Annotated in this window: 49 protein-coding genes (2 of these 49 cut by a window edge); 28 read left to right on the forward strand and 21 right to left on the reverse strand. The window is 65.3% G+C overall.

Going from position 1 to position 56,564, the window contains the following annotated elements:
* Nucleotides 1-421, reverse strand: the beginning of a protein-coding gene (locus tag IB236_RS15615) for a PQQ-dependent sugar dehydrogenase (RefSeq protein WP_225581182.1). It extends 752 nt beyond the left edge of the window; only the first 421 of its 1,173 coding nucleotides appear in the window; the start codon lies at nucleotides 419-421; the stop codon falls past the left edge of the window.
* A gap of 195 nt (nucleotides 422-616) precedes the next feature.
* On the opposite strand from IB236_RS15615, the gene IB236_RS15620 reads away from it, so the two are divergent.
* Nucleotides 617-1,204, forward strand: coding sequence for a C40 family peptidase (locus IB236_RS15620; RefSeq protein WP_056062930.1), 588 nt, complete (start codon nucleotides 617-619; stop codon nucleotides 1,202-1,204).
* Between the two features lie 44 nt (nucleotides 1,205-1,248).
* Here the strand turns inward: IB236_RS15620 and IB236_RS15625 are convergent, their stop codons facing one another.
* Nucleotides 1,249-1,698, reverse strand: coding sequence for a hypothetical protein (locus IB236_RS15625; protein WP_225581183.1), 450 nt, complete (start codon nucleotides 1,696-1,698; stop codon nucleotides 1,249-1,251).
* A 160-nt stretch (nucleotides 1,699-1,858) separates the two neighbouring features.
* Here IB236_RS15625 and IB236_RS15630 point away from each other — a divergent pair, with 160 nt between their 5' ends.
* The 3 genes from IB236_RS15630 (at nucleotide 1,859) to IB236_RS15640 (ending at nucleotide 3,512) form a co-directional block, all read left to right on the forward strand.
* Nucleotides 1,859-2,566: an adenylate/guanylate cyclase domain-containing protein gene (locus IB236_RS15630; protein ID WP_192421399.1), complete on the forward strand. Its 708-nt coding sequence runs from the start codon at nucleotides 1,859-1,861 to the stop codon at nucleotides 2,564-2,566.
* 83 nt (nucleotides 2,567-2,649) lie between these two features.
* Nucleotides 2,650-2,901: a GlsB/YeaQ/YmgE family stress response membrane protein gene (locus IB236_RS15635; RefSeq protein WP_192421400.1), complete on the forward strand. Its 252-nt coding sequence runs from the start codon at nucleotides 2,650-2,652 to the stop codon at nucleotides 2,899-2,901.
* Between the two features lie 95 nt (nucleotides 2,902-2,996).
* Nucleotides 2,997-3,512 carry a hypothetical protein gene (locus IB236_RS15640; protein ID WP_192421401.1) on the forward strand — a complete coding sequence of 172 codons (516 nt, stop codon included), beginning with the start codon at nucleotides 2,997-2,999 and terminating at the stop codon, nucleotides 3,510-3,512.
* A gap of 81 nt (nucleotides 3,513-3,593) precedes the next feature.
* Here the strand turns inward: IB236_RS15640 and IB236_RS15645 are convergent, their stop codons facing one another.
* The 3 genes from IB236_RS15645 to IB236_RS15655 form a co-directional block, all read right to left on the reverse strand.
* Entirely contained in the window at nucleotides 3,594-5,273 is a 1,680-nt protein-coding gene (locus tag IB236_RS15645) for a DUF6351 family protein (RefSeq protein ID WP_192421402.1), read from the reverse strand.
* Between the two features lie 189 nt (nucleotides 5,274-5,462).
* Nucleotides 5,463-6,500 (reverse strand): tripartite tricarboxylate transporter substrate binding protein, encoded by a 1,038-nt coding sequence (locus IB236_RS15650; RefSeq protein ID WP_192421403.1) that lies wholly within the window; start codon nucleotides 6,498-6,500, stop codon nucleotides 5,463-5,465.
* Nucleotides 6,501-6,570: 70 nt separating this feature from the next.
* Complete coding sequence (locus tag IB236_RS15655; protein WP_056062938.1) at nucleotides 6,571-7,047, reverse strand: DUF3237 domain-containing protein; 477 nt, start codon at nucleotides 7,045-7,047, stop codon at nucleotides 6,571-6,573.
* A 162-nt stretch (nucleotides 7,048-7,209) separates the two neighbouring features.
* Between IB236_RS15655 and IB236_RS15660 the strand changes: the two genes are divergently transcribed.
* The 5 genes from IB236_RS15660 to alkB all read left to right on the forward strand — a co-directional run bounded on the left by IB236_RS15660 (nucleotide 7,210) and on the right by alkB (nucleotide 13,753).
* Entirely contained in the window at nucleotides 7,210-8,082 is an 873-nt protein-coding gene (locus IB236_RS15660; protein ID WP_192421404.1) for a LuxR family transcriptional regulator, read from the forward strand.
* Nucleotides 8,083-8,120: 38 nt separating this feature from the next.
* Nucleotides 8,121-10,931: a DEAD/DEAH box helicase gene (locus IB236_RS15665; protein WP_192421405.1), complete on the forward strand. Its 2,811-nt coding sequence runs from the start codon at nucleotides 8,121-8,123 to the stop codon at nucleotides 10,929-10,931.
* 227 nt (nucleotides 10,932-11,158) lie between these two features.
* A complete protein-coding gene (gene ada / locus IB236_RS15670; protein ID WP_192421510.1) occupies nucleotides 11,159-12,292 on the forward strand; it encodes a bifunctional DNA-binding transcriptional regulator/O6-methylguanine-DNA methyltransferase Ada in 1,134 nt (377 codons plus the stop codon).
* Complete coding sequence (locus IB236_RS15675; RefSeq protein ID WP_192421406.1) at nucleotides 12,289-13,044, forward strand: 2OG-Fe(II) oxygenase; 756 nt, start codon at nucleotides 12,289-12,291, stop codon at nucleotides 13,042-13,044. Before ada ends, IB236_RS15675 begins: the two co-directional genes overlap by 4 nt.
* A 55-nt stretch (nucleotides 13,045-13,099) precedes the next feature.
* The gene (gene alkB / locus IB236_RS15680) at nucleotides 13,100-13,753 is read left to right on the forward strand and encodes a DNA oxidative demethylase AlkB (protein WP_192421407.1); all 654 of its coding nucleotides are present in this window, start codon (nucleotides 13,100-13,102) and stop codon (nucleotides 13,751-13,753) included.
* Between the two features lie 25 nt (nucleotides 13,754-13,778).
* Here alkB and IB236_RS15685 read toward each other — a convergent pair whose 3' ends face one another.
* On the reverse strand, nucleotides 13,779-14,891 hold the full coding sequence (locus IB236_RS15685) for a DUF3592 domain-containing protein (protein WP_099730324.1): 1,113 nt from the start codon (nucleotides 14,889-14,891) through the stop codon (nucleotides 13,779-13,781).
* Nucleotides 14,892-15,199: 308 nt separating this feature from the next.
* Between IB236_RS15685 and IB236_RS15690 the strand changes: the two genes are divergently transcribed.
* Complete coding sequence (locus tag IB236_RS15690; protein WP_192421408.1) at nucleotides 15,200-15,721, forward strand: EVE domain-containing protein; 522 nt, start codon at nucleotides 15,200-15,202, stop codon at nucleotides 15,719-15,721.
* Between the two features lie 40 nt (nucleotides 15,722-15,761).
* On the opposite strand, the gene IB236_RS15695 is transcribed toward IB236_RS15690, so the two are convergent.
* Entirely contained in the window at nucleotides 15,762-18,566 is a 2,805-nt protein-coding gene (locus IB236_RS15695) for a diguanylate cyclase domain-containing protein (RefSeq protein WP_192421409.1), read from the reverse strand.
* 147 nt (nucleotides 18,567-18,713) lie between these two features.
* Here IB236_RS15695 and IB236_RS15700 point away from each other — a divergent pair, with 147 nt between their 5' ends.
* Nucleotides 18,714-19,217: a flavodoxin family protein gene (locus IB236_RS15700; RefSeq protein ID WP_116749916.1), complete on the forward strand. Its 504-nt coding sequence runs from the start codon at nucleotides 18,714-18,716 to the stop codon at nucleotides 19,215-19,217.
* Nucleotides 19,218-19,320: 103 nt separating this feature from the next.
* Here IB236_RS15700 and IB236_RS15705 read toward each other — a convergent pair whose 3' ends face one another.
* The 4 genes from IB236_RS15705 to IB236_RS15720 all read right to left on the reverse strand — a co-directional run bounded on the left by IB236_RS15705 (nucleotide 19,321) and on the right by IB236_RS15720 (nucleotide 22,875).
* Nucleotides 19,321-20,010: an exosortase H-associated membrane protein gene (locus IB236_RS15705; protein WP_370539922.1), complete on the reverse strand. Its 690-nt coding sequence runs from the start codon at nucleotides 20,008-20,010 to the stop codon at nucleotides 19,321-19,323.
* Nucleotides 19,925-20,440 (reverse strand): exosortase H, encoded by a 516-nt coding sequence (gene xrtH, locus IB236_RS15710; RefSeq protein WP_056744725.1) that lies wholly within the window; start codon nucleotides 20,438-20,440, stop codon nucleotides 19,925-19,927. Before xrtH ends, IB236_RS15705 begins: the two co-directional genes overlap by 86 nt.
* Nucleotides 20,441-20,650: 210 nt before the next feature.
* Nucleotides 20,651-21,619, reverse strand: coding sequence for a class I SAM-dependent methyltransferase (locus tag IB236_RS15715; RefSeq protein ID WP_192421411.1), 969 nt, complete (start codon nucleotides 21,617-21,619; stop codon nucleotides 20,651-20,653).
* 158 nt (nucleotides 21,620-21,777) lie between these two features.
* Nucleotides 21,778-22,875 (reverse strand): GlxA family transcriptional regulator, encoded by a 1,098-nt coding sequence (locus tag IB236_RS15720; protein ID WP_225581184.1) that lies wholly within the window; start codon nucleotides 22,873-22,875, stop codon nucleotides 21,778-21,780.
* Nucleotides 22,876-23,013: 138 nt separating this feature from the next.
* On the opposite strand from IB236_RS15720, the gene IB236_RS15725 reads away from it, so the two are divergent.
* Together IB236_RS15725 and IB236_RS24480 are read left to right on the forward strand one after the other, a co-directional pair.
* Complete coding sequence (locus tag IB236_RS15725) at nucleotides 23,014-25,245, forward strand: penicillin acylase family protein (protein ID WP_192421413.1); 2,232 nt, start codon at nucleotides 23,014-23,016, stop codon at nucleotides 25,243-25,245.
* Nucleotides 25,227-25,403 (forward strand): penicillin acylase family protein, encoded by a 177-nt coding sequence (locus IB236_RS24480; RefSeq protein ID WP_192421414.1) that lies wholly within the window; start codon nucleotides 25,227-25,229, stop codon nucleotides 25,401-25,403. The genes IB236_RS15725 and IB236_RS24480 overlap by 19 nt, the downstream gene beginning before the upstream one ends.
* Before the next feature lie 24 nt (nucleotides 25,404-25,427).
* On the opposite strand, the gene IB236_RS15735 is transcribed toward IB236_RS24480, so the two are convergent.
* Entirely contained in the window at nucleotides 25,428-26,060 is a 633-nt protein-coding gene (locus IB236_RS15735) for an NUDIX domain-containing protein (protein ID WP_192421415.1), read from the reverse strand.
* Nucleotides 26,061-26,217: 157 nt separating this feature from the next.
* On the opposite strand from IB236_RS15735, the gene IB236_RS15740 reads away from it, so the two are divergent.
* Nucleotides 26,218-26,979: a DeoR/GlpR family DNA-binding transcription regulator gene (locus tag IB236_RS15740; protein WP_192421416.1), complete on the forward strand. Its 762-nt coding sequence runs from the start codon at nucleotides 26,218-26,220 to the stop codon at nucleotides 26,977-26,979.
* An 8-nt stretch (nucleotides 26,980-26,987) separates the two neighbouring features.
* Here the strand turns inward: IB236_RS15740 and IB236_RS15745 are convergent, their stop codons facing one another.
* On the reverse strand, nucleotides 26,988-27,893 hold the full coding sequence (locus IB236_RS15745; protein ID WP_192421417.1) for a LysR family transcriptional regulator: 906 nt from the start codon (nucleotides 27,891-27,893) through the stop codon (nucleotides 26,988-26,990).
* Between the two features lie 181 nt (nucleotides 27,894-28,074).
* Between IB236_RS15745 and IB236_RS15750 the strand changes: the two genes are divergently transcribed.
* Complete coding sequence (locus tag IB236_RS15750) at nucleotides 28,075-29,025, forward strand: DMT family transporter (RefSeq protein WP_192421418.1); 951 nt, start codon at nucleotides 28,075-28,077, stop codon at nucleotides 29,023-29,025.
* A 36-nt stretch (nucleotides 29,026-29,061) separates the two neighbouring features.
* Here the strand turns inward: IB236_RS15750 and IB236_RS15755 are convergent, their stop codons facing one another.
* On the reverse strand, nucleotides 29,062-30,129 hold the full coding sequence (locus IB236_RS15755) for a LacI family DNA-binding transcriptional regulator (RefSeq protein WP_192421419.1): 1,068 nt from the start codon (nucleotides 30,127-30,129) through the stop codon (nucleotides 29,062-29,064).
* Nucleotides 30,130-30,399: 270 nt separating this feature from the next.
* On the opposite strand from IB236_RS15755, the gene IB236_RS15760 reads away from it, so the two are divergent.
* The 7 genes from IB236_RS15760 to IB236_RS15790 all read left to right on the forward strand — a co-directional run bounded on the left by IB236_RS15760 (nucleotide 30,400) and on the right by IB236_RS15790 (nucleotide 36,773).
* Complete coding sequence (locus tag IB236_RS15760) at nucleotides 30,400-31,083, forward strand: amino acid ABC transporter permease (protein ID WP_192421420.1); 684 nt, start codon at nucleotides 30,400-30,402, stop codon at nucleotides 31,081-31,083.
* Nucleotides 31,080-31,769, forward strand: coding sequence for an amino acid ABC transporter permease (locus IB236_RS15765; RefSeq protein WP_116749925.1), 690 nt, complete (start codon nucleotides 31,080-31,082; stop codon nucleotides 31,767-31,769). The genes IB236_RS15760 and IB236_RS15765 overlap by 4 nt, the downstream gene beginning before the upstream one ends.
* A gap of 14 nt (nucleotides 31,770-31,783) precedes the next feature.
* Nucleotides 31,784-32,566, forward strand: coding sequence for an amino acid ABC transporter ATP-binding protein (locus IB236_RS15770; RefSeq protein WP_192421421.1), 783 nt, complete (start codon nucleotides 31,784-31,786; stop codon nucleotides 32,564-32,566).
* Between the two features lie 62 nt (nucleotides 32,567-32,628).
* A complete protein-coding gene (locus IB236_RS15775) occupies nucleotides 32,629-33,423 on the forward strand; it encodes a transporter substrate-binding domain-containing protein (RefSeq protein WP_192421422.1) in 795 nt (264 codons plus the stop codon).
* Between the two features lie 96 nt (nucleotides 33,424-33,519).
* Nucleotides 33,520-34,062, forward strand: coding sequence for a VOC family protein (locus IB236_RS15780; protein WP_057271685.1), 543 nt, complete (start codon nucleotides 33,520-33,522; stop codon nucleotides 34,060-34,062).
* A 74-nt stretch (nucleotides 34,063-34,136) separates the two neighbouring features.
* Nucleotides 34,137-35,414 (forward strand): ribulose-bisphosphate carboxylase large subunit family protein, encoded by a 1,278-nt coding sequence (locus IB236_RS15785; RefSeq protein WP_192421423.1) that lies wholly within the window; start codon nucleotides 34,137-34,139, stop codon nucleotides 35,412-35,414.
* A 3-nt stretch (nucleotides 35,415-35,417) separates the two neighbouring features.
* Entirely contained in the window at nucleotides 35,418-36,773 is a 1,356-nt protein-coding gene (locus IB236_RS15790; protein WP_192421424.1) for a four-carbon acid sugar kinase family protein, read from the forward strand.
* 85 nt (nucleotides 36,774-36,858) lie between these two features.
* Here IB236_RS15790 and IB236_RS15795 read toward each other — a convergent pair whose 3' ends face one another.
* The 5 genes from IB236_RS15795 to aceE all read right to left on the reverse strand — a co-directional run bounded on the left by IB236_RS15795 (nucleotide 36,859) and on the right by aceE (nucleotide 47,088).
* Nucleotides 36,859-38,280 (reverse strand): aspartate kinase, encoded by a 1,422-nt coding sequence (locus IB236_RS15795; RefSeq protein WP_192421425.1) that lies wholly within the window; start codon nucleotides 38,278-38,280, stop codon nucleotides 36,859-36,861.
* Nucleotides 38,281-38,471: 191 nt separating this feature from the next.
* Nucleotides 38,472-40,550, reverse strand: coding sequence for an NHL repeat-containing protein (locus IB236_RS15800; RefSeq protein WP_225581185.1), 2,079 nt, complete (start codon nucleotides 40,548-40,550; stop codon nucleotides 38,472-38,474).
* A gap of 266 nt (nucleotides 40,551-40,816) precedes the next feature.
* Nucleotides 40,817-42,667 (reverse strand): dihydrolipoyl dehydrogenase, encoded by a 1,851-nt coding sequence (lpdA, locus tag IB236_RS15805; RefSeq protein WP_192421427.1) that lies wholly within the window; start codon nucleotides 42,665-42,667, stop codon nucleotides 40,817-40,819.
* Between the two features lie 19 nt (nucleotides 42,668-42,686).
* Entirely contained in the window at nucleotides 42,687-44,360 is a 1,674-nt protein-coding gene (gene aceF / locus IB236_RS15810; protein WP_192421428.1) for a dihydrolipoyllysine-residue acetyltransferase, read from the reverse strand.
* Nucleotides 44,361-44,379: 19 nt separating this feature from the next.
* Nucleotides 44,380-47,088 carry a pyruvate dehydrogenase (acetyl-transferring), homodimeric type gene (gene aceE, locus IB236_RS15815; protein WP_146870831.1) on the reverse strand — a complete coding sequence of 903 codons (2,709 nt, stop codon included), beginning with the start codon at nucleotides 47,086-47,088 and terminating at the stop codon, nucleotides 44,380-44,382.
* Between the two features lie 167 nt (nucleotides 47,089-47,255).
* Here aceE and IB236_RS15820 point away from each other — a divergent pair, with 167 nt between their 5' ends.
* From IB236_RS15820 to IB236_RS15840, 5 genes are all read left to right on the forward strand, one after another.
* Nucleotides 47,256-49,817, forward strand: a complete 2,562-nt coding sequence (locus tag IB236_RS15820) for a PAS domain S-box protein (RefSeq protein ID WP_056062995.1) — start codon at nucleotides 47,256-47,258, stop codon at nucleotides 49,815-49,817.
* Nucleotides 49,814-50,440: a response regulator transcription factor gene (locus IB236_RS15825; protein ID WP_007848524.1), complete on the forward strand. Its 627-nt coding sequence runs from the start codon at nucleotides 49,814-49,816 to the stop codon at nucleotides 50,438-50,440. Before IB236_RS15820 ends, IB236_RS15825 begins: the two co-directional genes overlap by 4 nt.
* A 73-nt stretch (nucleotides 50,441-50,513) precedes the next feature.
* Nucleotides 50,514-51,368 (forward strand): bifunctional methylenetetrahydrofolate dehydrogenase/methenyltetrahydrofolate cyclohydrolase FolD, encoded by an 855-nt coding sequence (gene folD / locus IB236_RS15830; protein ID WP_056062998.1) that lies wholly within the window; start codon nucleotides 50,514-50,516, stop codon nucleotides 51,366-51,368.
* A 69-nt stretch (nucleotides 51,369-51,437) separates the two neighbouring features.
* Nucleotides 51,438-53,483: a M3 family metallopeptidase gene (locus tag IB236_RS15835; RefSeq protein ID WP_192421429.1), complete on the forward strand. Its 2,046-nt coding sequence runs from the start codon at nucleotides 51,438-51,440 to the stop codon at nucleotides 53,481-53,483.
* Between the two features lie 69 nt (nucleotides 53,484-53,552).
* Nucleotides 53,553-54,209 (forward strand): DUF4124 domain-containing protein, encoded by a 657-nt coding sequence (locus IB236_RS15840; RefSeq protein WP_192421430.1) that lies wholly within the window; start codon nucleotides 53,553-53,555, stop codon nucleotides 54,207-54,209.
* Nucleotides 54,210-54,344: 135 nt separating this feature from the next.
* On the opposite strand, the gene rpiA is transcribed toward IB236_RS15840, so the two are convergent.
* On the reverse strand, nucleotides 54,345-55,034 hold the full coding sequence (gene rpiA / locus IB236_RS15845) for a ribose-5-phosphate isomerase RpiA (protein WP_192421431.1): 690 nt from the start codon (nucleotides 55,032-55,034) through the stop codon (nucleotides 54,345-54,347).
* Between the two features lie 36 nt (nucleotides 55,035-55,070).
* On the opposite strand from rpiA, the gene IB236_RS15850 reads away from it, so the two are divergent.
* Nucleotides 55,071-56,123, forward strand: a complete 1,053-nt coding sequence (locus tag IB236_RS15850; protein ID WP_192421432.1) for a quinone-dependent dihydroorotate dehydrogenase — start codon at nucleotides 55,071-55,073, stop codon at nucleotides 56,121-56,123.
* A 129-nt stretch (nucleotides 56,124-56,252) separates the two neighbouring features.
* Here the strand turns inward: IB236_RS15850 and IB236_RS15855 are convergent, their stop codons facing one another.
* Nucleotides 56,253-56,564 carry the 3' portion of a hypothetical protein gene (locus tag IB236_RS15855; RefSeq protein ID WP_370539923.1) on the reverse strand. 30 nt of this gene lie beyond the right edge of the window, so the window shows 312 of its 342 coding nt (coding positions 31-342); its start codon lies off the right edge, out of view; the stop codon is at nucleotides 56,253-56,255.

Raw genomic sequence — 56,564 nt, forward strand, 5'->3', positions numbered from 1 at the left:
ACAAGGTGGCGCGCGCCACCGCCGTGCTGTTGCCTGCCGCGCCACCCGCTGCGGGCTCGGCAAAACAGAAGTAGATGCTGCGGTTGCGGGCAAAGTCGTTGTCGGTCACCACGTCCAGCAGGCCGCCCTGCCCGCCTGCCGCCACTTGCGGCACTCCCGCCAGCGCAGGCCCCACCTGTCCCGTCGCGCTGACAACGCGGAGGCGCCCCGGCCGCTCGGTCACCAAGAACTGACCGCCCGGCAAAAAGGCCACCGCCCAGGGGTGGACCAGGCCGGTGGCCACCGGCACCAGCGACACCGCCGGCGGCGGCACGGGGACGCCTTGGGCCTGGCTGCCTGCGTGCGCACTGGCTGCTATCAAACATATAGCTACCCGTGCTTTGTTCACTAGCACTACCTGCCGATTTAGAGTCCAACCCATGCTCTCAAGCTCCTTTTGGCCCATGGCCTTGCCACCGACCGCACCTGGGGCGGAGGCAAGCCGGTCTGGCGCGCATCTTGCAAGCGGCTTTTGCCTGTGAAAACACTGCGCCCATCGATTTATCTGAATCAAATCAACAGCTTGCAAAAATGCTTATTTTTGATAAATAACCATACCGTGTTACCCTTCGCCCCCATGTCCAGATGGTTTTGCATCCTCATCCTTGCCTGCGCCACCGCTGCGCATGCGGCGCCCCAGGGCACCAATTCTGACGATATGGACCGCTTGCTCGCGGACAAAGGGCTGTTTACCCGACTCGAAGACGTGAGCCACAAGGTGGCTGACAAGGCCCAGACCGTAGCAGGCCGCGCGGGTGACCTGGTGGTCAACGCCATGGGTTTTTTGGGTGTGCCCTACAAGCGTGGCGGCAATAGTGCCGAGACCGGCTTTGACTGCAGCGGCTTTGTGCGCGCTATCTATGAGCAGACGGTGGGGCTTTTGCTGCCCCGCCGGGCTGATCAGCAGGCAGCCGCCACCCAGGTCATCGACAAGAAAGAGCTGCAACCCGGCGACCTGGTGTTCTTCAACACCATGCGCCGCAACTTCAGCCACGTGGGCATTTATGTGGGGGACGGCAAGTTCATCCACTCGCCCCGCAGCGGCTCGGAGATCCGGGTGGAAGACATGGGCGTCGCCTACTGGGCACGCCGTTTCAACGGCGCGCGCCGTGTGACGCCGGGCGAAGGTGTCGAGAGCGCCCAGGCACCCCAGGCGCAGAAATAAATCGTAAAACGCTCCCGGCTTCCTTCATTGGCGGGCCGTGGTGATCACGGCTTGACCACGTACACCGTCTCGGTGCTGCGGATCGGTCCACCCGTCACATTGACCGGCCCTGCAGACGGATCGCCCCGCAGCAGCGCCTTGGCTGCTGCCATGTCCGACTGATATCGCGCCCGGGCCTCGGACTCACACCGCTTGCGCGCCGCCGTCGGCATGGACCGGCACTCTTCCAGGCTCACCTTGAGCCCGCCCCCCGCTTCACGAATGGCCGACTGGTAGCGCTGCTGCGGCGTGGTGTCAGGCACGGCACCGCGCGCCAGGGATGCCTCGTCGCTTTGCGCCTGGGCGGCAGTGGGAAACGACAACACACCGCCCAAGGCCATGGCGGCCATCAATACGGCGGCCGGGCGAGCCACCAACCGGCTCCATGACGAGCGCTGGGCCCCAGCCGGTGCAACGGAGTATGAAATGAATGGGGTGGATGACATAGTGAACATGGTGGGTACACCTTTCTGTCTTGAGAGAAGTCTGCGGCAGTTGTGGGTACGACAAGCACCCCACCACCCTTTGCGAGCCTCACTGTAGCCCCGGGCGCAACCTGCGCGGCGCCAGCACCGGCCGCGCTACCATGTCGGACACCACCCACAGGGCGTTGCCATGCACCACACCCCCGCGCTGCCCCCCGATGCTGCGACTGCACACGACAAGGGCTATCTCCGGCGCCTGCTGTCAGAGCGCAACCAGAGCCCCACCAGCGGCACCGGGGCGATTGACGCCGCCATTGAACAGGCGTTTGTGCGCAGTGTCGCCATCCTGGTGCAGGACATGTGCGGCTTCTCCCGCATCACCCAGCGCCACGGCATCATTCACTTCCTGGCGATGATCCACCAGATGGAGCAGGCAGCGCGCCCTGCGATCGAAGGCAACGGCGGTGAGGTCATCAAGCAGGAGGCCGATAACCTGTTTGCGGTGTTCGCCACGCCCGAGCAAGCCCTGGAGGCCGCGCTGGACACCCTGCGCGCCCTGGGCGCCATGAACACCGTGCTGCCGCCTGAGCGGACGCTGAACGTGAGCGCAGGCATTGGCTTTGGGCCCACCCTGGTGATTGCACGCGAGGACCTGTTTGGCCCCGAGATGAACTGCGCCTGCAAGCTGGGCGAAGACATTGCCACAGCCAACGAGATCCTGCTCACTGAGGCGGCCTGGGCCAGCCTGCCGAGCGGGCGCTACGTGTGCTCGCGCACCGACCACCAGATATCGGGCATGGACCTGCATGCGCACCGCTTTGAGCGCTGCCTTTTTGAACGCCCCCTGCATCCGTGGAACTCCACACGGCACAGCACCACCTTGCCTGGGGGACGCTGACAGGGGGCATTGTCCGACAGCGCTTTGACTGCCCCATCTGTAAAGTGACTCTATCGTCTGAACCAACTATCAAGGGGAAAAACATGCTGTCACTTCTGGGGATGTTGCTGATTGGTTTGGTGGTGGGCTTGATTGCCCGTGCCGTCAAACCCGGGGACGACAAACTGGGCTGGATCATGACGGCGCTGCTCGGTGTAGCGGGCTCGTTTCTGGCCAGCTACGTGGGCATGGCCATGGGCTGGTATGCGCAGGGCGACAGCGCTGGCTGGATTGCATCCGTGCTGGGCGCTGTCGCTCTGCTGTTGGTGTACGGCCTGGTCAAGGGCAAGTCCTGAGAGGTCCTGGATCTTGCCCCGCTCGCTGACCTGCTCGCCATCTGCGCTTTGAATCACGCACTTTCGTCCTATCACCCTCCATCACGTTGTCACCCATGCCCACCTCATTGCAAATGGCCGCTGGAGACCCTGAACTGGCCGCGGTTGTACGCCTCGCCCGCAAGCTGCTGCACCGCCGCGCCATGGTGGCGGCAGCGGCCAGCGTGGTCCCGGTGCCGGGGCTGGACTGGGCGGTCGATGCTGCCCTGCTTTCCCGCCTGATTCCACAGATCAATACCGAGTTCGGCCTGTCGGCCGAGCAGATCGACCAGCTGGATCCAAAAAAGCGGGAGCAGGTGCAAAAGGCGGTGGGCCTGGTGGGTTCGGTGCTGATCGGCAAGCTCATCACCCGCGAACTGGTCATCCGTGCCACCCAGACGGTGGGTTTGCGCCTGAGCACCAAGCAGGCTGCCAAGTACGTGCCCCTGGCGGGACAAGCCATCGCGGCCACCCTTGGCTACGCCACCCTGCGCTACCTGGGCGAGCAGCATTTGCGTGACTGCATCCGCGTGGTGCAACAAGCCCAACTGCGGTTGCCGCCGCCCGTGGAGTCCTCAACGGTCAAGCGCTGACCCCAGGACCCAGGTGTACAGACCCAAAAAAAGGGCCCGAGGGCCCTTTCCGCTTTATTGCAGCGTCGCTCAGGCCGCGCATCAGCTGGCCGAGCAGACAAAGCTGCTGGCGTCTTCCACACTGCCCGAGCCCTTGTACTTGGCAAACTGCGGGTAGGAGCACAGCGGACGCGTGCGGTTGGGGAAGTCGGCGTTGGTGGGCAGCGCCTTGGCCGCGATGCTTTGTGGGGCAATCCCCTTCTCTACCCAATCCACCATGGTCTGGATCGAGTCGAAGTTGTCGGTGGCCGGACCGCCCGAGCAGTGGTTCATGCCCGGCACCAGGAAGGTCCGCGCAAAGTTCTGCGTAGCCGCCATGCCGCCGTTGTTAGCGGCCAGACGTTCGTAGTAGTCCACCGTGTCAAACGCCGAGAAGATCGGGTCAGACATGCCGTGAATGAACAGCAGCTTGCCGCCGCGCTGCTTGTAGGCCGCCAGTTTGTCGTCGGCATAGGTGTCGTAGACGGCAGAGTACGCGGCCATGCGTGCGGGGTCGGTATCAAAGTTGAAGGTCAGCGGGTTGAACGAGAGATCGGGCGGTGTGAAGAACTCGTTGACCAGGGCATCCACCATCAGTGTGATGTAGCGTGCGTCGGGCGTGGCCGTGGTCGAGTTACCCAGCGTCCAGGACCGCCAGCCGGGAGCCGCCAGCCCGGCGTCCCACGGTTGGCCGGAGTACAGCGCCTTGCCCGCCGAGTTGCGGGGCCCGGCGAACACGCTCTTGAGCGCACCCACCTGGGCGGACGACAGGCAGCTGTCGGTCTTGCCGCCCGCGCATTGCAGCACGCTGGGGTCAAACGCCTTGCAGGCGTTGACGTTCTGGGCCAGGCCGTCCACCACGCCGTCGGCCGCGTCGCAGCGGGCATTGACCGCATTGGCCACCAGTTTCAGGTCGGTGTTGCTGAAGGCGCGCGACAGGATGCGGTTGCCGCTGGCGTCTTGGGGCGCAATCGCGTTGAACTGGATGGTGTTCCACATGGCGGCCACCGTGGCACCGCTGGACACGCGCATGGCGGGCGCTCCGGCGGTGATGCCGTCAAAGTAGTCCGGGAATCGCTGCGAGAACATCATGCCCTGGCGCCCGCCGCCGGAGCAGCCAGAGAAGTAGGAGTAGTCGGGCTTGCGGCCGTAGCGCGTGCTGATCAGCGACTTGGAGGCCACGGCCGTCTTGTCGTAAGAGTTGTAGGCATGGTCGGTGCGCGCCTGCGGGTCGGCGCCAAAGCTGGCGCTGGTGCCGGTATGGCCCGCATCGGTGGACACCACCGCAAAGCCCTGCCCCAGCGGCGATGGCGTGCCGCCCGAAATGCTGGAGCTGAGCGAGGTGTCGCGCAGGATGCCGTCGTTGCCGCCCCCGCCGATGAACAGAAAGCGTCCGTTCCAGCGGTCGGGCAGGCTCAACTGAAAGCCGATCGCATAGTTCTTGCCATCCACACCCACACGCGGGTTGATGGCCCCCGTGACCACACAGTGCCCGGGCAAAACGTCGCCCGTGGCAGCGCCACCGGGGCGGCGCGTGCCCGGTGGCACATAGCTGGTGGACAAGTTGGTGTTGCTGAGCTGCGCGTTGGTGCTCAATGCGGCGCAAGCGGCGGCCGGGTTGGCGCTCTCCGTCACCAGCACAGCGTTGCCGCCGCCGCAGGCACTGAGCAATAACGGCAGCAGCACGGCGGCGGGCAGCGCAACGCGTTGCGCGATGGGGGTATCCAGCGAAAGGGATGGCATGGTGATCTCCTCGGTAGATCGGTCTTGTGGGGTTGAACCATTGGCGCAGGAACGCACGGCGACGTCCGTCAGGGCGTCGCTGAGGAAGGTGCGCGGATTTTTTGGAAATCGGACGGCGTTGCCGCTATCGCCTGGCGCCGCCCTGCGAGCGGAATGCGTAGCGCCCGGCAATCACTGGGCAGTGCCGACTCAGTCGGCCTTGAAGCCCGTGGCGGCCACGGCCTTGCCCCAGGTCACCGTGTCGGCCGCGATGATGCGTGCGAACTCCTCGCGGTTGGTGCCCGTCACGCGGAAACCAGCCTCTTCCATCTTGGCCTTGCCCTCGGGCGACTGCACGGCCTTGATGATGTCAGCGCTCAGCTTGGCGACGATCTCGGGGGGCGTCTTGGCCGGGGCCACGATGCCAAACCACGAGTTGAACTCAAGGCTGGGGTAGCCCTGCTCCTTGATGGTGGGCACATCGGGCAGTGCGTTGGACCGGGTGCCGCCCGTAGTGCCCAGCGCCACCAGCTTGCCGGCCTTCACGTTGGGCGCAGCCAGGCCCACGCTGGCAAACACGCCCTGCACGTCGCCGCTGAACAGGCCACCCAGCGCGTCGGTGGTGTTCTTGTAGTGCACCGGTTCGGGCTTGAGCTTCACGGCCTCGCCAAACATGAAGGCGCCAAAGTGCCCCGGGGTACCCGCGCCAAAGGTGGCCAGGAACAGGCCCTTTTGCTGCTGGGTCCAGGTCACAAAGTCCTTCACATTGCGCGACGGCACCTTTTGTGGGTTGACGAGCAACGCGAAGTCGGCGGTGACCACCTGGCTCACGGGCGCGAAGTCCTTTTGCGGGTCGTAGGGCAGCTTGTTGTAGCTGCTGGGCGCAATGCTGAGCTGTCCAGTTTCGCCCAGCATCAGCGTGTAGCCATCAGGGGTGGCGCGTGCGGCCTCGGTCGCAGCGATCAGGCCCCCGGCGCCGGGCTTGTTGTCCACGATCACGCCCAGGTTGCCCCAGCCTTCCGACAGCTTCTGCGCCAGCAGCCGCGCCACGATGTCCGGCCCGGTGCCTGCCGGAAAGCCCACGATGATGCGCACCGGCTTGTTGGGGTAACTGGCCGTCTGCGCCAGGGCACCAGTGGCGGGGGCCAGGCCCGCCACCACCGTGGCTGCCAGGCAGACGCTGCGCAGGGCATGCCGACGAGAGAAGTTGCGGGACAGGGTGCGGGTGAGCGTGGAAAAAGAGGTCATGACAAGGTCTCCAGGGTGTTGTTGTGTGCTGTCGGTCATCAAAAAAGTGAAATGCGGGACTGCTGTGCGGCTACATCAGCTCCCAGAACCGCATGGCTACTGCATCGGGAAACCGCGCACCGGTGCCCGTGAACATGCGCTCCCCGATCCATCGCAGTGCGGGAGACGCTGTCTCGAACTGGGGGCTGCAGCGAAAGTAGATCTGCGCCGGGTCCACCACCTCGCCACGCACCAGGCGCGCCATCAGCTCGGGTGGGCCGGACCGCACTGCGCGGTTCTGCACATAGATCAAGTCACCGCCATCCGCCTCCAGCGTGTAGCGCGCGTCCAGCTCGGCCAGGGTGTCGCTCACGATGAGCTGAAAATCCGCCCCGCCGGGCATCACCCGGGCCTGCCAGCCATCGCCCTGGGCCTTACCGCCCAGGATGGGGATGAGCCGACGCAGGCCGTGCACGGTGCGGCCCACCTCCTGGGGCACGCCCACCTCCACGCGCAGGTCGGCAAAAAATCGCAAACGGGGTTCCACAAAGGGCACGGGTTCGGTCATGGGCTCCATCTTTCGGGTGTCTGGCAGGCAAGCGGCCAGGGGCGGCGTGCACCCAGCCTGCTTGCGGGGTTGCACCTAGCGTAAATCCCGTGGCGCTTGACCCCTGTCATCCCTGAAGATGACAACAATGACAAAGCCCACCCGGCATACCCCGCGCAACCCATGAGGCACTGGCTCCCTGCAAGCACCTCGGGCAGCAGCATTGCGCCCACGCCCAACCTCACGGGCTCAGCCCTGGGCGCCATGGTTCACCAGCTGGGCGATGACGGGTTTGCCTGCGGCATGCTGCAGGAGCTGGCACCCGTGCTGCCCGCAGCGTCTTGGTCGGTGTACCGCACCGGGCGCCATTGCAAACCCACCTTGTTCATGTCGGCCAGTTACGGCATTCCCGACACCACGCAGGACTGCTGGTGGGCCTACCTGTCAGGCCCCTACCGCACCGACCGCACCTGGGGCCGCTCGCTGGACGAAGCCGCCCCGGCCGAAGCGCCCACCCAGTTGTGCCACCTGACGGCGCCCGAGGTGGACGCAGAACACCGCGCCCGCGTATACGAGGCCCATGGCGTGGCCGAGCGGGTGTCGGTGGTCGAACACGAGAGCGATGGCTCGGTCTTTGCCGTCAACTTCTACCGCCACCAGCACCAAAAGCCGTTCCAGGACCGGCAGATCAGCGACTTTGAGGGCATGGCCCCGGTGCTGCTGGCGCTGACCCGCAAGCACATCGCCCTGGCCCAGCGCCCCGGGGTGTTGCAACCCGCACTGCAGCCCCCGCCACAGGCCACGGCCCCCGCGCTGTCCCACAGCCTGCCCGCGCTGCGCGAACGCCTGCTGCGCGCTCACGCGGGGCTGACCGAGCGCGAGCTGGACGTGTGCGCCCGCCTGCTGCAAGGCATGACGCAGGAGGGCATTGCCTGCGACCTGGGCCTGAGCCTTCCCACCGTCAAAACCTACCGCAACCGCGCATTCAGCCGCCTGGGCATCCACTTTCGCAACGAGCTGTTTGCACTGGCGCTGGGCACCCAACGCAGCGTCTAGACGAAAAGGCACGCCACGCATGGGCACAATGCCAGCCCATGCCCAGCCTGCCGCAGTCACCCGTTCCACCCACGCCCCCCGCAGGCCGTGCCCATGTGGTTGCGCAATGGGCCCAGGCCCTGCGCAACCGTGCTGACAGCGCCGCCCTGCAGCAGCTGCCCCCGCTGACCGACGCCGAGGCCGCGCAGGTCATGGCCCAGCTGCGGGGCGATGGCAGCCACCCGCCGGGCCACAGCCCGGCGCCCAACACACCCGATGGCGTCGTCCCCGGCCACTTTCGCCCGCGCATCACCCTCATGACGCTGGGCCGGGGCGATGGCCTGCTGGGCATGGCGCCCCAGGGCAAGCTGGGCCCGCGTGGTGACAGCGTGACGCTGGTGCAGATTGACTGGACCTACCGCACCGACGATGGCGCCACCTGGCAGACGCCGGCCCCCACCTCCATCCTCAACGCGCGCCCGGCCCCGGTGCAAGACCTGTTCGACACCGGTGGCCCGGTGGTGCGCATGCAGCGCAACCTAGCGGCTGAAGCCGATGCCGTGGACCGCGTGTGGGACCTGGGCCTGACCCCTGTAGACCCCAAAAGCCTGCAGTGGCGCCACCGCGCAGCCGCCACCACGCTGGGCCCTGTGTGGACGCTGGCGCAGGAGGCGCACTTTGGCGACTTCTGGGCCGACGTGGTTCCCGAGTTGCGAACCGAGGGCTGGAGCGTGGTGGTACACCCCGGCTTTGCGCACGAAAGCGTGCCCGTGTCGCGCTGGAAGCTGGTCATCGCCCCCGACACTGGCGAGCTGCTGGCCAAGGAAGTCGATGGCCCGCTGGGCACACGCCAGCGCCCCGTGCAAAAGCTCATGCTGCCCGAGCGCGAGGGCGCCTGGCTGCTCAGCCTGGGCATCGAGATCGACGGTGAAACGCTGGACCTGGCCCCCATGCTGGCCGACCTGCTGCGCCGCGACGCCCGCTGGCTCAACGCGCGGCAGATGGCCGCCATCGATGACATCGCCATCATTTCGCTGCGTGCGCCCGGCGGCAAGCGCATCGAGGCGCCTGCCGGGCCACTCAAGGCCATCGTGGGCGCCATGGTGGACTTGCTGACCGACCCCACCCGCAAACAGCTGCAGGACGGGGACCCGCTGCGCCTGGGCGCGTGGGAGGCGCGCCGCATCGAGGCCCTGCGTGCCGGGCTCGTGCAGGTGCACCGCGTGGGCACGGTGAACGGCTGGAACAACGACTGGCAGTTGCAAGGCGACGTGGGCTTGGCGCAGCTCGCCAAGCGCCTGCGCTCTATCGGTGCGCCCCAGCCGGTGGCCGCACCGCAGGGCCTGCAGGTGCAGCTGCGCCCCTACCAGCTTGAAGGCCTGGCCTGGCTGCAGTACCTGCGCGCCCAGGGCCTGGGCGGCATCCTGGCCGACGACATGGGCCTGGGCAAAACCGCACAGGCGCTGGCCCATGTGCTGACCGAAAAGGAGGCCGGGCGGCTGAAGCGCCCGGCGCTGGTGGTGCTACCCACCTCCCTGCTCTTCAACTGGCAGGCCGAGGCCGCGCGCATGGCGCCCAGCCTGCGCGTGCTCGCCCTGCATGGCGCCGACCGTGGCAAACGCTACCTGCACATCGCTGACCACGACCTGGTGCTGACCACCTATCCGCTGCTCTGGCGCGATGTGGATGCGCTGGCCGCCGAGCCCTTCCACCTGCTCATCCTGGACGAGGCCCAGATGGTGAAAAACGCCGGCAGCCGCAGCGCCCGCGCCCTGCGCAAGCTGCAGGCGCCGCACCTGCTGTGCCTGACCGGCACGCCGCTGGAAAACCACCTGGGCGAGCTGTGGGCGCAGTTCGACCTTTTGATGCCCGGGTTTCTGGGCGATGTGCGCAGCTTCAACGCCCGCTGGCGCAAGCCCATCGAGGAAAACGGCGAAACCCTGCGCGCCCAGCTGCTGTCACAACGCGTGCGCCCGTTCATCCTGCGCCGCCGCAAACAGGACGTGGCCACCGAACTGCCGCCGCGCACCGAGACCATCCTGCGCGTGCAATTGCAAGGCAAACAGCGTGAGCTGTACGAGGCCGTGCGCACCACCGCCGACAAGCAGGTGCGCCGCGCACTGGAACGGCAGGGCTTTGAGGGTTCACAGATAGCCATCCTCGATGCCCTGCTGAAACTGCGCCAGGTCTGCTGCGATCCACGCCTCGTCAAAGGCACCACGAAAACATCGCACTCGATGGAGCGCGCCAAGCTCGAACTGCTGGCCGACCTGCTACCCGCCCTGGTCGATGAAGGCCGCCGCGTGCTGGTGTTCTCGCAGTTCACCGAAATGCTGGGCCTGGCAGCCGAGCTGCTCGACACCCTGGCCCTGCCCTACCTCACCCTCACCGGCCAGACGCCACCCCGCCAGCGCGGCGCGGTGGTGCGGCAGTTCCAGGCGCAGGGCGATGCAAGCGCCGCCATCCTGCTGGTGAGCCTCAAGACCGGTGGTCTGGGCCTGAACCTCACGGCCGCCGACACCGTGATCCACCTGGACCCCTGGTGGAACCCCGCCGTGGAAGAACAGGCCACCGCGCGCGCCCACCGCATCGGGCAGGACCAGCCGGTGTTTGTCTACAAGCTGGTGGTGGAAGGCAGCATCGAAGAGCGCATGCTGGAGCTGCAGGCTCGCAAGGGCGCGCTGGCCCAGGGCGTGCTGGGGCACGATGCCGAAGGCGCAGTCAAGTTCAGCGAGGCCGACCTGCACGCGCTGCTGGCCCCCTTGACCGAACCGGCCAACAACCCGCTGGGCATACCCGGCGAAGACGCGCTGCGCTGGGGTGGCACGGGCAAACGGCGGCCCCGGCCGCTGCAGCCACCTGAAACCTGAGTTTTGGGCGTTTTTACCTTGTAGCGCTAGTAAATCATGCGCCGGAAGCTATCAATAAGTGAGCAAACTCGTCCGTGCGGGGAGCCTTGCGCAAAAGCGCAGAATTCAAAAGCAAGCTTCGGAGTGCGCCTCACGGCCTCCGTCCCTAGAGTGCATGGCATTGCAACCCACCTTGTGAGCCCTGCACCATGATGAATGTGACCGCCCTTCTTCCCCGCAGCACCCCCATGCCCACCCGCCACCGTCCCAACACCAAAGCCGCGCAGGCAGCCGCCACCCAGGCCGACCCGCGCTGGGCGGCAGTGGTGGCGCGCAGCACTGAGGCCGATGGAACGTTCTGGTACTCGGTGCAGACCACGGGCGTGTACTGCCGCCCCAGTTGCGCGTCGCGCACACCCCGGCCAGAGAACGTGCTGTTCCATGCCAGTTGCGACGATGCGGAGCGCGCCGGGTTCCGCCCCTGCCAGCGCTGCAAGCCGCGCCAGGCCACCGCGCTGTCGCACCACGCGGCGCTGGTGACGGAAGCCTGCCGCATCATCGAAAGCGCTGCGCCCGGTGAGGCACCCACCCTCGATGCACTGGCAGCACGTGTGGGCCTGAGTGCCTCGCACCTGCACCGCATCTTCAAGCAGGCCACGGGCCTCACCCCCAAGGCCTATGCGGTGGCCCAGCGCGCGCAGCGGCTGCGCAGCGCGCTCGACAGCCCGACCATGGACTCGGTGACGGACGCCATCTATGGCGCGGGCTACCAGTCCAGCAGCCGGTTTTACGAACAGTCTGCCCAGGTGCTGGGCATGCGGCCCAGCCAGTACCGCGCGCGGGGTGCGTCGCAGGACATCCGCTTTGCCATCGGCCAGTGCTCGCTGGGCGCGATTCTGGTGGCGCAGAGCGACCGGGGCATCTGCGCGATCTTGCTGGGCGACGACCCCGAGGCGCTGCTGCGCGAGCTGCAGGACCGGTTTGCGCAGGCCCGACTGATTGGCGGCGACACCGCGTTTGAAGCCCTGGTGGCACAGTTGGTGGCGTTTGTCGAGGCCCCGGGCCTGGGGCTGAACCTGCCGCTGGATGTGCGCGGCACCGCGTTCCAGCAGCGGGTGTGGCGGGTGCTGCAGGCCATCCCTGCCGGTCAGACGGCCAGCTATGCGGAGGTGGCCCAGCGCATCGGCAGCCCCAAGGCCGTGCGGGCCGTGGCCCAGGCCTGCGCAGCCAATGGGCTGGCAGTGGCCATTCCCTGCCACCGGGTGGTGAAGAGCGATGGAGCGCTGTCGGGCTACCGCTGGGGCGTGGAGCGCAAACGCGCCCTGCTGGCGCGCGAGTGCGATGCCGAAGCGGCCCCGCTGCCGGCGGAGCAGGTGGCATGAGCGTGGCGGCTTTTTCCAGCCCGGGCACGCTGACGGATAGCGTGTGGCACCAGCGCGCGGCCACCATCGACTGGCAAACCGCCAGCGAGGTCCTGCGCCAGCAAGGCAATGCCGTGCTGCCCCAGTTGCTCAATACTGCCGAGTGCGCCGCCCTGGCGCAGTTGTACGGCCACGCGCAAGAGGGCACCTTTCGCAGTCGGGTGGTGATGCAGCGCCATGGCTTTGGCCAGGGTGAATACCGGTATTTCAGCTACCCGCTGCCCGACCTGGTGGCGGGTCTGCGCGGCGCGCTGTATCCGCATCTGGCCCCCATCGCCAACCAATGGAACACCGCGATGGGCATTGACGTTCGCTACCTCGCGCAGCATGCCGACTTCATCGCCCGTTGCCACGCCGCAGGCCAGGTGCGCCCTACCCCGCTGCTGCTGCAGTACGGGCCGGGCGACTACAACTGCCTGCACCAGGACCTGTACGGCGAACATGTGTTTCCGCTGCAGGTTGCCATCCTGCTGTCGGAGCCGGGGCGAGACTTCACCGGCGGCGAGTTCGTGCTGACCGAGCAGCGCCCGCGCATGCAGTCGCGGGCCGAGGTGGTGCCGCTCTCGCGCGGCGACGCCGTGGTGTTTGCCGTGCACCACCGCCCCGTGCAGGGCACGCGCGGGCCCTACCGCGTGCAGATGCGCCATGGCGTGAGCCGCTTGCGCAGCGGGCGGCGGCACACGCTGGGCATCATTTTTCATGATGCTGAATGAGGTTGTCACCGCCAAAGCCGTTGCAGGCAGCCCCTCGCCAAAGATGACAGATGCCATGACCGCCAGCCTGTTCGACGACCCACCCCAGCCCGCCCGGCCACCCGAGGTGCTGGAGCCCGGCGCCCTGGTGCTGCGCGGCTTTGCGCTGGCGCAGGCGGCGGACTTGCTGGCTGCTGTGCAGCAGATCACCGCCCAGGCGCCCTTCAGGCACCTCGTCACCCCCGGCGGCCTGACCATGTCGGTGGCCATGACCAACTGCGGCGCGCTGGGCTGGGTGAGTGACCGCAGCGGTTACCGCTATGACCGCTCTGACCCGCAGACCGGCAAGCCCTGGCCCGCCATGCCGCCGCTGTTTCGCCAGCTGGCGCTCGATGCAGCGCAGGCCGCAGGCTTTGCCCACTTTGCACCCGACGCCTGCCTCATCAACCGCTATGCCCCCGGCACACGCCTGTCACTGCACCAGGACCGCGACGAAGGCAACTACGCCCACCCCATCGTGTCGGTGTCGCTGGGTGTTTCGGCGATGTTTCTGTGGGGTGGTGCGCAGCGGGCGGACAAGACCCGCCGTATTGCGCTGCTGCACGGCGATGTGGTGGTCTGGGGTGGGCCTGCGCGCTTGCGGTTTCATGGGGTGCTGCCCTTGCCCGAAGCACACCACCCGCTGACGGGTGCACACCGCATCAACCTCACCTTCAGAAAGGCCGGTTGAAGTCGCCCGAGCCACCCTGTTGAACTCAGCGCGCGGCGTAGCCGGTCCAGCCACCAATGGATGCCAGCAGCTTGTCGGCCTGGGCACGCCCCTTCAGGTCCTGGGCGATGGTGATCTGCCGCCCGCCCCGCAGCTCGGCCACGATGCGGAAATATACCTGGCGGTTGCCGTTGCTTTCGACCGTGTAGCTCTCCACCACCCGCAGCCGAGCAATGTCGTGCGGGGGCACCTGGTGCCAGCGCAGCATCAGGCCCAGCAGGCGCCGCTCGGTGCGCAGGCCGGTGTGGTCCAGCTGCACGCGCAGGCTGTTGGCGATGGCGTAGAAGCTGGCCAGCAGCACCACACCGCCCACACCACCAAACAGCAGGCGGAACAGCCACGGCGCCACATCGCCCGATGATTCCTGCTCCCAGGGCACCAGCGCCCCGACGGTCAAAAACACAGCCCCCACCAAGGCCAGCGCCAGCTTGAGGCCCCACCATCGGCCCGCCGGAAAGTACATGGCCACCCCGCCGGGCGTGCGCTCCACCCGCCCGGGCATGCCTGCCGCCAGCGACTGGGCGCTGCTGCCCGCACGGTCCTGCGCGGCCCGGGCTGGGCGCAGCACATGCACCAGCAGGCCCACGCCCACGCCGCCAAACACCACCACAAACACCATCTTCAGGGCCAGCAGGCCGGGCCGCAGGCTGCGGTCAATGACGGCGTCCGCAGGATCGGACGGACTGACCCAGGCCTGAACGGGCATGCCATCGCGCAGTGCCTGCTCCAGCCGCGCACCCAGCGCTTCCTGAAAATCGCCCACGTTGTCGCCACCACCGCTGATCGCCACGCGCTCGCCCTGGTACTCACGGCCCGCCACCTGATAGCGGTAGGTGGCCTTGACGGTGTAGGAGCTGGATTTGCTGCTGCGGCTGGTTTCCAGCCGCGCAGCCACCAACGTGGCCGGAACGGGTTGCCACCACTGCATGCGCGCCCAGTCGTACAGCGTGGGCAGCACACTGAGCAGCAGCATGCCCACACCCACGGCTGCAAATGGCAGGGCAAACAGGCCCAGCAGCCAGCCCCCAGCGCGCTTGCCGCCACGGGCAGCCGGGTCGCGTGCACCCTGCGCATGGGTTGAGGAAGAGCGTTTGGTCATGGACAAAGTTCAGGGCAAATAAGACAACAAACCGACGCGGTAATGGACCTGGTGAGTGCCGCCACATGCGGCCTGGACCGGTGCGACCAGCCTTGCACGGTCAGATTCTGCGGTGCGTCCCCGGGCTGCGCAATCTGCCATGCGGACAGCAGGCCATTTCAACGCGTTGGCAGCCGATTTATGGTGTTTTTGGCAACAAGCGCCAGTGGAACATGCCTGGATAGCTATCACATAGATAGCAGTTCACTGTCTGTGACTTGGGTTGCGGCGCCCGCCACCACCCGCGGAATCTTTGACAGAATGCGTCCATGGTCACCGCTCCCGCCCCTTCACACCCTTCGCACGCCGCCGCGGGCCGCCCGGCCCAGTTCTGGCTCATGAAGTCCGAGCCGGACGAGTGCTCCATCGACGACGCTCTGGCCGCGCCCAAAGCCACCGTCCCCTGGACCGGCGTGCGCAACTACCAGGCCCGCAACTTCATGCGCGATGCGATGCAGGTGGGCGACGGCGTGCTGTTCTACCACTCCAGCTGCCCCGAGCCCGGCATCGCCGGCCTCGCCCGCGTGGCCTGCGGCACCCGCCCCGACCCCACGCAGTTCGACCCCACATCGCCCTACCACGACCCCAAATCCCCGGCAGACAACCCCCGCTGGCTGCTGCTGGACGTGCAGGCGCTGCGCAAGACGCGGCTGATCAGCCTGGCCGAGCTGCGCGCCCACCCGGCGCTGGCGGAGATGCGGGTGTTGCAAAAAGGCAGCCGCCTGTCCATCACACCGGTAGAGGCGTCTGAGTGGGGCTACATCACCGAAGTGCTGATGCAGGGCGACTGATGGCCGTTGGTGCAGCTGGTGAGCGGCGGCCCAAGAACGGTCACAAGCTGCGCTCGGCCGACACATGCCCCTTGTCGGCGTACATGGCCTGGTCCGCCGCACGCAGCAGCTCGAACGTGGTGGTGCCATCACGGGGGTAAAGGGCGGTGCCGACGGCGGCCGACACGCTCACCACGCGGCCCTCACCCAGATCGATGGGCTGCTCGATGGCCGCCATCACCCGGCGCAGCGCCTGGTCCACCTCGGCCGGGTCCTTCACGGCGGTGAGCACCAGCACAAACTCGTCCCCACCGATGCGGGCCGCCGTGTCGTTGCCCCGCACCTGCTCCAGCAGGCGGCGGGCGGTGATCTTGAGCACCTCGTCGCCCATGTCGTGCCCGTAGCGGTCGTTGATGGGCTTGAAGCCGTTGAGATCGAGATAACACACCGCCGCCTGGGTCTGGGTGCGGTCGCACAGGGCAAAAGCCTGGCTCAACCGGTCGGCCAGCAGCAGCCGGTTGGGCAGGTGGGTGAGCCCATCGTGGAAGGCGATGTGCTCCACCTGCTCCTGGTACTGCTTCATGGCGGTGATGTCCTGCATGAGCCAGAGCGACTCGCCCTGCCCCTCCAGCAGCACACCGTTGACGTCGATCCACACCATCTCGCCCGTCACCCGGCGCATGCGGCGCTGCTGCCGGTAGTGCTGACCCGAGGCCAGCACCGCGTAGGCGTCGCGGCCAAAGGCCAGAAAGTCCTCCTGGTCCACGTACATCTCTTCCGTCGTGCGCCCCTGTAGCGTGCCGGGCGCATAACCAAAGATGCGCTCCAGCGCGGGGTTGCGCCAGACGATGACACGGTCCTTGACCTTGGCGATGCCGATCAGGTCGTTGTCCAGCATCGCCTGCTGCTCCAGGTTCAGCGTGTGCAGCTGCTGGCGCGCGGCGTGCAGCTCGCTCACGTCGTACATGATGGAGCGGCTCATCACATAGTCGCCCTGCGCATCGAGGATGGCGGTGGACGACACGCTCACCCGCCGCTGGACGCCGCCACGGCCACACAGGTTGAACTCCAGCGGTCCGATCTTGCCGGTCTGCAAGAACACCGGAAAACACGCGGTGAACAGTGCCTTGCCTTCGTCATCAAAAAAGTCCGCGGGGCCCAGCTTGCCGATGACCTTCTCGCGCGGCAGGCCCAGCCACTGCAGGGTGAGCAGGTTCAGGTGCACATATTTGCCCTGGCGGTCCAGCGCGTAGTACCCGCAGGGCGCGTGGTCATACAGGTCCTGGAATTGCTCTGAGGCCTTTGCCAGCTCGGCCTCCAGCTGGCGGCGCTCGGTCACGTCACGCCCTACCGACTGCCATTCCACCAACTGGCCGTCGTCGTCGAACAAGGCGCGGTTGCTGAACTGGCACCAGCGGATGGTTCCGTCGCCAGCCACCACCCGGTTTTCCACCACCGCCAGGGGCTGCACCGGGCTCACACCATGCAGTGCCTTCGTGACCAGAGGCAGGTCGTCGGGGTGCACCATCGGTGCCCACACCCGACCCACCACCTCGTTGCGGTGCAGGTCGAACATCCTGCAGAACGCCTCGTTCACAAAGGTCATGCGGTTGCTGGCGTCAAAGCGGCAAATGATCTCGGTCTGGTCCTCCAGGATGGAGAGGTACCGCTGCTCGCTCTGGTGCAGGGCCACGGTGCGTTCGGACACGCGCTGCTCCAGCTCGGCATTGGCGCTTTGCAGCGCCGCGCGCCCCTCCAGCAGGCCTTGCGCCATGTTCTGCAGCGCAGAGCGCAAGTGCTGAAACTCCACCGTCTTCATCTCGAAGTCGAGCGCATCCACCTGCCCGGTCACTTGCACCTGGCGCGCCGCGTCGGCCAGGCGCTCCACCGGCTGGCTGAACCGCCGCGCCACTCCGTAGGCCAGCCCGGCCAGCCGGGCCGCCATCAGCCCCAGCAGCAGTGCCAGCAGGGTGTGCATGCGGCTGATGGGCTGCAAGGCCATCTCCAGCGGCTGCCGTGTGACCAGCAACCAGCCCAGGTCAGTCGCCGTCTGGGCACGCACCGGCACCACGGCCGTCAGGTAGGGCTGCCGCGATGTGTCGCCCCAGGACATCACGCGGAACGCGCCCGGCTCGGGCAGGATGGGCAGGGCCGAGCGGGGCTGCTCCACCGCGCCCTCGGTGTTGATGACACCGTCCTTGTTGACAAGGATGACTTCCAGACCGCTTGACAGTGGCGCAGCAGGGCTTGACCGGCGGATGATGTCCTGCACCCAGGCCCAGTTCACATGCGCTGCAATCACGCCCTTGAACACGGAGTCCTGCCCGCGGACAGGCGACGCGTAGTCCATGAAGCGCAAGGGCACCTGGCTGCCCGGCGCACGCAGCAGCTTGTCCAGCAGCACTGCGTCATGCGCATCGCCCACATAGGGGCCCCGCCCCCCCGCGCCGAACCACGGCCGCTGCGATACGTTCTGGCCCTGCAGCAGATTTCCGGTAGCCACCTGCACCACGCCCTGCGTGTCAGTCACCCCGATCCACGAATAGAACGGGTAGGACTGGCGGATTTGTTCCAGGTGAGCCTGCAACTGGGGAGCGTAGCCGGCACCCTGCGTCAGCATGGGCAAATGGCTCAGCAGCGCAATTTCGCGCTCGCGCTCCTGCATCCCCTGCGCCAGTGCCAGCGCAATCGGGCGGCTCGAGTTCATGAGCGACTGCCCGCTGAGGTCCGTGAGCTGCCGGGTCAGGAGTTCGTCGGCCACCAACCCCACCACCAGCCCCGTAGCCACCGCCGTGCCACCGAACAGCAAGGTCAGACGCGCACGCGTCGTATGCAGCCAAGAGGACACAGAGGAAATCAAACGCATGGATTTGGATGGTGCGTAGGCCGAAAGGCCCCATTCTGGCAGCGAACCGGGGTGCCACCCCAGGGTATGCACACACCTGTGAAGGGAAAATCCGCCCGCCCAGGGCGCAACGCCTGCAGCCCCCCCGCGTCCGTCTATGCTGGCGCCATGCGCACAACCAAAACCCTGCTGATCGTCTACCACTCCCACACCGGCGGCACCCGGCAGATGGTGGACGCGGCCTGCGCGGGAGCGGTGGCAGCCGACAGTGGCGTAGAGGTGCGGCTGCTGGCCGCGCCCCAGGCCCAGGCCGCCGATGTGCTGGCGGCGGACGGCTATCTGTTTGCCACCCCAGAAAACCTTGCAGCTGTCAGCGGCCTGCTCAAGGATTTTTTTGACCGCACCTACTACGCGGCGCTCGACCAGATCAATGGCCGCCCCTACGCCACCTTGGTCTGCGCTGGCAGCGACGGAACCAATGCCGCACGCCAGATGGCGCGCATCGCCACCGGCTGGCGCCTCAGGCCGGTGGCGGACCCGCTGATCGTCTGCACCCACGCGCAAACGCCCGAAGCCATCCTGGCTCCCAAGCAGATTGAACCGGGCGACCTGGAGCGCTGCCGGGCGCTGGGTGAGGCCATGGCGGCAGGGCTGGGGATGGGGGTGTTTTAAGAACCTGTTCCAAGAGCCGGTTCAAAGAGCCGACCTTGATGGCGCCGGTGCGTGCGGACAGGCTTTCATGGCCAACCCCCAGCCCGCTACCGGCAAGCCAACGCTACACCGTGCCGCGATGAACAGCAGCTGCCGCCCGCGCTTGTGCGTGCAGCTTGGCCAGGAAGGCCCTGTCAAGCCATAGCCACAGCATGACTGGCGCCAATGCGGTGAATATGAACAGGTTGAAATGGTAGAAAAACGCCACTGCATCGGCGATCCACTCTGGGGCGCGGGTCTGTGCCAGAACCTCGGGGCCGGCTCTGTTAAAGACATCGTTGCACCATTGCAAACCGACGTTGATTGCCTGGATGGGCAGCATGGCTAAAGAACCGATGAGCAGCTTGGTCCCCCAGCCTTTTGGCATCGACGCTATCACCAATGCCCAAAAAATCACGATGCCGTAACCCCAGAGACGGTAATCCACCATCGGAGCAAGCTTGCCTGAACGGTACTGGCCGTTTTGCACGGAAACCACCTTGAGCGCGGTGTTCAGCACGCCCACCGACTCCTTGGTGTCATAACTTTGCGCCCACTGGAATGTCATGGTGGCGGTCTCGCCAGCCATGAAAAACACGGGCTTGGCGAGCTGCGGTGCAAAGTAGTACCACACCGGCATGAGGCATAGCAGGCTAACGACAGCCACCAGCAAGAATCGCCCGACCGAACTAAGCCGCATGGTTGACCACCGGTGCAGACGAAGGTTGTTGCTTGGCAATCCAGCGAATCCAGAGCATCCAGACCACGAGCACATCCAGCATGATGAGCGCCTGCCAGAGGTACAGGTGGGCGAATTCAAAAACCGTCATGTTCCACTTGCCCAGGTAGTACAGGCTGATGATGCGCAACAGGTTGACAACCTGCACGGCGGCAATGCCTATCCCAATGCCGACCAGCTTGTGTTTCCACTGGGACGGGAAGGCAATCATGCCTGCGATCAGGATGATCGCGGCTTCCACGCCGTTGCAGCCAGCCTCTATGGATACCGCAAATCCAGTGGCTTTGCTCATGAGGATCCGGCCATGGTGCACCACATCGGCATCGAGTGGACTCATCAGCGCTGCACTGGCGCTTGCGAGGAGGCCGGTCCAGGGTTGAATGGCGACCCGTTGCACGTCATCGAGCATGTCGATGCGAAAAAGAACGGCCAGGACCGCAATGAAAATGAGAAAGAATCTGACCATGAAAAGATAAAGGCAAGCCCGTAAAGCGCTCAGCGCTCATGCGGCGATGGCGGCAGGCGGATGCAGAAATTCAGGATCTGCAGATGCAAGCCAGAAGGCAGCGCGCAGAATATCAGAAGCTCCCGCCAAAGCCGCCACTATTTGCGCAAGACTCCCCCGACCCGGTGATGCCTTTACACGCGCAGCTTTCCGGCCAAGAAGTCCCGAACATCACGGCAGCGGGACTGGCAGGGGCTGAGCGGCATACACCAGCACCTTCAGCGCCCGCTCCGGCTCCACATCGGCAAACACGGGTGGATTGGCCACGCGCTCCACAAACCGCAGATCCGGCGCCAGCTCCTGCATCTGGTCCTGCAAGAAGGCCAAGCCCAGCTCTGGCGCATTGAGGCACAGCAGCGCGTGGCCGCCGGGGGCCAGCAGGTCGGGCAGGCGGCGCATCAGGCGGGCGTAGTCCTTGGTGGCGACAAAGCTGCCCTTCTGGTAGCTGGGCGGGTCCACGATGACCAGGCCATATGGGCCGCTGCGGTTGATCTTGCCCCAGCTGCTGAAGATGTCGTGCGGCAAGAAGGCGGCGCCCGTGGTGATGCCGTTGAGCTGGTGGTTCTGCTGCCCGATGCCGATGGCGCCATGGCTCATGTCCACGTTGACCACCTGTTTGGCGCCCGCCTGCAGCGCCACCACCGAAAACGCGCAGGTGTAGGCAAACAGGTTCAGCACCTTGAGGCCGTAGCGGTCTGCACTGCGCGCTGCGGCGTAGTTGCGCACGCATTGGCGGCCTGCGGCCATGTCCAGAAACAGGCCGTGGTTCTGGCCGCGCAGCACATGCACGCGGTAGCGCACGCCCGCTTCGGTGACCACATGGGGGTCAGGCACCGCACCTGCCATCAGGCGGGTTTCGCTGCGTCCCTCGATGCGCAGGGCCTCGCCCCGGTGCTGGAAGACCCAGTTCAGCGGCTGGCCTTCCGGCGCAATCTGGGACCAGCGTGCCTGCAGCGCCTCGCCGAGGGTCGCCAGTTCAGCGTCGCTGGCCGGCGCAAAGCTCGTCAGCACGAACACTGGCGGATACGCATCCAGCACCCACTGCTCGCAGCCCGGAAACAGCCCACCCCGGCCGTGGAAGACGCGCTGGGCGTCGGTGGGCAGGGGCATGGAGGCAATGGCGTCGAGCAGGGCTTGCATGGAGAAAAGGGCTGGCAAAAAACAATTTCAGAATCAAAACGGCACGATGCGCTAGTCCAGCATGCCTTGGCAGCTATTGATTCAATAGCAATACAGCATTATCGCCGCCAGCGCTGGCGCAAACACCCACCAGCGACAGCGAATGGCCGTGGGCCCGGCTACACCGGCCCGTCGGTGCCAGGCAGCCCCTGCCGCCCCAGCCACTGTTTGCGCGATGTGCGCAGCTTGAAGCGCTGGCGGTACGCCCCTGGCGTCACCCCGGCCACGCGGGTGAACACCTTGCGAAAACTGCCTGTGTCGTTGTAGCCGCATTGCTGCGCCACATCGTCCACCGTGAGGTAGGTGGTCTGCAGCAGCGCCTGGGCCTGGGCAATGCGCAGCCGGTGCAGGTAGTCCTGCGGTGTTTCGCCATGCACCTGGGCAAACCAGCGCAGCAAAGTGCGCGGGCTGGTGGCGGCGGCGCGGGCCGTGGCCTGCAGGCTGTAGGGCTCGTTGCGGTGGTCCTGCAGCCAGCGCCGCGCCTGTTCCAGCGCGCCGGCAGCCAGGGGGTGGCCCGTGGGGGTTTCCATGGCAGTGGTGGCGGTCCGCTGGCGCTGCGGGTCAAACAGCAGCGCGTGCGATGCGGCCTGCGCCAGCTCGGCCGCCGATGTCTGGGCCAGCAGGTCCAGCATGGCTGCCAGGGTGTCCTGCAGGGATGCGGTGGTCCACAGGGCACCATCGCGCTGCCAGGTTCGCTCCCGCTGCCAGGCCACCTCGGCCACATCGGCCGTCCTTGCCCCACTCTCGCTGGACTGCAGCACGATGGACGGCGCAAACACCCACGGCAGCGCCGCCTTGCGCCCCGCCAGCAAGCCACAGTGCGCCAGCAGGCTGGACCCGTTGAACAGCGCAGCCACCAGCCCGCCCCGCTGCAGGTGGCCCTGCAGCATGGCGCCAAAGTGCTCGCTGTAGCGCCGACTGATCTCACGCAACTGCGGCCCGGTAGGGACCAGCCAGCCGGGGATGACGACCACATCCAGCGGCTCAGAGCCCGGGTCCGCGCCGGGCACCGGCGGTGGGGTGGCGTCGCGCTCGTGCGGCATCTGCAGCCACAACCAGCGCACCACGGGCTGCGCGCCCCCGGGGCGCATCGCCGCCAGCATGTTCATGGCGCGCAGGGCGTCCACCGCAGCGGCGGCGGTGCTGGCAATGCTGCCGTGCCCCCAGAGGATGCCCACGTTCAGGCAGGACGGCAGTGCAGTTTTGGCAGTGGGCATGGTGGCGATCTTGCCACCCTTTGTGGCCAAACCGCCACCGCTTCTCGGTGTTACCGGGCAGTAGCATGACCGTGCGACGACAGCGCCCCGCAGCCATGGCCCTGCGCTGCGGGCCCACATAAACGGAGACACCCACCCATGCACGAACCCTCAACCCATCGCGGCCTGTCGATGGCCCTGACCACCCTGGGCGCGGCCTGCACCGCCCTCTTTCTGGCGGGCTGCGCCAGCCAGCCAGGCGCTGCACGCGCAGATCGCAGCGTGACCATTGAGCGCACCACCTACGGCATTCCACACATCACCGCGAACGACCCCGAATCGCTGGCCTACGGCGTGGCCTATGCCTACGCGCAAGACAACGTCTGCATGACAGCCGACCAGCTCGTGACCGCGCGCGGCCAGCGCAGCAGCACCTTCGGCGCCCAGACCATCGGGCTGCTGGGCCGCCGCTACATCCCCAATGCGCAGATCGACCTGTTCACGGCAGCCCACATGGACGACGCCATGCTGGAGCGCGCCTGGGCCAAGACCAGTGCCGAAACGCAGGCCCTGGCGCGTGGTTATGTGGCGGGCTACAACCGCTTCCTGGCCGACAACGCCGCCACCCTGCCCGATGCCTGCCGGGGCAAGCCCTGGGTGCAGCCCATGACCCTGGCCCAATACCGCCGCATGGCCGAGGTGGTGGCCGTGCAGGCCGGCATCGCCGCGCTGGCCGACGGCATGCTGGGCGCCCAGCCGCCCGCCGCCAAGGCGGCGCAGGCACCCGCCGCTGACGTAAACCTAGCCGATGCTGCCCAGGCGCTGCGCGACGTGGGCCTGCTCGACTCGCCCCTGGGCTCCAACGCCTGGGCCTTTGGCAAGGACGTGACGGCCAACGGCAGCGGCATGCTGCTGGGCAACCCGCACTTCCCGTGGAGCGGGCCCAACCGCTTCTATGAAATGCACCTGACCATGCCCGGCCAGATGGACGTGATGGGCGTGGGCATTGGCACCTACCCCATGGTCTCCATCGGCTTCAACAAGGACGTGGCCTGGTCGCACACGGTGTCCACCGGCAAGCGTTTCACCTTCTACGAAGTGACGCTGGCCGAGGGCGCCCCCACCACCTACCTGGTGGACGGCAAGCCCGAGAAGATGACCGCCCGCAAGGTCAGCGCCCAGATCCCGGGCCCGGACGGCAAGCTGCAGACGCAAGAGCACACCGTGTGGTCCACCCGCTGGGGCCCGCTGGTGGTGGTGCCCCGCGCGGGCCTGACCTGGAACGCCAAGACCGCCTACGCCCTGCGCGACGCCAACACTGGCAACACCCGCATGATGGACGCAGCCCTTGCCTTTGCCCGCGCCCGCTCGGTGCAAGACCTGCACAAGGCGCACGCCAACCTGGGCCTGCCCTGGGTGAACACGCTGGCCGCCGACCGCAGCGGCCAGGCCATGTATGCCGACGTGAGCGTGGTGCCCGATGTGGATGCCGCCCAGCTCGCCCGCTGCGCACCCAGCCAGCCCGCCGCCGCGCTGCGCGCCGCTGCCGGCCTGGTGGTGCTGAACGGATCACGCGCTGACTGCGACTGGCGCCGCGACAGCGCATCGCCCGTGCCGGGGCTCATCCCCATCGGCCGCATGCCCGTGGCCTTCCGCACGGGCTGGGTGCACAACAGCAACGACAGCTTTGTCTACACCCACCCCGGCCAGAAGTTTGAGGGCATCTCGCCCCTGGTGGGCGACGCCAGCCTGACCCGGCCACGCACCCGCGCCGGTCTGGCCGAGATTCCTGAAATGCTCGGCCGGGGCAAGGTCACGCTGCAGGCCATCCAGGGCCAGTTGTTCGAGAACCGCAACTTCATGGCCCAGGTGGTGGTGCCCGACCTGCTGGCCGCGTGTGACAAGGCCCCCACGGCCGAATCCCGTGACGGCTGCGCGGCGCTGAAAGGCTGGGACCGCCGCAACAACGTCGATGCACGCGGCGCCCATGTGTTCCGCGAGTTCTGGCGCACCGCGCGCAACATCCCCGGCGTGCACCGCGTGCCCTTCGATGCGCAACAGCCCGTGGCCACCCCTGCAGGCCTGAAGATGGAGGACGCCGCCACCGCCGCCAAGGTGTGGGAGGCGCTGGACGGAGCCGTCAAGGCCATCCGCACCAGCGGCTACACGCTCGACGCCACGCTGGGCAGCGTGCAGCGCCCCGCCATCACCGAAGAAGCGATTGCGCTGCACGGCGGCGAGGAGTTTGAAGGCGTGCTCAACAACCTGGGCCGCCAGGAGCCCGCGCCCATCAACAAGGCAGGCTTGCGCATCGACTACGGCACCAGCTATGTGCAGACCGTGACCTTCGACGCCAAGGGCCCAGTGGCCCAGTGGCCCAGGCCATCCTGACCTATGGCCAGTCCACCAACCCCGCATCGCCCCAGGCCAACGACCAGATGCGCGAGTTCTCGGCCAAGCGCTGGCACACCCTGCCCTTCCACCGCGACGATGTGATGAAGGCGCGCGTGGGCGAGCCGCTGCGGCTGGTGCGGCTGGTGCGGCCTTGAGCGCCTGCGAGCACTGCGCCTTTTTTACAGGGCGGTGCCTCGCAGGTCCAAGGCCACATGCTGCAGCAGCATGATGGTCTTGCCGTCCTGGATCGTTCCGTTGGCAATGCCGGCCAGGGCGTCGGCCAGCGGCATCTCGATCACCTCGATGTCCTCGCCCTCTCCCTCCAGGCCGCCGCCGCTGCGGATGCGGTCACCGGGTTCGTACTCGGCCACGAAAAAGTGCAGCTTTTCCGTCACCGAGCCAGGGCTCATGTAGGCCTCGAACACCTTGCGCGGCTGGCGCACGCGGTAGCCGGTTTCTTCCTCGGCCTCGCGGCGGATGCAGGTTTCGGGGTCGTCGCCGTCGAGCAGGCCCGCGCAGGTCTCGATCAGCAGGCCGTCAGCGCAACCGTTGAGAAAGGCGGGCAGCCGGAACTGGCGCGTCAGCACCACGGTGCTGCGACGCGGGTCAAACAACAGCAGTGCGGCGCCATTGCCCCGGTCGTAGGCCTCGCGGCTCATCGTCTGCCATTGGCCGTCGCGCCGGCGCAGCGAGCAGGTAACCCTGCGCAGCACGTACCAGTTGTCGGAGAGCACCTGCACATCCAGCAGTTTCACATGCTCGGTGCGGGCGTTCAGCTCAGCGATGGGGACTTCAGGCACAGGGCGGCTCATGCAATGCCCCCGCCGGCGGGCTTGGGTAGCGACGCACGGCAAGCGCCAGCGCGAAGGCAGTGTGGTCGGTTAATGAGTGCATGGTTTTGACAAGATTGATTTACGCAATATCATGCACAAACATGCAAGTTCGTGCAATCAATTCATGTAACCCTTCATGCTGACCACCCAACGCAAACAGCTTCTACTCGACCGCCTACGTCGGGACGGCCAGATCGTGGCCAAGGCCTTCAGCGAGGAGCTGGGCATCTCGGAAGACACCGTGCGGCGCGACCTGCGCGAACTGGCTGCGGAGGGCCGCTTGCAGCGCGTGCACGGCGGCGCCCTGCCCGCCTCGGCCGCAGTGGGCAGCTTGCAGGTGCGTGAGCAACTGGCCCCCGAAGACAAACGCGCCCTGGGCCGCGCCGGGGCCGCGCTGGTGTTGCCCGGCCAGGTGGTGATCCTGGATGGGGGTACCACCTCACTGCAGGTGGTGCAGCACCTGCCGCTGGACTTGCGCGCCACTGTGGTCACGCACAGCCCCACCGTAGCGGTGGCGCTGGCTGGGCACACGCAGGTGGAGGTGCTGATGCTGGGAGGCAGGTTGTTCCGCCACTCCATGGTGAACGTGGGTGCCAGCGTGGTCGAGGCCGCTGCCCAGTTGCGGGCCGACCTGTACCTGATGGGCGTGACCAGCGTGCATGCCGAGGCCGGTCTGACCACGGGAGATTTTGAAGAAGCCGCCGTCAAACGCGCCCTGCACCAGCGGGCGGCAGAAACGGTGGTGCTGGCCTCGATCGACAAGCTGGGCACGGCATCGCCGTTCAGCGTGGCCCCCTTGCACGAACTGGCCGCGCTGGTGGTGCCTGCCGCCACACAGCAGGCACTGCGCAAAAAGCTGCAGGCCGGTGGCGCCAAGATGCAGATCGCAGCAGCCTGATCAGGCAACTAGGCAGTGGCGGCGCCAGCGCCCTGGCGCAGGTGCGCGACCAGCGCCGCAGCAAAGCCCGTCAGCACCGCCCCCTTGCGCACGCAGATCTGCAGGTCGCGCTGCGCCCAGGGCTCGTCCAGCTCGACCAGCACCGGCGGCTCGCTCAGGCCCGCCACCTGCAGGGCCGCTCCCCGGGGCACCAGGCCAATGCCCACGCCCGCCCCCACCATGCGGCACACGGCTTCAAAGCTGCGCACCTGAATGCGCACGTCCAGATGCCGCCCCAGCGCGGCAGCGGCGTTGGTCGTGAAGGTGTGGATGGCCGAGCCCGCGTGCAGCATCACAAAGGCCTTGTCCAGCACCTCGACAAAACCCACGCGGCCACGCCCTGCCAACGCATGGCCTGCGGGCACGATGAGCACCAGGCGGTCCTGCCGGTAGGGTGACAACTCCACACCCGCGCCCGTGCCACTGTCGGCCAGCACACCCACCTCGATCTCGCCGCTGGCCACCGCGACCACGATCTCTGCGCTGGTGCGCTCCTCCAGGCTCACGCTGACCTGCGGGTGCTGCCTCAGGAAACCCGCCAGGTCGTCGGGCAGAAAAGTGTGCGTGGCATGGGTATTGGCCCACAGGCTCACATGGCCCCGGATGCCACTGGCAAAGGGCGAGAGGTTGGCATGCATCTGCTCGACGCTGGCCAGCACCTGGCGCGCATTGCGCAGCAGGGCCTCGCCCGCCCGGGTCAGCGCCACGCCCCGGGTCTGGCGCTCAAACAGGGAGGTGTTCAGCGCCTCCTCCAGCCGGCGCAGCCGGTGGCTGGCCGACGACGGCGCAAGGTAGGCGCGTGCAGCGCCGCGCGTGAGGTTGCGCTCTTCGGCAATGGCGACAAAAAGGCGCAGATCGATCAGGTCATAGGTCAATGGAGGCCCCTCTCACGTTCGTTTTTGACGAACGCATGGTTGCGGCAATGCCAATTGTGCCTGCCATGCCTACAAGGCACTATCGCCGCATCCTTTCATATTGCCACTGCCCCATGTGCACTGCGTTCGTTGTCTTCGCATGGTCTGGCAGTTTCTACCCCACCCCACCCACCATCCCCCCATGCCCTGGAAACACTGGTCCGCCGAACGCCTTGGCCTCCTCCTTGCCATCCTGGCAGCGCTGGGCTTCTCGTTCAAAGCCATCTTCGTGAAACTGGCCTACGCGGTGCCCCAGGCTACGCCCGTGGACTCCGTCACCCTGCTGTGCCTGCGCATGGCGTTTTCCGTGCCGGTGTTTGCCTGGGTCGGCTGGCGCGCCAGCCGCGACCTGGCCCCGCTCACCCGGCGCGACTGGCTGCTCGTGATTGCGCTGGGCCTGCTGGGCTACTACGGCGCGAGCATCCTCGACTTCATCGGCCTGCAGTACATCACCGCCAGCCTGGAGCGGCTGATCCTGTTCACCTACCCCACACTCACCATCCTGATCGGCGTGCTCTTTATGGGCAAACGTGCCTCCCGCCGGGAGCTGGGGGCGCTGCTACTGTCCTACGCGGGCATTGGCCTGGCCTTCGCGCACGACCTGCACATTGCGGGCGACACGCGCGCCGTGCTCATCGGTGCGGGCTTTGTGTTGGGCTCGGCGGTGTCCTATGCGTTCTACCAGGCAGGCAGCGAGCCCGCCATACGCAGGCTGGGCGCTGCACGCTTCACCGCCCTGGCCATGCTGGTCTCCACGGGCGCCACACTGCTGCATTTCATGGTGTCGCAACCCGTGGCCTCCTTGGTGCAACCCGCCCTCGTCTACCTGCACGCCTTGGGCATGGCCATCTTCTCCACGGTGCTGCCCGTGTTCATGACGTCAGCCGCCATCCGACGCATCGGCGCATCCAAAACCGCGCTCGTGGGCACGCTGGGCCCGGTGCTCACGATCTTTTTTGGGGTGTGGCTGCTGGGCGAGCCGTTGACTTTGTGGCAGATAGGCGGCGCGGCGCTGGTACTCGCGGGTGTGATGCTGATCGGGCGCCGCAGCGCGCCTGCGCACTTGCCGAAGGCTGCCAAGCCGGCGGCATAGGCTCATCCCGAGCAGGACTGGCTCTGCGTTACGGGCTTAGGGCAGGTTTTCCCGAAAGATGACTTGGCTGCGTGTGGCCTCCACCCCACTCGTCGGCTCCCGCCCGTCCCGCAGGTTGGCAAAAATCCGCACGCAGTTCATCACCGCGCCCTGCGGGTTCTGGGTGATCACCGCATCCATCGTTCCGTCGATCAGCAGCGCCCGCGTATCCGGCGTGAGCCCGTGGCCGATGAACACGATCTTGCGGTCTGCCCCAGCCTCCTTCAACGCACGGCCGATGCCTTCGGCCCCGCCGCCGATGTTGTAGATGCCTGCTAAATCGTCGTGCTGCTCCAGCAGCGCGCGGGCCTGGCGGTAGTTGCGTTCGGCGTCGTCCTGGCCTTCGCGCACGCCCACGACCTGCACCAGGGGGAACTGTTCTTCGAACAGGTGCAAAAAACCCGCCTCGCGCTCTTCGTGGGCGCGGTAGCGCAGTGATCCAACAATCATCGCCACATGCGCCTTGCGGCTGTGCGCCAGCGGGCCCATGAAGCGGGCAATCAGGTACGCGGCGGTGCGGCCCGCGGCCCGGTTGTCCAGGCCCACGTATGCCACGCGGCGCGAGTTGGATAAATCCGAGATCAGCGTGACGGTGGGCACGCCCTGCTCTGCCAGCTGGGCCACGGCCTCGCGCACCACGGGGTGCTCCAGCGCCATGAAGGCGATGCCGTCGCAGCGCTTGCCGTAGTGCAGCAGCGCTTTGGCCAAGGCGTCGGGGTTGAAGCTTTCGATATACGCCGCCTGGCAGCGCACGTTGAACGGCGCCCAGTGGTCTTGCGCATAGCCGATCACGTCGCCCAGCATTTGCAGAAAGCGGTTGCTGCCCTCGGGGATCAGCACCATCAGGCGCAGGGGCTGGGGTTGCAGCGCTGCGTGCAGCTCGGCCTGCGGCAGGTAGCCCAGGGTGGCAGCGGCCTGCAGCACCCGCTGCGCGGTGGCGTTGCGCACGCCCGACCGCTGGTTCAGCACCCGGTCGACCGTGGCGGTGGAGACGCCGGACAGCTGGGCGATGTCGTGGATGCGCGGGCTACGGGGACTGCTGGGGTTGGGCGGGGTTTGGGCCATGTGCGATTCAATCAAAAACCATCATCCAGCTTGCTGGTATTTGATGGATTCTGCGGATAGTATCACTGGGCGTTCGGTGCTGAAAGGCATCAGAAACCATCAGTAAAAACCCTAGGTTGTGACGGCTGGCACCCTTGCCAGACCGATCACGCAGGAGACAAAGACATGCCTGGTATTTCCGCTCACGCTCGCCTGCGCCCACAGGGCAAGCCGCCAGCTTTTGGCCGCCGCGCCAGCACTCGCTGATTGACGCGCACGGCTGCCCTACCCATGACGTACGAGTTCGACTTTGCCAGCGTGCTGGCCAACTGGCCCCAGTTTCTGGAAGGGGCGTGGATGACCATCCTGCTGTCATTCCCGGCCACCGTGATCGGTTTTGTGGGCGGCACGCTGCTGGCCATTGGCCGGCGCAGCGACCAGCTCTGGCTGGTGCGGGCCTGCGGCGCGTATGTGGAAGTGCTGCGCAACACGCCGCTGCTGGTGCAGGTGTTTCTGGTGTTCTTTGGCCTGGCCAGCCTGGGCTTCAAGGTGTCGGCGTTTGCTGCGGCGCTGCTGACCCTGGTGATCAACGTGGCGGCCTACACCTGCGAAATCATGCGGGCGGGCATGGATTCGATCCACAAGGGCCAGATCGAGGCGGCCGAATGCCTGGGCCTGACGCGTCGGCAGGTGTACTGGCATGTGGTGCTGCGCCCGGCGATGGAGAAGGTGTACCCCGCGCTCACCAGCCAGTTCGTGCTGCTGATGCTGGCGTCGTCCATCACCTCTCAGATTTCGGTCGAAGAACTCACGGCCGTGGCGGCGCGGGTGCAGTCTGAGACCTTCCGCCCGTTCGAGGCTTACATCCTGGTGGCGGTGGCGTATCTGGCGCTGTCGCTGTTGATGCGGCTGGGGTTGTGGGTGTTTGGGCAGATCGTGTTCACGCGCCAACGCAAATTGGGGAACGCCAAATGATTGACGGTGGATTGAATTCGTATCACCTGCAGTACCTGCTGTTTGGCGCACTGTGGACCATCGGCCTGTCGCTGATTGCGTTTGTGGGCGGTGGCCTGGCCGGGGGCGTGATTGCGCTGTGCCGCGTCAGCCCGATCAAGGCGGTGCGCTGGGCGACGGTTGCGTGGATTCAGATCATCCAGGGCACGCCGCTGCTGGTGGTGCTGTTCCTGTGCTACTTCGGCCTGTCCATTGCGGGCTTGGAGCTGCCCGCCATCGTGGCCGCCAGCATTGCGATGATTGTTTACGTCAGCGCCTACCTGGGCGAGATCTGGCGCGGCTGCATTGAGTCGGTGCCGCGCACGCAGTGGGAGGCGGCCGAGTGCCTGGCCCTGTCGCGCACCCAGCGCATGCGGCTGGTGGTGCTGCCGCAGGCAGTGCGCATTGCCACGCCGCCCACGGTGGGCTTCATGGTGCAGATCGTGAAGAACACTTCGCTGGCGTCCATCGTGGGGTTCATCGAACTGGTGCGCGCCGGCCAGCTCATCAACAACTCGATCTTTCAGCCCTTCACCGTGTACCTGCTGATCGCCATCGTCTACTTTGCGATGTGCTACCCGCTGTCCGTTTGGAGCCGCAAGCTGGAGCAGCGCCAGCAGTTTGGAAACAACCGTGGCACAGCCACCCCCTCTGTGACCACCGCATGAAACGAGAAGACACCATGAACCTCGCCCGAGACGCTGCCGCGCAACACTCCCAGCCAGCGGCCTCGCCTGCGCAGCCCGTCGTTGAACTAAAGGACGTACACAAAAGCTTTGGCAGCAACCAGGTGCTCAAGGGCGTGTCGTTTGCCATTCCACGGGGCCAGGTGGTGGCCATCATCGGCAAGAGCGGCTCCGGCAAGAGCACGGCGCTGCGCTGCATCGACCGGCTGGAGATCATCGACAGCGGCACCATCAACGTCTGCGGCCACGCGGTGCACGACCCGGCCATCGACCTGCGCCAGCTGCGCCAGGACGTGGGCATCGTTTTCCAGAGCTACAACCTGTTTCCGCACCTGACGGTGGAGCAGAACATCACCCTGGCCCCCAAGGCCGTGAAGAACCTGCCAGCAGCCAAGGCGCGCGAGATTGCCGCCCGCACGCTGCAGCAGGTGGGCCTGGCGGACAAGGCGCAGGCGTACCCCGAGCAGCTGTCCGGCGGGCAGCAGCAGCGCGTGGCCATTGCCCGGTCGCTGGCGATGGAGCCGCAGGTGATGCTGTTCGACGAGGTGACCTCGGCCCTGGACCCGCAGCTCACCGGCGAGGTGCTTCGCGTGATCGAAGCCCTGGCCCAGGGCGGCATGACCATGGTGCTGGTCACGCACGAGATGGAGTTCGCCGCCCGGGTGGCCGACACCATCATCTATATGCACGAGGGCAAGGTGTGGGAGACGGGCCCGGGCGACATGCTCAAGAACCCACAGACCGCCGAACTGCGCGACTTTCTTTCTCACGGGCTTTGAGTTTCAGCTTCAGCCCTGCCCCTTTCGATTCCGTACTCAAAAACCACCAGGAGACAACCACCATGACCGTATCCCTCATCTTCCGCCGCACCTTGCTGGCCGTGGGCGCCGCCGCCCTGTGCATGCCCGCCATGGCCGAGCTGGCCGACATCAAGTCCGCCGGCAAGCTGCGCGTGGGCATTGACTTTGGCGCACCGTTCTATGGGTTTGTGGACGACAAGATGAAGCCCGTGGGCTCGGACGTGGAGGCGGCTGAGCTGCTGGCCAAGGACCTGGGCCTGACGCTGGAGATCGTGAACACGACGAACTCCGCACGCATCCCCAACCTGCTGTCCAACAAGGTGGACCTGATCATCTCATCGCTGTCGATCACGCCCGAGCGCCAGAAGGCGGTGGACTTCTCCATTCCGTACGGCGCCATCCAGGCGGCAGTGGGCGCGCCCAAGAGTTTGAAGCTCACCAGCATTGAAGACCTGGCGGGCAAAACCGTGGCTGTGACCCGTGGTGGCCCGCAAGACAAGATCGTCACCGAGCGCGCACCGCAGGCCAAGGTGGTGCGGTTTGATGACGAATCAGCCTCCATCACCGCGGCCGCCACCGGCCAGGCCGACATCGTCGCCATCACGCCGCCGATCATTGCTGCCATCGCCAAGAAGAACCCGGCGCGCGACTTCGAGACCAAGTTCATCCTGCAGTCGTACCAGCTGGGCGTGGCCATGCGCAAAGGCCAGCCCGAGCTGATGGCCGCCGTCAACGGCTGGATCAAGACCAACCTGGCCAACGGCAAGCTCAACGACATCCATGTGAAGTACGCAGGCGTGCCTATCCCCAAAGAAATCATCGACGGCGCCAAGTAAGCCAAAAAGCAAGCCAAGCCTGCAACCTGGGCGGCGCCTGATGGGCCCCGCCCGGCTGCGCCCTGCCCTGACGCATCACCACCAAAGGAAATTTTTATGAGCCGTCATTTCGGCGCCATCCGCCAACTTGGCTATGTGGTCCACGACATCGAAGCCGCCATGGACTACTGGAGCAAGACCCTGGGCGTGGGCCCCTGGTTCTACAACCCCAAGGTTCCGATCAAGAACTACGTTTACAAGGGCGAGTCGTACGAGCCGCACAACTCGGTGGCCCTGGCCAACTCGGGCTATGTGCAGGTCGAACTGATCCAGACACGCAACGACGTGCCGTCGATGTACCGCGACTTTCTGCAGGCCGGGCGCACCGGGCTGCAGCATGTGGCGTACTGGACGAGCGACTACGACGCCGACCTGGCGCGCCTGACGGCCCAGGGCTTCAAGACGGTGATGAGCGGCGAGGTGGGCGAAAAGGGCCGCTTTGTCTACTTCGACACCGAGTACCACCCCGGCACGGTGATCGAGCTGTCGGAAGTGGCGGGCCCCAAGGGGCGCATGTTCGACCTGATCCGCGCGGAGTCCGAAACCTGGGACGGCACGACAGACCCGGTGCGGCCCTTCCCAGACCTCTCCAAGATCTGATTTCAAGCCAAATAGCCTTCAGGCGCCTATTCAATATGCATCTGCAGCTATCAATAACATAGCAAAAGCCACCCATGTCGCCAGACCGCTTCGAAGCCACCTACCTGATCGAGACCCCCATGGACCCGGCCCACGTGGCCGAAGTGCTGGCGGGCGAACAATCGTGTGGCACCTTCACCCGGGTGGAGGGCGAGACCGACGCGCTGCGCGAACGCGCCCGCGCCACGGTCGAATCGGTGGAGCTGCTGGACGTGGCGCCTATCCCTTCGCTGCCCAACGGCTGGATGCAACGGCGCGGCATGTTCGACACGCCGCAAACCTGGCAGCGTGCCCGGCTGCGCGTGAGCTTTCCGTGCGACAACATCGGCCCCAACCTGCCCACGCTGGCCGCCACGGTGTCGGGCAATCTGTATGACCTGGGCGAGGTCACCGGCCTGCGCCTGGAGTCGATGAAGCTGCCCGGCGCCTACCGCGCCCAGTTCGACATGCCCCGCCACGGCATCGCCGGCACCCGTGCGCTGACCGGAGTGCAGGGCCGCCCGCTGATCGGCACCATCATCAAACCCAACGTGGGCTTGTCGGCCGAAGAGACGGGCGACCTGGCGGGCCGCCTGTGCGCTGCGGGGGTGGACTTCATCAAGGACGACGAGGTTTGCGCCAACCCGGTTCACGCACCGCTGGCCGACCGCGTCAAAGCCGTGATGCGCCGTGTGCGCGCCCACCAGGACAAAACCGGCAAGCTGGTGATGGTGGCCTTCAACATCACCGACGAGACCGACGCCATGCGCCGCCACGCCGACCTGATCGCCGCCGAGGGTGGCAGCTGTGTGATGGTCAGCCTGAACTGGTGCGGCTATTCCGCCGTGCAAACCCTGCGCCGCCACAGCCCGCTGGCGCTGCACGGCCACCGCAACGGCTACGGCGCACTGTCGCGCCACCCGCTGCTGGGCTTTTCGTTCAACGCCTGGCAGACGCTGTGGCGCCTGGCCGGCGTGGACCACATGCACGTACACGGCCTGCAGGGCAAGTTCTCGCAGACCGACGAGGAGGTGATCGAGTCGGCCCACGACACGCTGGCGCCGTTGTGTGAAGGCCTGGACGACCGCGTGCTGCCAGCCTTCTCGAACGGCCAGTGGGCCGGCACCGTGCCCGCCACCTGGGACAGCATCCAGTCCAACGACCTGCTGTTCATGTCCGGCGGCGGCATACTGGCGCACCCGGACGGCCCCGCTGCGGGCGTGGCCAGCCTGCAGCAGGCCTGGGACGCGGTGCAAAAGGGCGAGACCCTGGCCCAGCGCGCCACCCAGGCCTCCGAGCTGCGCCGTGCGATCGAATTCTTCGGCAAGAAATAAACGATGACGACGAGTGCCCCCCTGTACGGCTGGTACGGCGACGATTTCACCGGCGCCACCGACACCCTGGCCGTGCTGGCCCAGGCCGGCCTGCGCTCGATGCTGTTCATGGGCGTGCCCAACGCGGAAACGTTGGCGGCCGCCGGGCCGCTGGACGCCATCGGCATTGCCGGCGCAGCGCGCGCCATGACCCCCAACGCCATGCGCGCCGAGCTGACCGGTGTGGGCCAATTTTTCAGGCAGGTTGCGCCCACCGTGCTGCACTACAAGGTGTGTTCCACCTTCGACAGCGCACCGCATGTTGGCAACATTGCCTGTGCCATCCAGACGCTTCACCCCAGCGTGGATAACCGCTGGGTGCCCATCATCGGAGGCCAGCCCAGCCTGGGCCGATACTGCGCGTTCAGCAATCTGTTTGCGGCGGCCGGGACGGGTGGAGCCGTCTACCGCATTGACCGGCACCCGACGATGCACCGCCACCCGGTGACCCCCATGGCTGAGGCTGACTTGCGGGCGCACCTGGCGCAACAAGGGTTGCAGGGCATCACCGCACTGCACTACCCGTTGTACGAATCGGATACCGGCGAAAACGCGGCAACCTTGCGCACCGCCCTGGGCACGCTTCTGGACAATGGCCCGGCCGATCTGCCCGATTTGCCGTTCGTGCCCACGTTGCTGGACCTGACCAGTGCAGACCAGTTGGCCAGCGTGGGGCGCCTGCTTTGGCAACAGGCACAACATGCCCGCATGCTCGCCGTGGGACCCAGCTCTGTGGCACAAGCGCTGATCGCGAGCTGGGGAACCCAAGCCAGCCGACCCGCCCCCACCTTGGCGCTGTCACCCGGCCCCGTGTTCGCCTGGGCCGGCAGCCTGTCACCCATCACAGCGGCCCAGGTCCAGGCTGCAACGTCTTACCAACGCATCCCTGTGGACGCGCAGCGCCTGGACGCCGACGCAGCGTACGCCCAGGCCACCCAGCGCGCGATATGCGCCGGGCTGCAACAAGGCCGCCACGTCCTGGCCTACACCGGGCCTGCGGATGGCGCCCATGCCCCTGCCGGTGGCGCATTGGCAGCCGTCGCACCCGCCAGCGCTGCCCTGGTCGCTGGTGTGGTGCAGGCGCAGGCCGACAACGGCACGCCCCTGGGGCGCATTGGCATTGCGGGGGGCGACACCTCCAGCCACGCCGTGCAGGCGCTTCAGCTGTGGGGTCTGTCGTACCAAACCACGGTCTGCCCAGGGGTCACGCTGAGCCGCGCGCACAGTGCAAACCCGTCGCGCGACGGGCTGGAGCTGATGCTCAAGGGCGGACAGATGGGTGGGACGGATCTGTTCGAAAGGCTGCTCGGCGCAGGCTGACGGAGACATCCAGGCGAGAAAAAGCCCGCACATGGCGGGCTCCTCATAGAACGGCATAGCGGCAGGCAAGCCTGCAGCTATTCCTTCAAACGCGTGGAACCGGAGTACCTGAGTTCACGCACAAGGCCATGTTCAGTGCCTTGATGGCCGTCTTGTAGTCTTCGCGCTCGATCACGAACTGCATGTTCACCTGCCGCAGGGTCTGGGACACGCAGTTCACGTTGACCCGCGCATCGGCCAGCGCCTGTGCGGCCTTGGCCAGCACGCCGGGGATGCCGATGTTAGAGCCAATGGTGCACACGATGGCGCTGGGCTTGATCGTCACGACCTGGTAGCCCTCCTGCAGCTCGGCCACCAGCTCGGGCGTGACCTGGTTGTCCCACACCAGATGGGCGATGGAGTTGGCGTTGGTGGCCTTGAGGATGTAGCTCACGTCGTGCTTGCAGAACACGTTCATCAGGCCCGCATCAAAGCCCACCGTGCCCACCATGCTGGGGTCGTGGATCTCGATCAGCGTGACCTTGTCGGTGCCCGTGACGATCTCCACACGCGCGCGCTCACCCACAAAATCCTTGGTGATCAGCGTGCCAGGGTGGTCGGGCTCAAACGTGTTCTTCAGGCGGATGGGAATGCCTGCCAGCTCCATGGGCTTGGCGGCCTTGGGGTGGATGGCTTCCATGCCCACATCAGCCAGCTGGTCGGCCACGTCGTAGTTGGTGGCGCCCACCACGATGGCGTTTTCCAGGCCCACGAGATTGGGGTCAGCGGACGACAGGTGGAATTCCTTGTGGATCACGGCCTCTGCGGGGCGCACTTCCACGGCGATCTTGCTGAAAGTGACTTCGGAGTAGCCCCGGTCAAACTCGCGCATGATGCCTTCGGTGCCCTTGGTGTAGCCGGTGGCCACCACCACCTTGTCGCTCAGGTCGATGCCTTTAAAGCTGTTGGCAATGCGCTCGTCAATCGTCCAGGCTTCGTTGTCGTCAAAACCGGCCAGGTCCATCAGCATGGCATTCACGCCATTGGCCTTGAGGATTTCGACCGAGTTGAACGCGCTGTGCGACTCGCCAATCGAAGCCAGCACTTCGCGCGCCGCGAGCAACACATCCTTGCGGCTGAGATAGCCGCTGGCCAGCACGTGCTGCATGGCGTTCAGATATTCACGCGCCTGGCCAATGCGCTGGTCGATGAAGGCATCGGCCACATCCAGCGGCAATCCCAGGTCAGCGTAGCCGGCGTTCAGCTTTTTGAGGCTGACCGCCAGTTGGGTCAACGCATCTTGGTAACCCTTGCCTTCGGCAAACAGGGCATAGATGCCGCGCTCGCCCGTCTTCTTGTGCTCCAGCAGCTGGTTCGTCACGCCCGAATAGGCGGACACGACATAGATCCGGCCATTAATGCGCTTGGGGTCGTGCAGCGCGATGTGGCGCAGCACATCGCCAAAGGCGGTCATGGAAGTGCCGCCGATTTTCTCGACAGAGATCTTGGAGTTTTGAACGTCTTGCATGGACAGGCTCAGGGGAGCAAACAAGTGAATAAGCCGGGCGGAAGTACTGCCCCCCGGCTGCGCGGCAGCAAACCCGGTATTTTCCACCACTTTTGTCGGGGCACTTTGAGGCGGGCCGATAGGCGACAGCTCGATCCCGCATTAGCGGACCGCGAGGTCACAAGCAGAATGAGCCACCAACCTATCCGGTACTACAGATCGGCCCTCAACACCCCATTGCGCGTCGTAATGAAAAGCACAGCGTCTTTCACTGCAATTCCTTCAGGCGGTGGAATCACACTTGGCAACGCACCAGGCACAAAACCGAATCTACCGGCCGTGCCGACCACGGTACTCACCGCACCGCCGACGCTGATTTTGCGCACCACAGCATTGTTGCGATCAGCCACATACAAGTTGTCCTGACTGTCGATCTTGACATCCACGGGAAGCCAGAACCTCGCCTGCGCTGCCGCACCGTCGCTGTAGCCTGGGACGCCGGGTTGACCCGCAATGGTACTGACCAAGCCCGCTGGAGTGACTTTGCGGACCACGTGATTGGCGGGATCCGCCACATACAGATTGCCTGCAGAGTCCAGCGCGCCACCGCCAATGGAGGAAAACCGAGCGGAATCCCCCATGCCATCCACCAGGCCCTGAACGCCTGCCTTGCCCGCCAGCAGACTCACAGTCTTGTCCGAATTGATTTTGTAAATTGCTCCATACGGCCTCGTCGGCACAAGAATGGGCAGGCCTGCGGCCGGCACTGTCGAGCCTGCGGCTACATACACCGCACCGGAGCTATCTACCGCCAACACCCTTAGTCCATCGGGCAGACTCTCGCTGCCTTCAAAGAATGATTTGACTGTGCCGTCGGGAGCAATCACTCGAATGCGCCTCCCACCGCCGACGTATGTATTGCCTCGTCGATCTACGGCCGCTCCGCTCATCGCATTTTGATATTCCATGCGAACGATACTCGTTGTGCCCCCTTCTGGGCTTATGCGGCGCAGAGCGTAGGAGTCGTCAATGTGGCCCGACAAGTGGCTGTTGGGATTAACGAACCGGTCGAGTATCACCAGATTGCCATTCGCATCGATGGATGGGCTGCGCGGATCAGAGAACTGTGCAGCGCTGCCAATTCCATCCCCCTCACCCACCACTCCCTTATGGCCCGCATAAACACTTTCAACACCCTGAGTATCAACTTTCAGGATGGCAGTATTCCCAAAAACAGGTGCATTCCCGCCAGCTCCGAGCGCAGACAGGTAAAAGTTTCCAGCTGCATCCCGTGCAAACCCGGTAAAGCTGTACGACCAGCCTGAGCCCCATGCTTGTGTTGGCTGCCGAACAGTGGAGACCAAACCACCAGGCGTGACTTTACGGATAGCACCATTGCCTTCCAACACGTACAAGTTGCCCGCAGCATCGATCGTGATGGCTTGAAGCTCCACAAAACGCGCAGCGCTGCCCTGGCCGTCCACAGTCTGGCTTGACTCTTCCGAGCCGGCCAGTATCGTCATATCGCCCGCAGGCGACACTTTCCGAATCACAGGCTGGTTACGGTCAGCGATATAGATCGTCCCCTGTGCATCCACCACCAGGCCCGAGGCCAGGTAGACAAACGAAAACGCCGGAGTGGGTAGCCCCCGGGAACTGATGGCATTGACCAAAGTCTCCATTTGGCCGTTTGCCCCCAGCTTGCGCAGCTGGTTATTGGCGGTGAAATACACCGTACCCGCAACGTCCACCGCCAAAGGTTTGCCAACATGGCAGAAAACCATCGATGAACTCTGGCAGTTCCAATTGGTCGAGACGTTTGCCAGCGTGGTGACCGTGCCTTGAGGAGTCACCTTGCGTATGTAGTCCCCCTTGTCAGAGACGTACCAGTTGCCCTTGGCGTCCGCCGCAACAAACTGCGGATTCAAAAACTTGGCAGCAGCCCCTTGTCCATCCGCAAGTGCGGCGAGCATGTCGCCACCAGCCACTGTACTCACGGTACCGTCCGGAGAAATTTTGCGCAGCGCATGGTTGCCAGCTTCGCCCACCATGAGATTACCTGCGGGATCCACCGTCAGGCTTTGGACGCCATAGAAGGTTGCGTTACTGCGAGCCCCGTCCAAGTTACCAAGCCCCCCCACGTCTCCAGCGAGCAGGGCGATTTTTCCCGTCGAAGCGGATGGAGGGCTGACGTTATCTCCTCCACCTGAGCCACCGCATGCCTCCAAGGCCACGATACCTCCAAGCACCATTGCACGCCCGGTAATGCGGGCCAAGTCCATCCATTTCAAAATCGACTCCCTGATTGTTGGCGCCAGCCGACCATGGCCAACACCTAAACGACTACAACTGGACTGTGCATGCACAGTTCAAAGCAGTCTGCCATGGCAACAATATGGAATCGAATTGCACAACGCCATATCAGGTTTCTATCTGTAACAGCTCCAAGCCCTAAGGGTCTTCAAAATTTCCTGCGGTACAAATAGGAAGGCCGCACAGCCCTCAGAGCTTGTGCGGCCTGCGACCAAATCAGTAGTGGTTTGAGCAGATCGTCAGATCACTTCTTTTGCGGCGGCACATCCGTGCAGCTGCCATGCGCAATCTCCGCCGCCATGCCGATGCTTTCGCCCAGCGTGGGGTGCGGGTGGATGGTCTTGCCGATGTCCACCGCGTCGGCTCCCATCTCGATAGCCAGGGCGATCTCGCCGATCATGTCGCCCGCATGGGTGCCGACCATACCGCCGCCCAGGATCTTGCCGTGGCCATGGGCTTCGGGCGAGTCGTCGAACAGCAGCTTGGTCACGCCCTCGTCGCGGCCGTTGGCGATGGCGCGGCCGGAGGCCGTCCAGGGGAACAGGCCCTTCTTGACCTTGATGCCTTGCGCCTTGGCCTGGTCTTCGGTGAGGCCGACCCAGGCCACTTCGGGGTCGGTGTAGGCCACCGATGGGATCACGCGGGCGTTGAAGGCGGCGGCGGCCAGCTCCTTGTTGCCCTGCAGTTCACCGGCGATGACTTCTGCCGCCACGTGCGCTTCATGCACCGCCTTGTGCGCCAGCATGGGCTGGCCCACGATGTCGCCGATGGCGAAGATGTGCGGCACGTTGGTGCGCATCTGGATGTCGACGTTGATGAAGCCACGGTCCGTCACGGCCACGCCAGCCTTCTCGGCAGCGATCTTCTTGCCGTTGGGCGTGCGGCCCACGGCCTGCAGTACGAGGTCGTACACCTGGGGTGCGGGGGCGGTACCGCCCTCTTCCGCTGGCGCAAACGTCACCTCAATGCCTTCGGGCGTGGCCTTGGCACCCACCGTCTTGGTCTTGAGCATGATGTTGTCAAAACGCTTGGCGTTCATCTTCTGCCAGATCTTGACGAGGTCGCGGTCGGCGCCCTGCATCAGGCCGTCCATCATTTCGACCACATCGAGGCGCGCGCCCAGCGTGCTGTACACGGTGCCCATTTCCAGGCCGATGATGCCCCCGCCCAGAATGAGCATGCGCTTAGGCACTTCCTTCAGCGCCAGGGCGCCGGTGGAGTCGACCACGCGTGGATCATCGGGCATGAAGGGCAGGCGCACGGCCTGGCTGCCGGCGGCGATGATGGCCTTCTTGAAGGCGATGACCTTCTTGGTACCCGTCTTCTCCTGTGCGGTGCCAGTGGTTTCTTCCACTTCGAGGTGGTTGGCACCGACGAAGGCCCCGTAGCCACGCACAGTGGTCACCTTGCGCATCTTGGCCATGGCGGCCAGGCCGCCGGTGAGCTTGCCGATGACTTTCTCTTTGTGGCCGCGCAGCTTGTCGATGTTGACGGCGGGGGCGCCAAAGTCCACGCCCAGGTCGGCCATATGGCTGACCTCGTCCATGACGGCTGCCACGTGCAGCAGCGCCTTGGAGGGGATGCAACCCACGTTCAGGCACACGCCACCCAGGGTGGCGTAGCGTTCGACGATGACGACCTTGAGGCCCAGGTCGGCCGCGCGGAAAGCGGCGCTGTAGCCGCCGGGGCCGCCGCCGAGCACGAGCACGTCGCAGTCCAGATCAGCGGAGCCAGCAAAGCTGGATGCTACTGGATTGATAGCTGCCGGCACATTATTTACCTGCGCTACAGCCGGTTTCTGCTCTGAAACTGCAGGCGCTGGGGATGCGGCAGGCGCTGGAGCGGCTGCGCCTGCACCCTGCACTTCCAGCGTCAGCACCACCGAGCCTTCGGCGATCTTGTCGCCGAGCTTGACCTTGAGTTCCTTGACCACACCAGCGTGGCTGGACGGGATCTCCATGGAGGCCTTGTCGGACTCCACGGTGATCAGGCTTTGCTCGGCCTTGATGGTGTCGCCGGGTTTGACCAGCACTTCGATGATGGCCACTTCGGCGAAGTCGCCGATGTCGGGCACCTTGATGTCGATGATTGCCATGGTGTGTCTTGCCCTTTCGTTACATCACGATGCGGCGGAAGTCCGCCAGCAGCGAGGCAAAGTACACGTTGAAGCGTGCAGCAGCGGCGCCGTCGATCACGCGGTGGTCCCAGCTCAGGCTCAGGGGCAGCATGAGGCGCGGTACAAATTGCTTTCCGTCCCACTTGGGCTCCAGGCTGCTCTTGCACACGCCCATGATGGCGACTTCGGGAGCGTTGATGATGGGCGTGAAGTAACGACCACCAATACCGCCCAGCGAGCTGATGGAGAAGCAGCCGCCGGTCATGTCGGCCGGGCCAAGCTTGCCGTCGCGCGCCTTCTTGGCCAGGTCGCCCATCTCTTGGCTGATCTGGACGATGCCCTTCTTGTCAGCGTCGCGGATGACCGGCACAACGAGACCGTTGGGCGTGTCGGCCGCAAAGCCGATGTGGAAGTAGTTCTTCATCACCAGCTGGTCGCCGTCGAGCGAGCTGTTGAACTCGGGGAACTTCTTGAGCGCGGCCACGGCGGCCTTGATCATGAAGGCGAGCATGGTGACCTTGACGCCGCTCTTCTCGTTCTCTTTGTTGAACTGCACGCGGAAGGCTTCGAGGTCGGTGATGTCCGCATCGTCGTGGTTCGTGACGTGCGGGATGACGACCCAGTTGCGGTGCAGGTTGGCGCCGCTGATCTTCTTGATGCGCGAGAGGTCCTTGCGCTCCACCGGGCCGAACTTGGTGAAATCCACCTTGGGCCAGGGCAGCAGGTCCAGGCCGACGCCGGAGCCGCCGGATGCCGCAGCGGGCGCCTTGGCGGCCTGGGCCTTGGTCTGCACCGCGCCCGCCATCACCTGCTTGGTGAAGGCGGCCACGTCGTCCTGGGTGATGCGGCCCTTGGGGCCGGTGCCCTTGACTTCGTCGATGGGCACGCCCAGTTCGCGGGCGAACTTGCGCACCGAAGGCGATGCATGGGGCAGGCCTGCCGTGGGGGTGCCGGGCTGGTGGGCAGGGACAGGCACCGAGGCGGCGGGTGCTGCGGCTGCGACCGCAGGAGCGGCCGCAGCCACTGGGGCAGGTGCCGGCGCAGCGGCCGCAACCGGTGCTGCTACAGGCGCTGCAGCAGATGCCGTACCTTCAAGCAGAGCCACCAGATCACCAATGTTGACGGTGTCGCCAATCTTGACCTTGAGTTCCTTGAGCACGCCAGCGGCGGGCGACGGGATCTCCATGGAGGCCTTGTCGGATTCGACGGTGAACAGGGACTGCTCGACCTTGATGGTATCGCCGACCTTGACCAGCATCTCGATGACGGCCACGTCCTTGAAGTCCCCGATGTCGGGCACGCGCACTTCGACCGGGCCTGTGGCCGCTGGGGCTGCAGCAGCAGGAGCTGGCGCAGGTGCCGCCACGGGGGCGGGCGCGGAAACAGCTGCGGCAGGAGCCGGTGCAGCCGCCGGAGCTGCCGCAGCGCCCGCGTCAGCGGACTCCACCACCGCAATCACCGAGCCTTGCTTGACCTTGTCGCCCAACGCAATCTTGAGTTCCTTGACCACGCCTGCGTGGCTGGATGGGATCTCCATCGATGCCTTGTCCGATTCGACCGTGATGAGCGACTGCTCGGCCTTCACGGTGTCACCCACCTTGACCAGCAACTCGATCACGCCCACTTCGTCGAAGTCCCCGATGTCCGGGACTTGAATGTTGACCAATGCCATTGTTCTGTCTCCGTTCGTTTTATGCGTAGAGCGGGTTGATCTTGTCAGCATTGATGCCGTACTTGGCGATCGCCTCGGCCACCTTGGTGGCGGGCAGTACGCCGTCTTCGCTCAGCGCCTTGAGGGCGGCGACGACGATGTAGTGGCGGTTCACCTCGAAGTGCTCGCGCAGCTTGCTGCGGAAGTCGCTGCGGCCAAAACCGTCGGTGCCCAGCACCTTGTAGTTGCGGCCCTTGGGCACAAAGGGACGGATCTGCTCTGCATAGGCCTTCATGTAGTCCGTGGATGCGACCACGGGGCCCGTGCTGCTGCCCAGTTGCTGCGCCACAAACGGCACGCGCGGAGTTTCCAGCGGGTGCAGCAGGTTCCAGCGGTCCACGTCCTGGCCTTCGCGGGTGAGTTCGTTGAAGCTCGGGCAGCTCCACACATCGGCCTGCACGCCCCAGTCAGCGGCCAGCAGGGTTTGGGCAGCCAGCGACTCGCGCAGGATGGTGCCCGAACCCAGCAGTTGCACGCGCTTGTCACCCTCGGCGCCGGGCTTGCACAGGTACATGCCCTTGATGATCTGCTCTTCCGTGCCTTCCACGAGGCCCGGCATCGGGTAGTTCTCGTTGAGCAGCGTGATGTAGTAGAAGACGTTTTCCTGCTGCTCGACCATGCGCTTGAGACCACGGTGCATGATCACCGCCACTTCGTGGGCAAAGGTGGGGTCGTAGCTCACGCAGTTGGGGATGGTGTTGGCCAGGATGTGGCTGTGACCATCTTCGTGCTGCAGGCCTTCACCGTTGAGCGTAGTACGGCCCGAGGTGCCGCCCAGCAAGAAGCCACGGGCCTGCATGTCACCCGCAGCCCAGGCCAGGTCGCCAATGCGCTGGAAGCCGAACATCGAGTAGTACACGTAGAACGGCACCATGATGCGGTTGTTGGTGCTGTAGCTGGTGGCGGCAGCGATCCAGCTGGCCATGCCGCCGGCTTCGTTGATGCCTTCCTGCAGGATCTGGCCGGCCTTGTCTTCCTTGTAGTACATCACCTGGTCGCGATCGACCGGGGTGTACAGCTGGCCCTTGGGGTTGTAGATGCCGATCTGGCGGAACAGGCCTTCCATGCCGAAGGTGCGGGCCTCATCCACCAGGATGGGCACCACACGCGGCCCCAGGGCCTGGTCGCGCAGCAGTTGCGTGATGAAGCGCACGTAGGCCTGGGTGGTGGAGATTTCACGGCCTTCGGCCGTGGGCTCCAGGATGGCCTTGAAGGTCTCGATGGCGGGCACGGTGAAGTGCTCGTCCGCCTTGGGACGACGCTTGGGGAGGTAGCCACCCAGGGCCTTGCGGCGCTCGTGCAGGTACTGCATCTCCGGGGTGTCATCGGCCGGCTTGTAGTACGGAATGTCAGCCAGCTGGCTGTCCGGGATCGGGATGTTGAAGCGGTCGCGGATGTACTTGATGTCCTCGTCCGACAGCTTCTTGGTCTGGTGCACGGTGTTCTTGCCTTCACCGGCCTTGCCCATGCCATAACCCTTGACGGTCTTGACCAGCAGCACGGTGGGCTGGTTCTTGTGCTCATTGGCAGCGTGGAAGGCGGCATACACCTTGGCGGGCTCGTGGCCGCCACGGCGCAGCTCGAACACCTCTTCGTCTGTCATGTGCTCGACGAGCTTGAGCGTCTCGGGGTACTTGCCGAAGAAGTTCTTGCGCACGAAGGCGCCATCGTTGGCCTTCATGGCCTGGTAATCGCCGTCCAGCGTTTCCATCATCAGCTGCTTGAGCTTGCCGGTCTTGTCGCGGGCCAGCAAGGCATCCCAGCCATTGCCCCACAGCAGCTTGATCACGTTCCAGCCCGCGCCGCGGAACTCGCCTTCGAGTTCTTGCACGATCTTGCCGTTACCCCGCACTGGGCCGTCCAGGCGCTGCAGATTGCAGTTGATCACGAAGACCAGGTTGTCGAGGTTTTCGCGCGCGGCCAGGCCGATGGCGCCCAGGGATTCGGGTTCGTCCATTTCACCGTCACCGCAGAACACCCACACCTTGCGGTTTTCGGTGTTGGCAATGCCACGGGCGTGCAGGTACTTGAGGAAGCGGGCCTGATAGATGGCCATCAATGGCCCCAGGCCCATGGACACCGTAGGGAACTGCCAGAACTCGGGCATCAGCTTGGGGTGCGGGTAGCTGGACAGGCCCTTGCCGTCCACTTCCTGGCGGAAGCTGTCGAGCTGCTCTTCGCTCAGGCGGCCCTCGAGGTAAGCGCGCGCATAGATGCCGGGGGCGCTGTGGCCCTGGATGTACAGCAGGTCACCGCCGTGGTCTTCGCTGGCGGCATGCCAGAAGTGGTTGAAGCCCGCACCGAACATGCTGGCCACCGAGGCAAACGAACCAATGTGACCGCCCAGGTCGCCGCCGTCGGCAGGGTTCAGGCGGTTGGCACGCACCACCATGGCCATGGCGTTCCAGCGCATGTAGGCGCGCAGGCGCTTTTCGATGGCGATGTTGCCAGGGCAGTGCGCCTCTTTTTCCGGCTCGATGGTGTTGACGTAACCCGTGTTGGCAGAAAACGGCAGGTCGATGCTGCTCTGGCGGGCGTGTTCAAGAAGTTGTTCCAACAGGAAGTGGGCGCGCTCTGGGCCCTCCTTGTCGATCACGGCGGACAGCGCGTCCATCCATTCACGGGTTTCTTGCTGGTCGGTATCGGAACCGATGCCGAAACCGGCCTGAGGGTCGGGCTGAGCTGACATGCTTTGTCTCCTGTAGGTGTGGCAGCAATTTAGTACGTTGGCTCTAGTTTCGCATATTTTTTCGTAATTTCAAATGGTGCCTATTCATTTCATATTGCAATAATTTGCTGCAGGCGCACATGATGCAGAAGGCCTGAGCACTCCCGGGGCTCCTCTACACTCCCTACATGGATTCGATGCCCACCACCCCCTCCCCCACGGCCACGACCGTGGCAGCGCCGATACGCTGGTGGCGCAAGTGGTGGCGCGGCTTGTCGCCCACCCGGCAAGACCGTTTTGCCGCACTCGCCCCCCTCGCGGCAGTGCTGATGTTCTTGGCCGCCATCGTTGCGGCGTTCTGGTACCTGCGCGCCGAAGAAGCCGAACGCGAACAAGAAGCCCTACGGCGCGACGTGGAATACGCCCAGCAGCGCGTACGCCTGCGCCTGCTGGAACGGCAAGAGCAACTCATGCGCATCGCACGCGATGTGTCCAACCAGGACCTGGGTAAGGCAGAGTTCATCAGCCGCGCCGAGGCACTGATCAGCCAGTACCCTGAGCTGCAGGCCATCACCTGGATTGACGACCGCCGACGCATCCGCGCAAGCCAAGCCGCCCCGACACTGGCCAGTGGTGAGCTGCGCATCGCAGGCGAAGTCCTCAAGCCCGGGGACACCGCCGACACCTTTGGCCTGGCGCGGGACCTGCAGCAACCGGTGTACGCGCAGCCGGCCGCCACGTCGGGCGATGCGACCCCATTGCTGCAGTTGCAGGTACCGCTCAACAACCAGGGCAAGTTCAGCGGCGTGGTGCTGGGTGAATATTCCATCGACAGCCTGCTGCGCTACGGCACCCCCACCGAAGTGCTGGCGCGCTACGCGGTGACGCTGCTCGACAGCAAGAACCAGGTGCTGGCGGGCACGCCGCTGGGCCCGCGCAACAAGGCCACCCAGTTGCTCCCCTGGACGCCCAAGGCCAACGAGTACGAGGTACCGGTCTCCCCCGTTGGCAACGGTCTGGTGCTGCGCGCCCAGGCCTACCGCACGTCGCTTGGCGTGGTGGGCAGCGGGCTGTTCTGGCTGGTGGGCACGCTGAGCGCGATGACGGCCTGGATGCTGATCGCCACCTGGCGCCACACCCGTCGCCGCATGCAGGCGCAAGAGGCCCTGGTGGCCGAGACCAACTTTCGCCGGGCGATGGAAAACTCCATCCTCACCGGCATGCGCGCCCTAGACATGGAAGGCCGCATCAGCTATGTGAACGCCGCCTTTTGCCAGATGACGGGCTGGAGTGCCGAAGAGCTGGTGGGCCTGAAGGCCCCATTCCCCTACTGGCCTGAGGCCGATCACGAAACCCTGCAGGCCAAGCTGCGCGACGAACTGCGCGGCAACACCATGGCAGGCGGCTTTCAGGTGCGCGTCAAGCGCAAGAGCGGGACGCTGTTCGACGCCCGGCTCTATGTGTCTCCGCTGATCGACGCCCATGGCCAGCAGACGGGCTGGATGACCTCGATGACCGACATCACCGAGCCCAACCGCATCCGCGAACAACTTTCCGCATCGCACGAGCGCTTCACCATCGTGCTGGAGTCGCTGGACGCCTCGGTGTCGGTGGCCCCCCTGGGCAGCGAAGAGCTGCTGTTTGCCAACAAGCTCTACCGCCAGTGGTTCGGGTCGCAAACCGGCGGGCACCTGCAACTGGTGGCGCAGGCAGGCGTGGTGCCGATTGCGGGCAAGGAGCAAAGTGGCATGGACGATGAGGACGGCCTGATGGGCCTGCCCACCGACACGCTGACCAGCGCCCGCAGTGAAAACGCCGAAATCTACCTGCCCGACCTGGGCAAGTGGCTGGAAGTGCGCTCGCGCTATCTGAACTGGGTGGACGGCCGCCTGGCCCAGATGGTGATTGCCACGGACATCACCCCCCGCCGCCTGGCTGAAGAGCAGGCCCAGCGGCAGGCCGAGCGCGCGCAGTCGGTCAGCCGCCTCATCACCATGGGCGAGATGGCGTCCAGCGTGGCGCACGAACTGAACCAGCCGCTCACCGCCATCAACAACTACTGCAGCGGCATGGTTTCGCGCATCCAGAGCGGCCAGCTCACCGAAGAGGCCCTGCTCACCGCCCTGCAAAAGACAGCCCACCAGGCGCAGCGCGCAGGCCAGATCATCCAGCGGATCCGCTCGTTCGTGAAAAAGAGCGAGCCCAACCGCACGCTGGCCGATGTGCATTCGATGGTCAACGAAGCCGTCGAGCTGGCCGACATCGAACTGCGCCGACACAACGTGCGCCTGACGCACTACGTCGCCGCGCGCCTGCCGCAAGTGATGGCCGACACCATCCTGATCGAGCAGGTGCTCGTCAACCTGATGAAGAACGGCGCCGAGGCCATCCAGCACGCCGACCGCCCCGCCCCCAACCGCAGCGTGGAGCTGCGCGTGGTGCCCAAGCAGATCGATGACCGCCAGGTGGTCGAGTTCTCGGTGCAGGACACCGGCAAGGGGCTGGCCCCCGAAGTGCTGGAGCGCCTGTTCGAGGCCTTCTTCTCTACCAAGCAGGAAGGCATGGGCATGGGCCTCAATCTGTGCCGCAGCATCGTCGAGTCCCACCAGGGCCGGATGCAGGCGGAGAACCTCTACAATGGCTCGGAGGTTACAGGCTGCAGGTTCTCCTTCTGGCTGCCGCTTGCCAAGCCTGCTGATGCCACTACAAATTCTGTAGCAAACGAACAAAACCCAAGGACTGTTGCATGAGCTTGATTCCGAAAAAAGGCACTGTTTACGTTGTGGACGACGACGAAGCAGTTCGCGATTCCCTGCAGTGGCTGCTGGAAGGCAAGGACTACCGGGTGCGTTGCTTTGATTCGGCCGAGACGTTTCTCTCACGCTACGATCCGCGCGAGGTGGCCTGCCTGATCGTGGACATCCGCATGGGCGGCATGACCGGCCTGGAACTGCAGGACCGCCTCATTGAGCGCAAATCGCCGCTTCCCATCGTGTTCATCACCGGCCACGGCGACGTGCCTATGGCAGTGAACACCATGAAGAAAGGTGCGCTGGACTTCATCCAGAAGCCTTTTGACGAAGAAGAGCTGGTGGGCCTGGTAGAGCGCATGCTAGACCACGCCCGCGAAGCCTTCGCGGGCTACCAGCAGGCCGCCAGCCGCGACGCCCTGCTGTCCAAGCTCACCAGCCGCGAGGCGCAGGTGCTCGAACGCATCGTGGCCGGTCGCCTGAACAAGCAGATCGCTGACGACCTGGGCATCAGCATCAAGACGGTGGAGGCACACCGCGCCAACATCATGGAAAAGCTCAACGCCAACACGGTGGCCGATCTGCTCAAGATCGCTCTGGGGCAGAACGCGCCCAAGGGCTGATCGCTCCCATTTTGATAGCTACCAGCGCATATTGCACTAGCGCTACCAGCCATTTTGACTTGTATTTTCTGACATGACAGCCCAACTCATCGACGGCAACGCCCTTTCCCGCCAACTTCGCAGCGAGGTGGCGCAACGCGCTGCCGCCCTCACCGCCCGTGGCCACCAGCCTGGCCTGGCGGTGATTCTGGTGGGCGAAGACCCAGCCTCGGCCGTGTATGTGCGCAACAAGGTCAAGGCCTGCGAGGACAGCGGCGTGCGCTCCATCTTTGAAAAGTACGATGCCGATCTCAGCGAGGCTGCGCTGCTGGCACGCATCGAAGCCCTCAATGCCGACCCCACGGTGCACGGCATCCTGGTGCAGATGCCCCTGCCCAAGCACATTGACCCGCACAAGGTCATCGAGGCCATTGCCACCTCCAAGGATGTGGATGGCTACTCGGTGCTGTCGGCTGGCGAACTCATGGCCGGGCTGGACGGTTTCCGCCCCTGCACGCCCTACGGCAGCATGAAGCTCATCGAGTCCACGGGCCAGTCGATCAAGGGCAAACATGCCGTGGTCATCGGGCGCAGTAACACCGTGGGCAAGCCCATGGCCCTGCTGCTGCTGCAGGCCAACGCCACGGTCACCGTCACCCACAGCGGCACCCCCGACCTGGGCTACCACACCCGCCAGGCAGACATCGTGGTGGCTGCGGTCGGCCGCGCCAACACGCTCACCGCCGACATGGTCAAGCCCGGTGCCATCGTGATCGACGTGGGCATCAACCGCAAGGCCGACGGCAAACTGTGTGGCGATGTGGACTTTGAGGGCGTCAAAGAGGTGGCGGGCTGGATCACCCCCGTCCCTGGCGGGGTTGGACCCATGACCATTACCATGCTGCTGGTGAACACCATCGAAGCCGCCGAGCGGGCTGCCGCGCGCTGACCGCGCCCGGGGAAGACGCCAGCCGCTTTGCAACTTGAACCTGCGCCGCCTGGCGCCATCTAATCCCGCATGAGCAACGCCCTTCTCGACTTCTCCGACCTCCCCGCCTTTGACCGCATCACCCCACAGGACGTAGCCCCTGCGGTTGATGTGCTGCTGGAGCGTGCCAATCAGGCTCTGGAGACCGTCACGGCGCCCGACTTCCCTGCCCGCTGGGATGCCATCGCCAAGGTGCTGGATGTAGCCACCGAACAGCTCGGCCGCGCCTGGGGGGCTGTCAGCCACCTCAACAGCGTTGCCGACACGCCGGAACTGCGCGCGGCCTACAACGCCGCCCTGCCCCGCGTCACGGAGTTCTGGACCCGCCTGGGCGCTGACGAACGCCTCTATGCCAAGTACAAGGCCATCGACCCCACCACCCTGACGCCCGAGCAGCGCCAAGCCCACCGCAACGCAGTGCGCAACTTCGTGCTCAGCGGCGCTGAGCTGACCGGGGCGGCCAAAGAGCGCTTCGCCCAGATCCAGGAACGCCAGGCCGAGTTGAGCCAGAAGTTCAGCGAAAACGCACTGGACGCCACCGATGCCTTTGCCTACTACGCCACCGCTGAGGAACTGGACGGTGTACCGGCCGATGTGCAGCAAGCCGCTTTGGCGGCGGCACAGGCGGACGGGAAACCAGGCTACAAGCTCACCCTGAAGATGCCTTGCTACCTGCCGGTGATGCAGTTTGCCACTCGCAGCGACCTGCGCGCCAAGCTATACCGCGCCTATGTCACCCGTGCCTCGGACCAGGCCGAAGGCGAAGGCCAGAAATTCGACAACACCACGCTGATTGGCGAAATCCTGGCCTTGCGCCGAGAAGAAGCCCAGCTGCTGGGCTACGCCAACTTTGGTGAAGTCTCCGTGGTGCCCAAGATGGCCCAGTCGCCAGCCGAGGTTGTCCAGTTCTTGCGTGATCTCGCACGCCGCGCCCGGCCCTATGCCGAAAAGGATGTGGCCGACCTGCGCGCCTTTGCGGCCGAACACCTGGGCCTGGCCGATCCGCAGCCCTGGGACTGGCCCTACATCTCTGAAAAGCTCAAGGAAGCCCGCTACGCCTTCAGCGAGCAGGAGCTCAAGGCGTACTTCACGGCACCCAAGGTATTGGCAGGCCTGTTCAAGATCATTGAGACGCTGTTTGAAGTGTCCATCCGCCGCGACACGGCACCGGTGTGGCACCCTGCGGTGGAGTTCTATCGCATCGAACGCAACGGCCAACTGGTGGGCCAGTTCTACCTCGATCAGCCCGCCCGCACCGGCAAGCGGGGTGGCGCCTGGATGGATGACGTGCGCACGCGCTGGCAGCGCCCCGACACCGGAGTGCTGCAAACGCCGATTGCCCACCTCGTCTGCAACTTCGCGGACGGCGTGGACGGTAAGCCGCCACTGTTGACCCATGACGACGTGATCACGCTGTTCCATGAATTTGGCCATGGACTGCATCACATGCTGACCCAGGTGAACGAACGCGATGTTTCTGGCATTGGCGGCGTCGAATGGGACGCCGTGGAGCTGCCCAGCCAGTTCATGGAAAACTTCTGCTGGGAATGGGATGTGCTCAGACACATGACGGCCCACGTGGACACCGGCGCGCCGCTGCCGCGCACGCTGTTTGACAAGATGATCGCCGCCAAGAACTTCCAGAGCGGCATGCAGACCCTGCGCCAGATCGAGTTTGCCTTGTTCGACATGCTGCTGCACACCGAACACGACCCGGCCCAGGACTTCATGCCCCTGCTGACCCAGGTGCGCCAGGAAGTGGCCGTACTGCAGCCGCCCGCGTTCAGCCGCACGGCCCACACCTTCAGCCACATCTTTGCCGGCGGCTATGCAGCGGGGTACTACAGCTACAAATGGGCCGAGGTACTCAGCGCCGACGCCTACGCCGCCTTTGAAGAAACCGCCGGTACCGACGGCTTGCCCAGCACCGAAACCGGGAGACGCTACCGTGAGGCCATTCTGGAAGCGGGTGGCAGCCGCCCCGCCATGGAGTCCTTCAAGGCCTTCCGCGGCCGCGAGCCCAGTCTGGATGCCCTGCTGCGCCACCAGGGCATGGCGGAAGAACTGACTGCCTGAGGCCGCAGATCGGACAAACCGCAGCCTGACCCATAACAAACACAGCCCACAAGAATGAGGAGAACCCGCATGCCCCGCCTTACGTTCGTTCCTGCCGCTGCCTCCTTGCTGATGGCCCTGGTCTCTGTGGGAGCACAAGCGCAGAATGTCTATCGCATCCTTGGCCCCGACGGCAAGGTGACCTTTTCGGACCGTCCTCCGGCCGAGACCACGGCGCCGCCCGCACGCAGTGCTGCAACTCCTGCTGCTGCGACCGCAAGCCCATCAGCGGCTAACGGAGCCTTGCCTTACGAACTGCGGCAGGTAGCCAACCGGTTCCCAGTGACCATCTACACCGGCAATGACTGCGCACCCTGCGGAAGCTTGCGCAACATGCTGACATCACGCGGTGTGCCGTACACCGAGCGCACAGTGGCCAGCAATGAGGACATTGCCGCACTGCAACGCCTGAGTGGCAGCACCAGCCTGCCTTTTGGCACCATTGGCGGCCAGCAACTGGTGGGCTTTTCAGACGCGGAGTGGATCCAATACCTCGACGCAGCGGGCTACCCCAAACAATCCCAGTTGCCCAGCAACTACCGCCAGCCAGCGCCCACCCCCCTGGTTGCGGCCAAGCCGGTGGAGTCCGCACCCGCCGCTGAACCGAAAGCGCCGGCACGGCCCGCGCTCCCTCCACCGGTCAATGACGGCCCAACACCAAGCAATCCCGCCGGTATCCGGTTCTGACACTCTGTGACGTAGCCGCCTCCAGGCGGCTGGTCCTTCTATTCACATCCACCCAACATAAAAGGGGCCTCCAGAGGCCCCTTTTGTATTGGTGAACTATGGGGGTGGGCTTGTCACCCACCCAACCACCATTCCTCAATAGGTGATGGTCTTCACGCCCTGCGCCGTACCCAGCAGGCACACGGATGCCTTCTGGTGGGCAAACACACCCACGGTCACCACGCCAGGCCATTGGTTGATCTCTGACTCGAACGCCAGCGGGTCGGTGATGGACAAGCCCTTCACGTCCAGAATGTGCTGGCCGTTGTCAGTCACCAGTGGCTGTCCGTCCTTGAGTCGCAAGCTGGCCTGTCCACCCATGGCGGCAAAACGGCGCGCAATGTGATTGGCAGCCATCGGGATCACCTCCACCGGCAACGGGAACTGGCCCAGGGTCTTCACCAACTTGGATTCGTCGGCAATACACACAAAGCGCTCGGCCAATGCTGCCACGATCTTCTCGCGTGTCAGTGCCGCGCCGCCACCCTTGACCATGTAACCCTGGCCGTCGATCTCGTCCGCGCCGTCGATATAGACGGACAGCGATGGGACCTCATTGGCATCGAACACGGCGATGCCCAGTGCCTTCAGGCGCTCAGTGCTGGCAACGGAGCTGGAGACAGCGCCCTTAATCTGGTCCTTCATGCCCGCCAGGGCGTCAATGAACTTGTTGACGGTGGAGCCGGTGCCCACCCCCACAATCTCGCCAGGCACCACGTATTGCAGCGCGGCTTGGCCTACCAGGGTCTTGAGTTCGTCTTGGGTCAGGGGAGTGGTGGTCGTCATGGGAGAAAATCAGGGGTAATCCTGAATTATCTCCCCATGTCCCTGATCCCCTACGCCCTCACCCGCCCCTTTCTCTTCGGCATGGATGCCGAGGCCGCTCACGAACTCACCATGGACATGCTGGCGCGCGGGCAGCGCACGCCGCTGCAATGGGCCTGGTGCAACCAAACTGTGAACGACCCCATCACCCTGGCGGGGCTGAAGTTTCCCAACCGCGTGGGCATGGCGGCGGGCCTGGACAAGAATGCGCGCTGCATTGACGCGCTGGGCGCCATGGGTTTCGGTTTTGTGGAAGTGGGCACCGTGACCCCCAAAGCGCAGCCGGGCAACCCCAAGCCGCGCATGTTTCGCCTGCCCGAGGCCCACGCACTCATCAACCGCCTGGGCTTCAACAACGAAGGCCTGGATGCCTTCCTGCGCAATGTGCAACAGGCGCAGTTTCGCAAGCAGAACCGTCTGCACCCCATGCTGCTCGGTCTCAACATCGGCAAGAACGCCACTACCCCCATCGAGAACGCCACCAGCGACTACCTGATCTGCCTGGAGGGCGTATACCCCCATGCCGACTACGTGACGGTCAACATCAGCTCACCCAACACCCAGAACCTGCGCGCATTGCAAAGCGATGCCGCACTGGATGCACTGCTGGGAGCGATTGCCGAGCGCCGTGAGACGCTGGCCGCCCAGCACCAGCGGCGCGTGCCGGTTTTTGTGAAGATTGCACCGGACCTGGATGAAGCCCAGGTGGCAGTGATCGCTGCCACGCTGCAGCGCCACGGCATGGACGGTGTGATTGCCACCAACACAACCATCAGCCGCGCTGCGGTGCAGGGCATGCGACACGCGGAAGAGACGGGGGGGTTGAGTGGCACTCCGGCGCTGGAAGCCAGCAACCAGGTCATTCGGCAGCTGCGCGCAACCTTGGGCAGCGGATTCCCCATCATTGGTGTCGGCGGCATCATGAGCGCCGACGACGCAGTGAGCAAGATTCGCGCAGGGGCAGACGTGGTGCAGATCTACACAGGCCTGATTTATGAAGGCCCTGCGCTGGTCGTGAAGGCCGCCAAGGCCATCAAGGCCTTGCGCTGACCCCTCGGGCCACAAACGCTCGGCCGCATGGCCCCATAAGAAAACGGAGCCTCCGGCAACAGGGCTCCGTTTCAGTTTTCGGCGTGGGTTTGAGCAGCGGGACGCCGCCCTCCGCAACCCCGCCAGTGGTCAGCGCCGCAAGCGCATCAGCATCGGCAGGACAATGCCCGCCCACCGGATCAACCTGCGCGGGCCGGCCACCAGAGCGACACCGGCCATGGCCGCCACCGCCAGCGGGTGTTCGCGCGCGAACCCAGCGGCGCGCAGCGCCAGCGAGGCATCTCCGCCGCCCGTGGCGCCTCCGGCTTGCTCCGCGAGCGCGCGGGCCTGGGCCCGGGCCACACGGCGGGCACGCAGCCGCTCGCGCTGCAGTTCAATTCGGTCAAGCACACGCTGCTGTTCCGGCGTAGCTACCAGTTTTACTGTGGTTGCAGTCTGCGG

The sequence above is a fragment of the Acidovorax sp. ACV02 genome, from assembly GCF_014851475.1.
Taxonomy (GTDB): Bacteria; Pseudomonadota; Gammaproteobacteria; order Burkholderiales; family Burkholderiaceae_C; genus Acidovorax; species Acidovorax delafieldii.

Excerpts from the sequence above, each read along its gene's own strand:
- IB236_RS15740 (WP_192421416.1), top strand. The coding sequence starts at position 26,218 with ATGCTGACCACCCAACGCAAACAGCTTCTACTCGACCGCCTACGTCGG.
- IB236_RS15790 (WP_192421424.1), top strand. The coding sequence starts at position 35,418 with ATGACGACGAGTGCCCCCCTGTACGGCTGGTACGGCGACGATTTCACC.
- ada (WP_192421510.1), top strand. The coding sequence starts at position 11,159 with ATGCCCACCCGCCACCGTCCCAACACCAAAGCCGCGCAGGCAGCCGCC.
- IB236_RS15620 (WP_056062930.1), top strand. The coding sequence starts at position 617 with ATGTCCAGATGGTTTTGCATCCTCATCCTTGCCTGCGCCACCGCTGCG.
- aceE (WP_146870831.1), bottom strand. The coding sequence starts at position 47,088 with ATGTCAGCTCAGCCCGACCCTCAGGCCGGTTTCGGCATCGGTTCCGAT.
- IB236_RS15785 (WP_192421423.1), top strand. The coding sequence starts at position 34,137 with ATGTCGCCAGACCGCTTCGAAGCCACCTACCTGATCGAGACCCCCATG.
- IB236_RS15760 (WP_192421420.1), top strand. The coding sequence starts at position 30,400 with ATGACGTACGAGTTCGACTTTGCCAGCGTGCTGGCCAACTGGCCCCAG.
- IB236_RS15665 (WP_192421405.1), top strand. The coding sequence starts at position 8,121 with ATGCCCAGCCTGCCGCAGTCACCCGTTCCACCCACGCCCCCCGCAGGC.
- IB236_RS15835 (WP_192421429.1), top strand. The coding sequence starts at position 51,438 with ATGAGCAACGCCCTTCTCGACTTCTCCGACCTCCCCGCCTTTGACCGC.
- IB236_RS15755 (WP_192421419.1), bottom strand. The coding sequence starts at position 30,129 with ATGGCCCAAACCCCGCCCAACCCCAGCAGTCCCCGTAGCCCGCGCATC.
- IB236_RS15635 (WP_192421400.1), top strand. The coding sequence starts at position 2,650 with ATGCTGTCACTTCTGGGGATGTTGCTGATTGGTTTGGTGGTGGGCTTG.
- aceF (WP_192421428.1), bottom strand. The coding sequence starts at position 44,360 with ATGGCATTGGTCAACATTCAAGTCCCGGACATCGGGGACTTCGACGAA.
- IB236_RS15675 (WP_192421406.1), top strand. The coding sequence starts at position 12,289 with ATGAGCGTGGCGGCTTTTTCCAGCCCGGGCACGCTGACGGATAGCGTG.
- xrtH (WP_056744725.1), bottom strand. The coding sequence starts at position 20,440 with ATGGTCAGATTCTTTCTCATTTTCATTGCGGTCCTGGCCGTTCTTTTT.
- folD (WP_056062998.1), top strand. The coding sequence starts at position 50,514 with ATGACAGCCCAACTCATCGACGGCAACGCCCTTTCCCGCCAACTTCGC.
- IB236_RS15695 (WP_192421409.1), bottom strand. The coding sequence starts at position 18,566 with ATGCGTTTGATTTCCTCTGTGTCCTCTTGGCTGCATACGACGCGTGCG.
- IB236_RS15705 (WP_370539922.1), bottom strand. The coding sequence starts at position 20,010 with ATGTGCTCGTGGTCTGGATGCTCTGGATTCGCTGGATTGCCAAGCAAC.
- IB236_RS15770 (WP_192421421.1), top strand. The coding sequence starts at position 31,784 with ATGAACCTCGCCCGAGACGCTGCCGCGCAACACTCCCAGCCAGCGGCC.
- IB236_RS15725 (WP_192421413.1), top strand. The coding sequence starts at position 23,014 with ATGCACGAACCCTCAACCCATCGCGGCCTGTCGATGGCCCTGACCACC.
- IB236_RS15685 (WP_099730324.1), bottom strand. The coding sequence starts at position 14,891 with ATGACCAAACGCTCTTCCTCAACCCATGCGCAGGGTGCACGCGACCCG.
- IB236_RS15655 (WP_056062938.1), bottom strand. The coding sequence starts at position 7,047 with ATGACCGAACCCGTGCCCTTTGTGGAACCCCGTTTGCGATTTTTTGCC.
- IB236_RS15645 (WP_192421402.1), bottom strand. The coding sequence starts at position 5,273 with ATGCCATCCCTTTCGCTGGATACCCCCATCGCGCAACGCGTTGCGCTG.
- rpiA (WP_192421431.1), bottom strand. The coding sequence starts at position 55,034 with ATGACGACCACCACTCCCCTGACCCAAGACGAACTCAAGACCCTGGTA.
- IB236_RS15720 (WP_225581184.1), bottom strand. The coding sequence starts at position 22,875 with ATGCCCACTGCCAAAACTGCACTGCCGTCCTGCCTGAACGTGGGCATC.
- IB236_RS15625 (WP_225581183.1), bottom strand. The coding sequence starts at position 1,698 with ATGTTCACTATGTCATCCACCCCATTCATTTCATACTCCGTTGCACCG.
- IB236_RS15650 (WP_192421403.1), bottom strand. The coding sequence starts at position 6,500 with ATGACCTCTTTTTCCACGCTCACCCGCACCCTGTCCCGCAACTTCTCT.
- IB236_RS15640 (WP_192421401.1), top strand. The coding sequence starts at position 2,997 with ATGCCCACCTCATTGCAAATGGCCGCTGGAGACCCTGAACTGGCCGCG.
- IB236_RS15820 (WP_056062995.1), top strand. The coding sequence starts at position 47,256 with ATGGATTCGATGCCCACCACCCCCTCCCCCACGGCCACGACCGTGGCA.
- IB236_RS15765 (WP_116749925.1), top strand. The coding sequence starts at position 31,080 with ATGATTGACGGTGGATTGAATTCGTATCACCTGCAGTACCTGCTGTTT.
- IB236_RS15630 (WP_192421399.1), top strand. The coding sequence starts at position 1,859 with ATGCACCACACCCCCGCGCTGCCCCCCGATGCTGCGACTGCACACGAC.
- IB236_RS15715 (WP_192421411.1), bottom strand. The coding sequence starts at position 21,619 with ATGCAAGCCCTGCTCGACGCCATTGCCTCCATGCCCCTGCCCACCGAC.
- IB236_RS15775 (WP_192421422.1), top strand. The coding sequence starts at position 32,629 with ATGACCGTATCCCTCATCTTCCGCCGCACCTTGCTGGCCGTGGGCGCC.
- IB236_RS15690 (WP_192421408.1), top strand. The coding sequence starts at position 15,200 with ATGGTCACCGCTCCCGCCCCTTCACACCCTTCGCACGCCGCCGCGGGC.
- IB236_RS15735 (WP_192421415.1), bottom strand. The coding sequence starts at position 26,060 with ATGAGCCGCCCTGTGCCTGAAGTCCCCATCGCTGAGCTGAACGCCCGC.
- IB236_RS15660 (WP_192421404.1), top strand. The coding sequence starts at position 7,210 with ATGAGGCACTGGCTCCCTGCAAGCACCTCGGGCAGCAGCATTGCGCCC.
- alkB (WP_192421407.1), top strand. The coding sequence starts at position 13,100 with ATGACCGCCAGCCTGTTCGACGACCCACCCCAGCCCGCCCGGCCACCC.
- IB236_RS15850 (WP_192421432.1), top strand. The coding sequence starts at position 55,071 with ATGTCCCTGATCCCCTACGCCCTCACCCGCCCCTTTCTCTTCGGCATG.
- IB236_RS15780 (WP_057271685.1), top strand. The coding sequence starts at position 33,520 with ATGAGCCGTCATTTCGGCGCCATCCGCCAACTTGGCTATGTGGTCCAC.
- IB236_RS15750 (WP_192421418.1), top strand. The coding sequence starts at position 28,075 with ATGCCCTGGAAACACTGGTCCGCCGAACGCCTTGGCCTCCTCCTTGCC.
- IB236_RS15840 (WP_192421430.1), top strand. The coding sequence starts at position 53,553 with ATGCCCCGCCTTACGTTCGTTCCTGCCGCTGCCTCCTTGCTGATGGCC.
- lpdA (WP_192421427.1), bottom strand. The coding sequence starts at position 42,667 with ATGGCAATCATCGACATCAAGGTGCCCGACATCGGCGACTTCGCCGAA.
- IB236_RS15795 (WP_192421425.1), bottom strand. The coding sequence starts at position 38,280 with ATGCAAGACGTTCAAAACTCCAAGATCTCTGTCGAGAAAATCGGCGGC.
- IB236_RS15825 (WP_007848524.1), top strand. The coding sequence starts at position 49,814 with ATGAGCTTGATTCCGAAAAAAGGCACTGTTTACGTTGTGGACGACGAC.
- IB236_RS15700 (WP_116749916.1), top strand. The coding sequence starts at position 18,714 with ATGCGCACAACCAAAACCCTGCTGATCGTCTACCACTCCCACACCGGC.